Origin of the sequence: Streptomyces venezuelae (assembly GCF_008642355.1) — a bacterium.
GTDB lineage: Bacteria > Actinomycetota > Actinomycetes > Streptomycetales > Streptomycetaceae > Streptomyces > Streptomyces venezuelae_B.
Genome location: NZ_CP029193.1, coordinates 6,356,825 through 6,413,388, shown reverse-complemented (window position 1 = coordinate 6,413,388; position 56,564 = coordinate 6,356,825). Strand labels below are relative to the sequence as shown.

The following is a 56,564-nucleotide window of genomic DNA, read 5'->3' as shown; positions in this document are numbered from 1 at the left end:
GGCATCGGCGCGACCGAGCTGCTGCACATCTTCATCTCCGCCGCCGACGACGCGATCCGGCCCGGCACGACCGGGCTGCCCGTCCCCGGGTGGCACGCGCGCGTGGTCGACGATTCCGGGGCGCCGCTGCCGGACGGCGAACCCGGGCTCCTCGCGGTGCGCGGCCCGGTCGGCTGCCGCTACCTCTCCGACGAGCGGCAGCTCCAGTACGTACGGCACGGCTGGAACATCACCGGCGACACGTACGTCAGGGACGCCGACGGCTACTTCCGGTACGTCGCCCGCGCGGACGACATGATCATCTCCGCCGGGTACAACATCGCGGGCCCCGAGGTCGAGGACGCCCTCCTCCGCCACCCCGACGTGGCGGAGACGGCGGTGGTGGGCCGCCCCGACGAGCTGCGCGGGCAGGTGGCCGTGGCGTACGTGGTGCTGCGCGCGGGCGCCGAGGCGGACGCGGACCGGCTGCGGGAGTTCGTGAAGGGGGAACTCGTGCCCTACAAATGCCCGCGCGAGATCGTCTTCCTGGACGCGCTGCCCCGCACCGCGACGGGCAAGCTCCAGCGCTTCCGGCTGCGCGGCCGGGTGCCGGGCGACTCCGGGCCCGTAGAGTGATCACGTGTCCGAGCAGCACACTCCACGGTCCCTGATCGTCACGTTCTACGGCGCCTACGGCCGGGCCGCGCCCGGCCCCGTGCCGGTCGCCGAGCTGGTGCGCCTCCTCGCGCCGGTCGGCGTCGACGCGCCGTCCGTGCGGTCGTCGGTGTCCCGCCTGAAGCGGCGCGGACTGCTCGTGCCGGGACGTACGGAGGGGGGCGCCGCGGGGTACGCGCTCTCGCCCGACGCCCGCCAGCTCCTGGAGGACGGCGACCGCCGCATCTACGGCGCGGGGGCGGATCACGGGGAGGGCTGGGTCCTGGCCGTCTTCTCCGTCCCCGAGGCGGAACGCGCCAAGCGGCACGTCCTGCGGTCCCGCCTCGCGGGCCTCGGCTTCGGCACGGCGGCGCCGGGCGTCTGGATCGCCCCCGCACACCTCTACTCCGAGACCAGGCACACGCTGACCCGCCTCCAACTCGCTCCGTACGTCGACCTGTTCCGAGGTGAACACCTCGGGTTCACCCCGACACCGGAGGCGGTGGCCCGCTGGTGGGACCTGGCCTCCCTGGCCAAGCAGCACGAGGCGTTCCTGGACCGCCATGAGCCGGTGCTCCGCACGTGGGAGTCCCGCGGCGCCCCCGACTCCGCCGCCGCCGAGGAGGCGTACCGCGACTACCTCCTCGCCCTGGACTCCTGGCGCCAACTCCCCTACGCGGACCCGGGCCTGCCTCCCGCGCTGCTGCCCGCGGACTGGCCGGGCGCCCGCTCGGCGGCGGTGTTCGCGGCCCTGGACGAACGCCTGAGGGAGCCGGGCGCGCGGTTCGTGCACCCCGCCTAGACTGCGCCGATGAACGAAGAACTGCTGCGCTGGACCGCGTACCGCACCGTTCCATGGAGGAACGGCGGCGGTACGACCAGGGAGGTCGCGGAGGGCGCGGCCTGGCGGGTGAGCGTGGCGGACGTGGCCGGGGACGGCCCCTTCTCCCACTTCCCCGAGACGGACCGCGTGATCACCCCGGTCGAGGGCGAGGGCATGCTGCTGACGGTCTCCGGCACGCGGCAGCGGGTCGCACCCCTGACCCCGTTCGCCTTCCCCGGCGACGCACCGACGGATTGCCACCTGCCGAATGGCCCGGTGCGCAACCTGAACGTGATGACGCGCCGGGGCCGGGCGGCGGCACGGGTACGAATCGTCACCGTCACCGCCACGGCTGAGGCGGTGAGCGGGCCGGACGAGATCCTCCTCGTCATGCCCCTCACGGAGGGCCTCGCTCTGGTCGCCCCGGATACCGCACTCGCCCGCCTGGACTGCGCACGTCGTACCGGGCCGGGCGCGGTAGGACTACGGGGCGAGGGCACGCTGGCCGAGATCAGGATCACCACAACCCGCTGAGCACACCACCCGCACCCGACGTCACACGGGCAGTTGCAGTCTCTGCTTCGGCGCGTCCGTGCGCCCCGTCTGCGGGCGGCGGCTCCCCGCCCGGTACTGGAGGGGCCACGGTGCCGCCTCACCGGCATACCCCTGCTCCGCCGCCGCGTGCAACGTCCAGTGAGGGTCGTACAGGTGAGGGCGGGCCAGCGCGCACAGATCCGTGCGCCCCGCCAGGAGCAGGGAATTCACGTCGTCCCACGACGACACCGCGCCCACCGTGATCACCGGCACGCCCGTCACGTTGCGAATGCGGTCCGCGTACGGCGTCTGGTACGAGCGTCCGAACTCCGGGCGCTCGTCCGCCACGACCTGCCCGGTGGAGACATCGATCGCATCCGCGCCGCGCCCCGCGAACGCCCGCGCGATCTCCACCGCGTCCTCCGCCGTCGTACCCCCCTCCGCCCAGTCCGTCGCCGAGATGCGGACCGTCATGGGCTTACCGGCGGGCCACACCTCCCGCACCGCGTCGAAGACCTCCAGGGGGTAGCGCAGGCGACCCGGCAGGTCGCCCCCGTACGCGTCCGTGCGGCGGTTCGTGAGCGGGGAGAGGAAGCCCGACAGCAAGTACCCGTGCGCGGCGTGGAGTTCGAGGAGGTCGAAGCCCGCCCGGTCGGCACGCCGCGCCGCCGACACGAACCGCTCACGGATCTTCGTCAGACCCGCCCGGGAGAGTTCACGGGGAACCTGGCTGCCCCGCTTGTACGGAAGCGGCGACGCCGCGTCGAGCGGCCAGTTGCCGTCGGGCAGCGGATCGTCGATGCCCTCCCACATCCGCTTCGTGGAGCCCTTGCGGCCGGAGTGCCCGAGCTGCAGGCCGATCGCCGCGCCGGGCGCCTGTTCGTGCACGAAGTCCGTGACGCGGCGCCACGCCTCGGCCTGCTCGTCGGTGTACAGCCCCGCGCAGCCCGGCGTGATGCGCCCGCGCTCGCTGACGCACACCATCTCGGTCATGACGAGCCCCGCGCCGCCGAGCGCCCGCGCGCCCAGGTGGACCAGGTGGAAGTCGCCGGGGACGCCGTCCACGGCGGAGTACATGTCCATCGGGGAGACGACCACCCGGTTGCGGAGCGTCAGGTCGCGGAGCCGGAAGGGCGTGAACATCGGCGGCGTACCGTCCGGGCAGCCGAAGTCGCGCTCGACCGCGCGGGTGAAGTCCGCGTCGCGCAGGCGCAGGTTGTCGTGGGTGACGCGGCGGCTGCGGGTGAGGAGGTTGAACGCGAACTGGCGCGGGGGCTGGTCGAGGTGGTCCGGCAGCCGCTCGAACCACTCCAGGCTGGCGCGGGCCGCACGCTGCGTGGAGGCGACGACGGGGCGGCGCTCCTCCTCGTACGCCCGGAGCGCCGCCGGGATGTCGGGCTGCTCCTCCAGGCAGGCGGCGAGCGCGAGCGCGTCCTCGACGGCGAGCTTGGTGCCGGAGCCGATGGAGAAGTGCGCGGTGTGCGCGGCGTCGCCGAGCAGGACCGTATTGCCGTGGAACCAGCGGGAGTTGACCACGGTACGGAAGTTGATCCAGGAGGATTTGTTGCCGCGCAGAGGGCGGCCGCCCAGCGCGTCCGCGAAGATCTTGGCGCAGCGTTCCGTGGACTCGTGCTCGTCGAGCTCGGCGAAGCCGGCGGCCTCCCACACCTCCTCGCGCATCTCGACGATGACGGTGGAGGCACCCGTCCCCGCCGAGGAGTACGGGTATCCGTGGAGCTGCATCACGCCGTGTTCGGTCTCGGCGATCTCGAAGCGGAAGGCGTCGAAGGCGAAGTCGGCGGCGAGCCAGATGTAGCGGCAGCGGTGGGTGGTCAGGGTCGGCCCGAAGACGTCGGCGTGCGCCTCGCGGGTGAGGCTGTGGACGCCGTCGGCGGCGACGACCAGGTCGTACTCGGCGGCGAGCGCGGACGCGGGCGGTGCCTCCGTGCGGAAGCGCAGCTCGATGCCGAGGTCCCGGCAGCGGTCGTGCAGGATCTCCAGGAGCCTGCGCCTGCCGAGCGCCGCGAACCCGTGGCCGCCGGAGGTGTGCCGCCGGTCGCGGTGCACGATGTCGATGTCGTCCCAGCGGACGAACTCGGCCTGGAGCGCGGTGTAGACGGCGGGGTCGGCGTGTTCGATGCCGCCGAGGGTCTCGTCGGAGAGGACGACGCCGAAACCGAAGGTGTCGTCGGGCGCGTTGCGCTCCCAGACGGTGACCTCGCGGGTGGGGTCGAGGCGCTTGAGCAGCGCGGCGGCGTAGAGCCCGCCGGGACCGCCGCCGATGACCGCGATGCGGTGCGGGGTCGCCATGGTCACCGCCCCTGCCACTTCGGCGGGCGCTTCTCCGTGAACGCCGCGTGGAACTCGGCGTAGTCCTCGCCGTTCATCAGGAGCGCCTGCGTGGACGCGTCCAGTTCGATGGAGGCGGCCAGCGGCATGTCGAGCTCCGAGGTGAGGAGCGCCTTCGTCTGCGCGTACGCGAGGGCCGGTCCGTCGGCGAGGCGCCGTGCCAGGGTCTGCGCGGCCTGCGCGGCGCCGCCCTCCTCCGTCAGCTCGCTGACGAGCCCGATCCGTTCGGCCTCGGGGGCGCGCACCGGCTCGCCCAGCATGAGCAGCCGCGTGGCGTGGCCGAGTCCGACGACGCGCGGAAGCAGGTAGGCCGCGCCCATGTCGCCGCCGGAGAGGCCGACCCGGGTGAAGAGGAAGGAGAAGCGTGCGGAGGGGTCGGCGACGCGGAAGTCCGAGGCGAGGGCGAGCACCGCTCCGGCGCCCGCCGCCACCCCGTGCACGGCGGCGATCACCGGGAACGGGCACTCCCTGATGGCGCGGACGACCTGGCCCGTCATGCGGTTGAAGTCGAGAAGCTGGGCCGTGTCCATACCGAGCGTGGCGCCGATGATCTCGTCGACGTCGCCGCCCGAGCAGAAGCCGCGGCCCTCGCCGCCGAGCACGAGGGCGCGCACGGACTTGTCGCGGGAGAGCTCGGCGAGGAGGTCGCGCAGGTCGGCGTAGGCGCCGAAGGTGAGTGCGTTGAGCTTGTCGGGGCGGGCGAGGGTGACCGTGGCGACGCCCTCGTCGACGGTGAGGCGCAGGTGCCGCCAGTCGGGGGTGCGGGTCGCGGAGCCGGTGAAGGGACTCATCAGGTGCGGCCTCCTCGGCCTGGGGCTGGAGTGCACGGGCAGGGGCTACCCATCGAAGTTATCACCGTTCCGTGACTGTCGTCACGACTGCGCGATACGCCGTCCGGGCGGAGGTCCCGCCAGGGAGCGGGAGACCCCGGAACACCTCGGGACCCCGCAGGGTCGGACGTCCCGACAACGCCCGACCGTCGCCCCTGTCGACACAGCGCTTAGGATTCGTACGGTTGAAAGCAGGACCGCCACCTGCTGCCCTGAACGGACCCGCCTTGCACGAGCCTTCCTCCCCCGCCTCCTGGCGCATCACCCTGCCGCACACCACGGCAGCCGTGCCGGTCGCGCGTGCCCTGGTCCGCACGGCGCTCACGGACATCGAGTCGTCCCCGGACACCGACACCGCCGAGCTCCTCACCGCGGAGCTGGTCGCCAACGCCGTGGAGCACACCGGCGGTCAGGACCCCATAGAGCTGGTGATCGAGCTGCTGCCGACGGGCTGCCAGGTCGAGGTGCACGACTCGAACCCGCTGCCGCCCGGCGACCTCACCGCCCCGGGTCCGCACGTCGAGCCGGACCCCTGGCAGGAGCACGGGCGCGGCCTGCTCCTGATCCGCACCCTCAGCTCGTCCTGCGGTCACCGCCCCACCGCGTCGGGCAAGGCGGTCTGGTTCACGCTCCCGACGAGGCCCCCGCACGCGTGCTGACGCCCGGCACCTCGCCCCGGCCCAGCCGCGAGTGCCGCCGCCCGTACAGCGCGTAGACGACCGCGCCCACCGCCACGAACACGGCGAACTGCAGCCATGTCGTCCAGCCCGTGCCCCAGATCAGGTAGAGGCAGAAGCCGACGCCGAGGAGCGGGCTCACCGGATGGAACGGCACCCGGAAGGTGCGCCGCAGATCCGGGGCGGAGCGGCGCAGCGCGATCACCGCGACGTTCACCACGACCATGATGGCGAGCGTGCCGATGGTGGTCAGGTTGACGACGACGTCGAGTGAGGAGAAAGCGGCGGGCACGGCGACGACCGCCGCGACGATCCACGTGTTGGCGACGGGGGTCCCGGTCCGCGGGGAGACGCGTTCGAAGACGCGCGGCATGAGCCCGTCGCGGGACATCGACATCAGGATGCGGGTCTGGCCGTACATCACGGCCAGCACCACGGAGGCGATGGCGACGACCGCGCCGAAGGCGATGATGCCGCCGCCGAGGGCCGAGTCGGTGACCTGGTCGACGATGAGCGAGAGCGCGGCGGGCTTGTCGGCGACGGCGTCCGGGCCGAGCGCGCCGATGGCCGCGAGCGCCACGGCGACGTAGAGCAGGGTCACGACGCCGATGCAGATCAGGATGGCGAGCGGAATGTTGCGCCGCGGGTTCCTCACCTCCTCACCGGCCGTCGTGACCGCGTCGAAGCCGATGAAGGAGAAGAAGGCGAGGGAGGCGCCCGCGGTGATGCCGGAGGCGCCCGCGCCCGCGAAGGGCGTCAGGTTGCCGTCCTCGAAGGCGGTGAACGCGATCGCGAGGAAGAGCAGCAGGATGCCGATCTTCAGTACCGCCATGGCGGCCGTGGCACCGGCGCTCTCGCGGATGCCGCGGACCAGGAGCACGGCGGCGAGCAGGATGACGACGACGGCGGGCAGGTTCACCGCGCCGCCCTCGCCGGGCCCCGCGGACAGTGCGGCGGGCAGCTCCCACCCGGTGAGGCTGTGCAGCAGCTCGTTCAGGTACTGGCTCCAGCCGACCGCGACCGCGGAGACCGACACGCCGTACTCCAGGAGCAGGCACCAGCCCACGAGGAACGCGGTGCGTTCGCCCAGCGAGGCGTACGCGAAGGAGTACGAGCTGCCCGACACCGGGATCGCACCCCCCAGCTCGGCGAACGAGAACGCGGTGAAGATGCAGGTCACGGCCGCGAGGACGTAGGAGATCGCGACGGCGGGACCCGCTTCGGCGACGGAGTCCGAGAGGCCGACGAAGATGCCGGTGCCGACGATCGCGCCGACGCCGAAGCACACGAGCTGGAAGAGCCCCATGGTGCGCCGCAGGCCGTGGCCCTCGAGGTCCGCGCCGGATTCGGCGACGAGCTGGTCGGGGGACTTGATGCGAAGCCCGTTGGCGCGTGTGGGGCTCATGGGGTGGTTCTCGATTCTGGTGGTGCGTGGTGCGATGGTGCGGGTTGGTCGGGCCTCGTGCGGTCTCAGGTGAGCGTCGCCACCAGCACTGCCTTGATCGTGTGCATACGGTTCTCCGCCTCGTCGAACACCACGGAGTGCTCCGACTCGAAGACCTCGTCCGTGACCTCCAGGGATTCGAGGCCGTACGTCTCGTGGACCTCGCGGCCGACCTTCGTGCCGAGGTCGTGGAAGGCGGGCAGGCAGTGCAGGAATTTTACGTCCGGGTTGCCCGTGGCGCGCAGGACGTCCATCGTCACCGCGTAGGGCACGAGGGCCGCTATGCGCTCGGCCCACACCTCCTGCGGCTCCCCCATCGACACCCAGACGTCCGTGCCGACGAAGTCCGCGCCCCGGACGCCCTCCGCGACGTCCTCGGTGAGCGTCAGACGGGCCCCGCTGGCCTCGGCGAGTTCCTGGGCCCGCGCGCGGATCTCCGGGGCCGGCCAGTACGCCTCGGGGGCGACGATGCGCACGTCCATGCCGAGCAGCGCGCCGGTGATCAGGTAGGAGTTGCCCATGTTGAAGCGGGCGTCGCCGAGGTAGGCGAAGGCGATGCCGGTGAGGGGCTTGGCGCTGTGCTCGGTCATCGTGAGCACGTCGGCGAGCATCTGGGTGGGGTGCCAGGAGTCGGTCAGGCCGTTGTAGACGGGCACGCCCGCGTGGGCGGCGAGCGTCTCGACCGTGTCCTGCGCGTCCCCGCGGAACTCGATGGCGTCGAACATCCGGCCGAGCACCCGGGCGGTGTCCTTGGAGGATTCCTTCTTGCCGATGTGCGAGCCCGCCGGATCGATGTACACCGTCGAGGCGCCCTGGTCGGCGGCGGCCACCTCGAAGGCGCAGCGGGTCCGCGTCGAGTTCTTCTCGAAGATCAGCGCGATGTTCCTGCCCCGCAGCCGCCGCGTCTCGGCCCCGGCCTTCTTGGCCGCCTTCAGCTCCGCGGCCAGCTCGATCAGGCCGCGGAACTCGTCGGCGGTGAAGTCCAGCTCCTTGAGGAAGTGGCGGCCGGTGAGGTCTGTGGCCATGAGGCGCTCCAGGAATGCGGATGGGCGTACGAAAGACGGTGACCTTTGAAACTATATACGACGCTCCACATTTATATACAGAGGCCGGGGTGGGGCCGACCGCGCCGCGTACGCGACCTACAGGCCCGGCACGGGGTCCCGCTGCACCGGACAACTCATGCACCGCGGCCCGCCCCGGCCGCGTCCCAGCTCGCTCCCCAGGATCTCGATGACCTCGATGCCCTGCTTGCGCAGGTGCGTGTTGGTCGTCGAGTTCCTCTCGTACGCGACGACGACGCCCGGCTCCACCGCGAGGACGTTGCACCCGTCGTCCCACTGCTCCCGCTCGGCCGCGTGCACGTCCTGCGTGGCCGTGAGGACGCGGATGCCGTCGAGACCGAGCGCGGCGGCGATGGCGCGGTGCATGTGCTCCGGCGGATGGTCGGTGACCTTCAGCTCCCGCTCCCCCACGCCCGGCTCGATCGTGTACGAGCGGAGCATGCCGAGCCCCGCGTACTGCGTGAACGTGTCGCCGTCGACCATCGTCATCACCGTGTCGAGGTGCATGAACGCGCGCCGCTTCGGCATGTCCAGAGCCACGATGGTCTGCGCGGAGCCCGCCGCGAACAGCTTGTGCGCGAGCATCTCGACGGCCTGCGGCGTGGTGCGCTCGCTCATGCCGATGAGCACCGCCCCCTTGCCGATCACCAGGACGTCGCCGCCCTCGATGGTCGAGGGGTAGTCCGCCTGACCGCGCGACCAGACGTGGAAGTCCTCGCCGCGGAACAGCGGGTGGTGCCGGTAGATCGCCTCGAAGTGCACGGTCTCGCGCTGCCGCGCGGGCCAGCGCATCGCGTTGATGGAGACGCCGTCGTAGATCCAGGCGGAGGTGTCCCGGGTGAAGAGGTGGTTGGGCAGCGGGCCGAGGAGGAAGTCGTCCAGGTCCATGCAGTGGAAGCGCACGGACGTCGGCTCGGCGTGGCGCTCCAGGAACTCCCGCTTGGTCATCCCGCCGACCAGCGCCTCCGCGAGCTCGGTCGAGGGCAGGGTCTCGAACGCGGCCCTCAAGTGGTCGGTGGCGAGCGGCCCGTACTCCTTCTCGTCGAAGACGCGGTCCAGGACGAGGAGGCGGGCCGCGGGCACGTCCAGGGTCTCGGTCAGCAGGTCGCCGAAGAGATGGACCGCGACGCCGCGGTCGCGCAGCACGTCCGCGAACCCGTCGTGCTCCTGACGGGCCCTGCGCACCCACAGGACGTCGTCGAAGAGCAGGGCGTCCTTGTTGCTCGGAGTCAGCCGCTTGAGCTCCAGATCGGGGCGGTGCAGTATGACGCGGCGCAGCCGCCCGGCCTCGGAGTCGACATGGAATCCCATGGGGTCCATCTTTCCCCGGCCGGACGGCCCACGCGCATCGTTGCCCAAAGCTGTCGGTCGACCGGCTAGAGCCGGGGATCCACCGGCTCCGACTCCAGGGCCAGGACCGCGAACACCGCCTCGTGCACCCGCCACAGCGGCTCGCCGTCCGCCAGGCGGTCCAGCGCCTCCAGACCCAGCGCGTACTCACGGACGGCCAGCGACCGCTTGTGGCCGAGGGAGCGGTCGCGCAGCTTCGCCAGGTTCTCCGGACGCGTGTACTCCGGGCCGTAGACGATCCGCAGGTACTCGCGGCCGCGGCACTTGATGCCGGGCTGGACGAGCCGGCCCTGCGCGTTCCTGACCAGCGCCCCGACCGGCTTGACGACCATGCCCTCGCCACCGCGGCTCGTCATCTCCAGCCACCAGTCGACGCCCGCCCGCACGGACTCCGGGTCACCCGTGTCGACGTACAGGCGGCGGGTGGTCTGGAGCAGGTCGGAGCCCTGGCTGCTGTCGTGCTCCACCATGCGGTCGATCAGGGCCAGCTGCTCGTCGTGCGGGAGCCCGGCGAGGCTGCGGCCCTGGACGGCCAGGATCTGGAACGGCGCGAGGCGCACGCCCTCCAGGCCCTCGGTCGGCCAGCAGTAGCGGCGGTAGGCCTCGGTGAACGCGGTGGCGTCCGCGGCGCGTTCGCGCTGGCGTGCCAGGAGTTCGCCCGTGTCGACGCCGCGTGCCGTCGCCGCTTCGAGCGCGGCGATCGCACCGGGGAGCACGGCACCGGCGGCGGCGCCCACGGCGGCGTACTGCGTGCGGAGCAGCCCCGACGCCTTCAGCGACCACGGCATCAGCTCCGCGTCGAGCAGCAGCCAGTCCGTCGCCAGCTCCTCCCACAGTCCTGCCTCGGTGACGGCGTCGCGCACCCGGCCGAGGATCTCCTCGGTGACCGCGGGGTCGTCGAAGAAGGGGCGGCCGGTGCGGGTGCAGAGGGAGCCGGTGGGCGCTGCTCCGGTGGAACCGTCCCCCACCCCGAACCGCTCGCGGGCCACGTCCGCGTCGCGGCAGACCAGGACCACCGCGCGCGACCCCATGTGCTTCTCCTCGCACACGACGCGGCCGACGCCGTCGTCCGCGTACGCGGCGAAGGCCTCCTCCGGGTGTTCCAGGTAGCCCTCGCGCCGGGACGTGGCCGTCGGGGCCATCGTCGGCGGCAGGTACGGGAGCAGGCGCGGGTCGGCGGCGAAGCGGCTCATGACCTCCAGGGCCGCGGCGGCGTTCTCCTCGCGCACGGCGACGCGGCCCACGTGCCGTGTCTCGACCACGCGGCGGCCGTGTACGTCGTTCAGGTCGAGCGGACGCCCGTCGTGGCCGCCCGGCGCCTCGGTGCGCAGCGGCTTGGCGGGCTCGTACCAGACACGCTCCGCCGGTACGTCGACGAGTTCGCGCTCCGGCCAGCGCAGCGCGGTCAGTCTGCCGCCGAAGACGGCGCCGGTGTCCAGGCAGATGGTGTTGTTGAGCCAGGTCGCGGTCGGTACGGGGGTGTGGCCGTAGACGACCGCGGCCTTGCCCCGGTACTCCTCCGCCCACGGGTAGCGCACGGGCAGACCGAACTCGTCGGTCTCGCCGGTCGTGTCGCCGTACAGGGCGTGCGAGCGGACCCGGCCCGAGGTGCGGCCGTGGTACTTCTCGGGCAGGCCCGCGTGGCAGACGACGAGCCGGCCGCCGTCCAGGACGTAGTGCGAGACGAGGCCGTCGATGAACTCCCGCACCTGCGCGCGGAACTCCTCGCTCTCTGCGGACAGCTGCTCGACGGTCTCGGCGAGTCCGTGGGTGTGCTGGACGCCGCGGCCCTTGAGGTGGCGGCCGAGCTTGTTCTCGTGGTTGCCGGGCACGCAGAGGGCGGTGCCCGCGGCGACCATCGACATGACGCGCCGCAGCACGCCCGGGGTGTCCGGGCCGCGGTCGACGAGGTCGCCGACGAACACGGCGGTGCGGCCCTCGGGGTGCACGCCGTCCACGTAGCCGAGCTTGCCGAGCAGGGTCTCCAGCTCGGCGGCGCAGCCGTGGATGTCGCCGACGATGTCGAAGGGGCCCGTGAGGTGGGTGAGGTCGTTGTACCGCTTCTCGGTGACGACGGTCGCGGCGTCGATCTCCTCGGCCCCGCGCAGGACGTGCACCTTGCGGAAGCCCTCGCGCTCCAGGTGGCGCAGGGACCGCCGCAGTTCGCGCTGGTGGCGCTGGATGACGCGGCGCGGCAGGTCCGCGCGGTCGGCGCGGGCGGCGTTGCGCGCGGCGCAGACGTCCTCGGGGACGTCGAGCACGATGGCGATGGGCAGCACGTCGTACTGCCTGGCCAGCTCGACGAGCTGCTTGCGGCTGTCGCTCTGCACGCTGGTCGCGTCGATGACGGTGCGGCGGCCGGCTGCGAGGCGCTTGCCCGCGATGTAGTGCAGCACGTCGAAGGCGTCGCGGCTCGCGCCCTGGTCGTTCTCGTCGTCGGCGACGAGGCCGCGACAGAAGTCGCTCGATATGACCTCGGTCGCCTTGAAGTGCCGACGCGCGAACGTCGACTTGCCGGAGCCGGTGGCGCCGATCAGGACGACGAGGGAGAGGTCGGTGACGGGGAGGACGCGGGCGGCGTCGGGCGTGCGGGTGTCACTGGTGTTGCCGGTGTCGTTCGTCATGCGACCTGATCCTTCTTCGCTGCCTCGGCTGCCCTGCCTGCGCCTGCCGCCTTGGTCTCCTGGGTGAACACGGCCATCTGTGTGGGCGGACCCACCTCGGGGTCGTCGTCGCCGACGGGCACGAACCGGATGTCGTAGCCGTGCCGTTCGCCGACGCGGCGGGCCCATTCCGCGAACTGCGCCCGCGTCCACTCGAAGCGGTGGTCGCCGTGGCGCGCGTGGCCCGCGGGGAGCGATTCCCAGCGGACGTTGTACTCGACGTTGGGCGTGGTCACGAGGACGGTACGGGGACGCGCGGAGCCGAACACGGCGTACTCCAGGGCGGGCAGCCGTGCCTCGTCGAGGTGCTCGACGACCTCGCTGAGCACGGCGGCGTCGTACCCCTTGAGCCGCTTGTCGGTGTACGCGAGGGAGCCCTGCATGAGCTGGACGCGTCCTGCCTGGCGCTCGCCCATGCGGTCGAGCCCGAGCCGCCGGGAGGCGACGGTCAGCGCGCGCATGGACACGTCGACCCCGACGATCTCGGTGTAGCGGACGTCCTTGAGCAGAGCCTGCACCAACTGGCCCTGGCCGCACCCGAGGTCGAGCACGCGTCCGGCACCGGCGTCGGCGAGCTCGGCGAGGATCGCCTCCCGGCGCCGCACGGCGAGCGGCACCGGCTTCTCCTCGGTGTCGGTGTCCTCGTCGACGGCGTTGTCGATGTCGTCGACGTCCGTGTCGTCCGCGTCGGCGAGCCGCACGAGTTCGAGCCGCTCCCTGGCGTCCCGGGTCAGGGACCGGCGCCGCGACAGGTAGCGACTGGTGATGACGTCCTGCTCGGGGTGGCCCGCGAGCCACCCTTCCCCGGCTCGCAGCAGCTTGTCGACCTCGTCGGGCGAGACCCAGTAGTGCTTGGCGTCGTCGAGGACGGGCAGCAGCACGTACAGGTGCCGCAGGGCCTCGCCCAGCGTCAGCGTCGCGTCGGGCGCTTCGAGTACGAGGTGTACGTACCGCGAGTCGCCCCACTCGGGGAACCGCACGTCCAACGGCACGGGCGTCGCCGTCACGGCCCACCCGAGCGGCTCGAACAGCGCCCGCACGAGCTCGGCACCGCCGCGGGCGGGCAGCGCGGGCACCTCCACACGGAGCGGCAACGGCTCCGCGACCCGCTGGGGCCGCGCGGCGCAGACGCCCCGCATGGCACTGGAGAACACGGCGCCGAGCGCCACGGCGAGCAGCGACGAGGCGGCGTAGGGCCGGTCGTTCACGTACTGGGCGAGGGCCGCGTCCGGGGCTCCGCCCCGCCCCTTGGCCTTCCCCTTCCCGCGCCGCACGAGCGCGACGGGGTCGACCTCGAGGAGCAGCGCGGCGGTGCAGCGCTCGTCGGTGGCCTCGGGGAAGAGGACGTGCGCGGTCCCGTAGGACACGCTGCGCGTATGCCGGTTGTCGGGGTGCTTGTGCAGCAGGAAGCCGAGGTCGGTGGCGGGGCGTTCGGCGGTACCGGTGGTACTGATCGTCAGAAACACTTCAGGTCGGCCTCGAAACACAGCCTGGGCTGCGGTTGGGTGATCAACGGTCGGACGCGGCGCACAGCTTCCGCGGGACGCTCTCCGCCCCCGGCGCGCCCCTTCAACGTACAGCGAACACACCGGGCACACGCAGGGATTTTCGCCGCCGCACGGCCCCGGACCAGGCACGGAGCGGCGTCGTGCGGTCCGCCGCGAGGGTCTCGCGGGAAGCGGGGTAAGAGAGGTGTGCTCAGGTGTCGTGAGGATGGAGGACGGTGTGGACTGGGCCTGGTTCGGGAAGCAGATGGCCTCGATGGCCCGGGATCTGCTGGCGCAGAGTTCGGTCGACGACACGCTGGAGCGGATCACCGCGTCGGCGACCGCGCTCGTAGAGGGCTGTGACGCGGCGGGCATCCTGATCCTGCACGGCCCGCAGGTGGAGACGCTCGCCCCCACCCATCAGCTCGTCGTCGACAGTGACGAGCTGCAGGCGCGCAAGGGCGAGGGACCGTGTTTTGACGCGGCGCGCAGTGTGGGCGGCGAGCGGGTCTTCCGGATCTCCGACTTCACCCGCGAGCAGCCGCGCTGGCCCTCGTACGCCGCCGAGGCGCGGGCGATGGGCATCGGCAGCATGATGGGGTTCCTGCTCTTCACGGAGGACGAGGAGCTCGGCGCGCTCAACCTCTACTCCGCACGGCCCGGAGCCTTCACCGAGGACGACGAGACGGCCGGCGTGCTCCTCGCCTCGCACGCGGCGGTCGCCTTCTCCAGCGCCCGTACGCACGCCCAGATGGAGCGGGCCCTTTCCACCCGGCACACCATCGGCGAGGCGATGGGCATCCTGATGGGCAGGCACCGCCTCACGGAGGAGGAGGCCTTCGACGTGCTGCGGCGCTACTCGCAGGAGAGGAACGTCAAGCTGCGCGACGTCGCGGACCGGATCTGCACGCAGGGGCAGTTCGCCGCGGAGTCGTGATGTCCCTGTACAGGGCCCCGTACCCGGGCGCGGCTTCCCCGGCTCATGGCCGAACCAGGGAAACCTGGGCCGGAACAGTCCCCCGGGGGAACGCTGCCGCACCGGCCCTGCACACCAAGTCCCCAGTCGCGCAGTGTTCACTCACGTACGTGTGAACAACCGCGTTGATTCAACGGCAATCATTTGTTGATTGCTTTCGGCCACCCTGTGCCCGTCGCTATTCGGGGGAAGACAGGGAATTTCAGTGTCGGATACACGTATCTCGGTGGCCGTGCACGCCACCGACCCCCTCAGCAGGGCCGGGGTCATCAGCCATCTGCGGCACGAGCCCACCGTGGAGCTGGTGGACCGGGCCGGAGACGGCTCCGCCCCCGCGCCACCCGGTACGTCGACGGCCACCGCGCAGGAACGCGTCGCCGTCATGCTCGTCGACCGGCTCGACGACCCGGCGGGCAGCGAGCTGCGCCGCCTCGCCCGGTCCACGGAACAGCGCGTCGTCCTCATCGCCAGCGAGCTGCGTGAGCCCGAACTGCTCGCGGTCGTCGAGTACGGCGTGCGGGCCATCCTCTGGCGCCACCAGGCCACCCCGCAGAAACTGCTGCGGGCCGTGCACAGCGCGGCGCGCGGCGAGGGCGAGCTGCCGCCCGACCTCATCAACCGGCTCATGACCCAGCTGGGCCGCCTCCGGCTCTCCGCGCTCGACGGCACCCCGTCCGCCGCCGGCGCCCTCGTGCCGACGCTGGGCATGGCGCCCCGCGAGGTCGACGTGGTACGGCTGATCGCGGAGGGGCTCGACACCAAGCAGATATCGGAGAAGCTCGCCTACTCCGAACGCACCGTCAAGAACGTTCTGCACGCGCTGATGACGCGCCTGCAGCTGCAGAACCGCGCGCATGCCGTCGCGTACGCGCTGCGGGAAGGGTACATCTGATGCGGCGACAGCCGATGCGGCGACCGGCCACGACCCTTGACCACATACGGGGGGCGCGGCCGTGATCCACGAAGTCGACGAGGCGCTGCGCGCGCTGTTGCGGGAGGCGCTTCCGGAGGGGACCGGCGAGGTCGTCTTCGAGGCGCCGACCCGCGACTGGGCGGCGCGGCGCAACGCACCCACCCTCAACTCCTACCTGTACGACATCCGCGAGGACGTCGCCCGCCGCGAACGCGGCGCCTACGCCGAGCGGGGGCCGGACGGCGTCGTGCTGCGCAGGCGGCAGCCGCCCCGCTGGTTCCGGCTCTCCTACCTGCTCACCGCCTGGACCAACCGCCCCGAGGACGAGCACCGGCTGCTCTCCGCGGCCCTCGGCACGCTCCTCGCCCACGAACTGCTGCCCCCGGACCGGCTGCCGGACGCGCTCGCCGCGCTCGGCGCCACGCTGCCGCTGTCCGTCGCCGTACCGCCGCCCGAGGCACGGTCCATCGCCGACATCTGGTCGGCGCTCGGCGGTGAGCTCAAGCCGTCCCTCGATGTCGTGATCACCGTGCCGTTCCCGGTCTCGCCCACGTACGACGTGGCACCGCCGGTCACCGAGGGCGCGGTCGTGGCGGTCCGCGGCCTCGACGGGGAGCCGGGCGACTCCCGGCCCCGGATGACACGGAAACGGCGCGACGGCGACGGGGCGGGGGCGGACACGTGAGCGCGCTCGACACCGGCGCGCAGAACGCCATGGTCGCGCGGCTCGAGGCGTTGCGCGGACGCGTGGCCGAGCTGGTCGAGCGGCGCTCCGCCGACGACCCCACGGCCGCGGATCCGCTCCGCGGGATGTACGTGACGCCCGAGACGGCCTTTCGGCTCGCCACCACTCCCCTGCCCGCCGCGACGGCAGTTCCCGGTGGCACCGACGGCGCCGGCGCGGAGGACGGGGATCCGGGCGAGAGTCCTGACCCGCTCGACTCGCTGGCCCGGGAGTTCGGGCTCAGCGCGCTCGACCGGCACATCCTGCTCGCCGCTCTCGCCCCCGACGTCGACCGCCGCTTCGAGCCGCTGTACGGCTACCTCAACGACGACGTCGGGCGCCGCCGCGCCACCGTCACGCTGGCACTCGACCTCTCCGGCACCGGACCGCACGATCCGCTCGCCCGGCGCCGCTTCCACCCCCGGTCACCGCTGCGTGCCGGGGGCCTGATCGTCGTGGAGGACGAGGAGCGGCCACTGCCGGGGCGGGCGCTGCGGGTGCCGGAGCGGGTGGTGGCGCAGCTGCTCGGGGACGACGCGCTCGACCCGGAACTCGTCGACCACGACGTGGAGTTGCTGGACGTCGAGTCGGCTGGAGACGCCGGGGGCGCCAGGGATGCCGGGTCCTCACACCCCCTCGCCGTCCGCCTCGCCGCCCTCGCCGCCGGGCGGGCGCTGCGCGTGCATCTGCGCGAGCGCAGGGAGGGCACCGCCGCCGAGCCGGTGGCCGACGCGCTGCGGGCGGCCGGGCTGCCCGTGCTGCGGTACCGGCCGACGGGCACGGCGGGTGAGGGTGAGGCCGCGGCGGTCGCGCTGGTCCGTGAGGCGCGGCTGCGGCGTGCCGCGCTCCTCGTGGGGCCGCTGCCCGACGCACCCGGGCCCCTGATGCGGTCCTTGGTCTCCGCCGACGTGCCGGTCGTGTTCTTCGGGAGCGAGCCGTACGACCCGGGGTGGGCGCCCGACGCCGGGCTGCTCGTCCTCGACGCGCCGCAGGACTCCGTCGACACGGCCGGTACGTGGCAGACCGAACTCGCGCGGCACTCCCCCGCGTACGAGCCGGACTTCGACCTCGGCGAGGCCGTGGCCCCGTACCGGCTCAGCGGGACGCAGATCCGGCGCGCGGCCCGGGACGCCGCCGAGCTGGCCGCGTTCGACGGGACCGCGCCCACCGTGGCGCATCTGCAGCGCAGTGCCCGGCTCCAGTCCGCGCCGCTGCTCGACAAGCACGCCCGGCGGATCAGGCCCGAGGTCGGCTTCGCGGACCTCGTGCTCCCCGACGAGCCTCTCGCGATGCTCGGCGAGCTGACGCTGCGCGCCCGGCACCGCGACAAGGTGCTCGGCGAGTGGCGGCTGCGCACGGGCGGCGGGCGCGGACGCGGTGTCATCGCGCTGTTCGCCGGGGACTCCGGCACCGGCAAGACGCTGTCGGCGGAGGTCGTGGCCGGTGAGCTCGGCCTGGACCTGTACGTGGTGGACCTGTCGGCGGTCGTCGACAAGTACATCGGCGAGACGGAGAAGAACCTGGAGCGGATCTTCGTGGAGGCCGACCGCACGGACGCGGTGCTGCTCTTCGACGAGGCCGACGCGGTCTTCGGCAAGCGCTCGGAGGTCAAGAGCTCGCACGACCGGTACGCCAACCTGGAGAGCGCGTACCTGCTGCAGCGCCTGGAGGCGTTCGACGGGATCGCGGTGCTGACCACGAACCTGCGGGCCAACATCGACGACGCGTTCACGCGCCGCCTCGACCTGGTGGTCGACTTCCCGTTCCCGGACGTCGAGCAGCGGCTCGCCCTGTGGCGCACGTGCCTGACGGGGACGCCCTGCGCCGACGACCTGGACGAGGAACTCGCCGCCTGCGCGAAGGAGTTCGAGCTGTCGGGCGGCGCGATCCGGTCGGCCGCCGTGACCGCCGCGTATCAGGCGGCGGGCCACGGCGGCCCGGTGTCCGGCGCGGACGTCAGGGCCGGCGCCCGCCGCGAGTACCGCAAGATGGGCCGCCTGGAACCGGGTACGTCCCTGCCCTGGCAACGCTGACCGATGACGGTCTCCGGCCGGCCGGGGTCACTCCGGCCAGTCGGAGATCGTCCAGCCCATGCTCTTGCGGTCGTCGCACTTCCACGTGACCGCGCTCGTGTCGTTCTGCATGTCGACCAGGCACTCGCCGTTGCCGACGGCGACGATGTGGGTCAGGCCGTCGGGCTGGCTCTCCAGCTTCCACTTCTGGTTGTCCGGGAGTCGGCCGCTCTTGATGTTCTCCGGGGGCGCGTGGAAGATCTGCACGATGTTCGTGCCGACCTTCAGGTCCATGACGGCGCCGGGGGCGTTCGCGGCCTCCAGGGAGTACGTGTCGGTCTCCGGGTAGTGGTGCAGGATCCACTTCTGGTTCTTGCCGAACTCGTCCGTCAGCTCCGGGTTCTGTCCGACGTATGTGCCGTCCGCCTTCGCGCCCCGCTTGGTCTCCAGGTACCAGCCGCTGCCCTCCGCGCTGCGGATCGTGCGCAGCTTGGGGCCCTTCGGCTTGGGCTCCTTCGGCCCGCCGCCACCGCCACCACCACCGGACTCCGGCGGCTTGGCCTCGTTCGCGGGCTCCTTCGGCTCCTCTTTCTCCTCGGAGGCGCTCGGCGACGGACTCGGCGCCTTCTTCATGCCGTCGCTCTGCGGCAGCTCCCGCTGCTCACCGGCCTTCTCCTTGGCCTGCGTCGACATGGCCGGCTTGTGGTTGAACCACATCACGGCGAACGCGAGGGCCAGCGCGAAGAGCACCGAGAGGACGGCCATCGCCCAGCGCGGGATGAACGACGGCTGGACGTACGTGCCGCGCAGCTCCACCGGCTCCGGCACCCCGGCCCGCAGCACGGACACCGTGAACGGGTGCTTGACGGTGCCGCCGACCCAGCTCACCGAGCCGGGCTTGATGCTGAGGTCGGCGAACGCGGCCCGGCCCGGCGCGACCTGCACCGATCCCGGCTCCGACTCGACCTCCAGCTCGTCGCCGTTCTCACGGCCCGAGAAGGACGCCGTGAGCTGCTGGTTGCCGAGGTTGTCGACGGCCACGGACGCCTTGGCGCGCAGTCGGCCGCGTACGACCAACGGGAGAAGTTCCGTGCGGAGTTCGGCGAACGGTCCGACCGTGACCTGGCCCTCGGCGACGTCCACGGTGTGCGGGGTCTCGCGGGGCTGCACGCGGACGCCGAACGGGGTCGGGCCCGCCTGCGCGTCCGAGGTGCGGGGCGGGGCGAACTCCACCTGGGCGGTGCCCTCGGCCCCCGGGTACAGCCGCAGGACGTCGGGCTGCACGCGGGCCCAGCCCGCCGCCGCGCCGACCACCTGGAGGCGGTACTCCTCGACCGTGTCGCCGGTGTTGCGCACCCGCAGCCGCACGCTCGCGGTCGAGCCGGGCTCGACGGTCGTCGCCGTCGGTTCGAGAGAGGTCCACATGCCGCTCACCGCCCCGTCACGCCGGGGTGGTGGACGCTGCCGCCGACGAGGGCCCGCAGGGTCGCGCTGTCGGCCGTGCCGGTCTCGGGGAGGCCGACGGAGGCCTGGTAGTCCTTGATGTGTGCCGCCGTGTTCTTGTTGTACCGGGCCGTGGTGGGTGCGCTACGGCCGTTCTTGAAGTAGGCGACGCCGTGCTCGGCGTACGCCCGGTCGCGGTCCAGGTCCTCGTCGCTGATGCCGGCCTGCGAGGCCCACCAGAACGCGGCCTGGAGCTGTACGACCTCCCAGGTGTCGGCGCCGGACCGCACGGCGTCGGGCCGGATGCCCTGCGCCCACAGCGAGGTGAGGGTGGCACGGCCCAGCGTGCCCACGTCGTCCGTCTCGAAGATCTGAGCGGTGTTGTTCCCGGAGTTCTGGCCGGTGCGAACCACGGCCTTCTGGTAACAGATGAGTTTCGCCTCTGTGTTGGAGTCGATGACGCCGGGCGTCCAGTGGCCTGTCAGCGTGCAGGGATTCTTCGAACCGAGGGCGGCGAGGCGGTGCTGGGCGTACTCGACGACGACGTCCGGCGCGTAGCCGCGGCGCCAGGGCGGGCCGGTGCGTGCCTTGCGGCTGCCGCCGTCCGACACGACGTCCTCGCCGCCGCCGTTGCCGCCCCCTTCGGCCTCTCCGGCGCCGCCGCCCGATGAGCCGCCGTCGCCGGAACCGCCGCCGCTGGTCCCGCCGCCGGTGCCGCCGGAGCCTGAGTCGGCGCCGCCATGACCACCACCACCGCCGCCCTTCTCCCCCTTCGGAGGCGCGGGAGCGTCGTCGAGGCTGTCCTTCTCGCCGCCCTGCGGGACGGCGGCGGGTGCGGCGACCGCCTGGTTCTCGCGTGCCGAGCCGTCGAAGTCGGGGGCGTAGGTCAGCCACGCCACGACGGACGCGACGGCGAGCGCCGCGAGCACGCCGCCGGCGGCGAGCAGTCTGCGGGGCAGGACGGGCCGCTGGTCGAAGCTGCCGGGCAGTTCGTGGCCCTGCTCGTCGCCGGAGCGGCGCACGGAGACGGTGAGCGGATGCGTCTGCCCGGACCCGGTCCACAACACCTGCTGCGGGCGGATGGTCAGATTCGCGAACGCGGCGCGGCCCGGCGCTATTTGGATGGCGGTGGGATCGACCTCGTAGGCGAGGCGACCGGCGTCGTCGCGGAGGGTGAGGGCCGCGGTCAGCGGGGTGTTGCCGAGGTTGTCCACGGCGACCGAGGCCCGGCCGCGGAAGCGTCCGACGATGGTGGGCGGCAGGAGTTCGGCGCGGATCTCCGAGAACGGCGCGACGGTGACCTGCCCCTCGACGACGTCGCGGGCCTCGGGGTTCTCCCGGGGCTCGACGCGGATGCCGAACGGCGTCGGCCCCGCGGCGGCGTCGGGCGAGCGGGGCGGCGCGAACGAGATCTCGGCGGTGCCCTCGCTGCCGGGGTAGAGCCGCAGCACGTCGGGCTCGACGCGGGCCCACCCGGCCGCCGGGCCGACGACCCCGAGACGGTACTCCTCGACGGTGTCTCCCGTGTTGCGTACGCGAAGCCGCACGGTCGCCCGGCCACCGGGGTCAACGGTCACCGCGGCCGGGTCAAGGGAGTTCCACCACGTCATACGGGCACGGTAGAGCGCCCCTGCGGGTCCCTCCTTGTACGAAAGGGCGACGTCAGGGGCAGGCCCCGCTGCCCTCGCGGACGGGGGCGCACGGGACCCGTGCTCTCAGCCGTGCGCGGAGAGCACCGGGCTGTGGAACGGTGCGCGCGGGCGCCACTTGGCGAGGAGGGCGGCGATCTCGGCGGCCTCCAGCGCGCCGCGGCGTTCCATCACGCGGTGGGCGATCCGCAGGGCGGCCCTGGACCGTTCGAGGTCGCCGAGGGCCAGCAGCGCCCGGCCCCGCGCGGCCATCGCCAGCGCGTGGCAGAACGCGTCGCCGAGTTCCCCCTCGGCCGCGAGCGCCGCGTCCGCGCAGCGGATGGCCTCGCCGGGACGGCCCTGCTCCAGCTCGCAGTAGGCGAGACGGGCCCAGCACAGCGCCTCCCAGCGCGGGTTGCGGGCCTTGCCGTGCAGGCGCTGCGCCTCACGCAACTGTTCCGCCGCAGCGACCGCCCTGCCGTCCGCGAGCAGCGCGCAACCCGCCTGGTAGAGGACGTGCGCGAGCGTGTACGTGCTGCCGGAGCTACGTGCCTGCCGCACCGCCTCGTCGATCGCGGTGTCCGCCGCGGGGCGCCGCCCCAGGGCGACGTACGCGCGGGCCATGTGCGACAGGATGCGGATCCGGTCGTCGTGTCCGCCGAGCGCCCCGAACCTCGCGTACGCCAGGCGCAGTTGCTCCAGGGCCGTCGCGAACCGGCCCGTGCCCATGAGGACGATGGCCAGCTCGTGGCTGCCCTCGGCGCCGACGAGGAGGTCACCGCAGCCCGCGGCGAGGTGCAGGCTCTCGCGGAGCGCCTGTTCGGCGCGGCCGTACGTCTCCGTGCCGTAGTGCGGCGCGCCGAGCAGCCGCAGCGCGCGGGCGGCCGACCGGTCGTCGCCGTGTCGGCGGGCGGTGCGCAGGGCCAGTTCGGCGAGGGGCTCCAGGTCGCGGTGGCGTGCGGTGCCGGCGATGAGGTGGGACCAGGCGGTGAGCAGGTCGACGACGGGGCGGAGACCGGGCGGGGTGGAGGGACCCGGGGTGCCCTGATCGGTGGCCTCGTCCACCTCGTCCGGTACGTGCCGCAGCGCGTTCTCCGCCGCGTCGCACAACCGGGAGTGCGCGACGACCAGCCAGTCGTGCGCGGCGGCCTCGTCGGGCAGCGCCTTGCCCGCCGAGTCGGGCCGGTGCAGCAGCTCGGGCAGCACGCTGTGCGGCTTCGTGCGGCGGATCGCCGTGATGACGGTGGCCAGGACGTAGTCGAGGAAGCGCAGCCGGGCCGCGGCGCGTTCGGCCGCGCTCTCGCGCAGCTCGCACTGGCGGCGCGCGAAGAGGCGTACGAGGTCGTGGAAGCGGTAGCGGTCCTCGCCGTGCAGTTCCATGAGCCCGGCGTCGACCAGCCGCTCGACGGCCTGCTCGGCCTCCTCCTCGCCGACACCCAGCAGGGCGCCCGCCGCGCCGCGGCAGAAGGACGGCATGTAGCAGAGCGAGACCATGCGGAAGGCGCGGGCGAGCTCCGGTTCCAGGGCTTCGTACCCGAGCCGGAAGGTGGCCTCGACGCCCAGATCAGCCACCCGCAGCTCGTCCAGCCTGCGGCGCTCGTCGCGCAGCCGCGCCACGAGGTCGGCCATGGGGCGACCCGGCCGTGAGGCGAGGCGGGCGGCGGCGATGCGGACGGCGAGGGGCAGCCCGCCGCAGACGGCGACGAGTTCGCGTGCGGCGTCCCGCTCGGCGGCCACACGCTCGGCGCCGAGCATGGCGTCGAGCAGGCCGAGTGCCTGCCGCTCGTCCATCGTCTCGACGTCGACGAGGCGCGCGCCGGGCAGGGTGATCGTCCGCGAGCGGCTGGTCACGAGGACCGCGCAGCCGGGCGCGCCGGGCAGCAGCGGCCGCACCTGCGCGGTGTCGCGGGCGTTGTCGAGGAAGACGAGGACGCGGCGTCCGGCGAGGAGCGAGCGATAGAGGGCGGTCTGCTGGTCCAGCCCATCGGGCACGGCGCTCTCGGGTACGCCGAGCGCGCGCAGGAACCCGGTGAGCGCGCTGCCGCTGTCCACGCCGGGCGCGGCGTCGGCGCCGCGCAGGTCGACGTAGAGCTGTCCGTCGGGGAACTCGTCCCGTAAGGCGTGGGCGACGTGCACGGCCAGGGCGGTCTTGCCCACGCCGCCGAGCCCGGTGAGCGTGGCCACGGCCATCGCACTCCCGGCCACGGCCGCCCGCAACGTCTCGGTCAACACCCTCGCCTCGGCTTCCCGCCCCGCGAAGTCGGGCACGTCGGGGAGCAGCTGGGCGGGGGTGAGGGGAGCGGCGGCGGTACGGACGGGGCTGGGGGCGGACCCGTGCTGGGGGCGGGGGTGCCGAGGGGGAGGGGGCGGGCGGTGAGGTCGGCGGGAGGGGCGGCCGGTGAGGGCGCGGGTATGAGGGCGGGGGGTTCGGCGGGGGCGGGGGGTTCTGTGCCGGGGGCGGTACGGGGTATCGCGCCGGGTGCCGTGCCGCCGGTCGTGCGGGGCTCCGCGCCGGATTCCGCACCACCGGCCGTGCCGGACACCGCACCGGACACCGTGCTGCTGGGCGAGCCGGAGGCCACCCCGGGCTCCGTGCCGGAGATCGCATCGGGCGCCGTGCCACTCGGCGAGCCGGACATCGCATCGGATGCCGTGCCGGACACGACGCCGGATGCCGTCCCCGTTCCGGGCGCCCCGCCGGACCCCGCCTCGGGTGCCCAGTCCTGCACCCCGGCCGGGCGCCCGGACATCCCCTGGCGCCGGGCGGCGATGTAGGACCGCGTCGTGTGTGCGGAAGGGCCGGGGCCGGGCCACGGGAGGGCTGTCGGGGGCAACGGGGTGCCACCGAGGAGAGCACTGTGGAGCGTCGTGAGTTCCTTGCCCGGGTCCACGCCGAGCTCCGTAGCGAGCATGCGGCGCGTCGTCTCGTACGCCGCGAGCGCGTCCGCACGCCGCCCGCCCCGGTGCAGGGCCAGCATCAGGAGAGCTTGTGCGCGCTCGCGCAGCGGGTGTTCGGCGGCGAAGACGCTGAGGGGAGCGATCGTCTCACCGTGGCAGCCGAGTTCGAGCGCGCAGGCGAAGAACTCCTCCTGCGCGGTGACGGTGAGTTCGGTGAGCCGGTCCCGCTGACGCCGCGCGTACGGTCCGGGCAGCCCGGCCAGCGGCGCGCCGTCGGAGAGGGCGAGGGCGGCCGTCAACTCGGCGTGCGCGACGGAGAGTTCACCGGCGCCACGCAGCGAGCGCGCCGCCGCGACCCGGTCCTCGAGCTCGTTCGCGTCGAGCGCGCCGCGTGGGACGCGCAGTGCGTAGCCGTCGCCCGCCGAGACCAGGATGCGCGCGGGCTCGCGGGCACGCCGGTCCGGTTCGAGGAGGGTACGCAGCCGGGAGACGTACGTGCGCAGCGTGCCGATCGCCCGCGGCGGCGGCGACTCGTCCCACAGCGCGTCCACCAGCTCCGCCGCCGACACCGGCCGCCCACCGCGCAGCAGCAGCGCGGCCAGCGTCGCACGCTGCTGCGGGGACCCGAGCGTCAGGGCCTGCCCGTCGCGCCAGGCCCGCACCGGCCCGAGGACCTGGAACCACAACGGCCCGCCCAGGTCACCCCGGTCGGCCTCGTCGCCGTTCCCGCCGTCCCGGCCCGTGCGGCCGCCCGCGTCGCCCCGCATTGTCAGCCCGCACTCCTTGCCCTGTGACGCACCGCGAAGTGCCCGTTCGTACGCGCCACGGATGGCCGTACGCACCAAACGTTACGTCAGCCCCAGCGGTCCCCCGACTCGTGCGGGTCACTTGCGCCCCCATGTTGACCAGGTGTTGACGTGCCGGGCACCCCGGGCGTGGCATATGCGCCACCGACCATTCACATTCGGCCGCGCCCGCACGACGGCGTCCCTTCATCCCACCCGCTGCCCCGCCCCCGGCTTGCCCTCCGCCTCCACACCGGTGACCGGACGGGCAACGCACCCCGGGCCTCCCCGGTACGCCCGGCCACCGCGACGAACGCACAGGTCGGAGGCGTCCGCCCGGCGGCTGAACGGGCAGCGGCATCTGCCCTCACTGACGTCCTTCCGTCTCTACGCACCGGCCCGCGCGTGAGACATCGTCGACAAGGTACGAACCAGCGGGGACCGGCATACGGCCGGCACACAGGGGGAACGAGCGGCAGCCGCACCGGCGCATCGCCGGTCCGCCCGCCACACCCTCGCCACCCCTCGAGCCTTGGAGCACAGCAGCATGCCCAACTACCTGTCCCCCGGCGTCTACATCGAGGAAGTCGCCAGCGGTTCGCGCCCCATCGAAGGCGTCGGCACCTCCGTCGCGGCCTTCGTCGGCCTTGCGCCGCGGGGACCGCTCAACGAGCCGACGCTGGTGACCAACTGGTCGCAGTACGTGGCCGCGTTCGGCGAGTTCACGGACGGGTACTACCTGGCGCACTCCGTGTACGGGTTCTTCAACAACGGCGGCAGCGCCGCGTACATCGTGCGCGTCGGCGGCACCGACGCGGCCGAGTCGCAGCAGCAGGCCCCCGCGCAGCCGACGCGGACGCAGGCCCCCAAGGAGCTCACCGCGGGCGAGCCCGTGGCGCTCGGCGCGTTCACCGTGTCGGCCATCACCGCGGGCACCACGGACGGCGGCGCGCTGACCGTCGAGGTGCAGGACGGCGAGGGCGAGGGTGCCGCCGACCGCTTCAAGCTGATCGTCAAGGACGGCGACAAGGTCGTCGAGAACTTCGACGTCAGCGCGAAGAAGACCGCCCGCAACTACGTGGTCACGCAGGTCAGGCAGCGCTCCAAGACGATCGCCCTGGAGGAGGCCTCCACGGCGGGCGGCCAGCTGGCCAAGCCCGACGCGCAGACCGTGACCCTGGCGCCCCCGGCGCCCGCCGCCCCCGCCGTGCCCGACGCGAACGGCCAGGTGTCGCGCATCGAGACCGCCCAGTTCATCGGCGACTCCTCGGACCGCACCGGCTTCGGCGGCCTGGAGGCCCTCGACGAGATCAACATGGTCGCGGTGCCCGACCTGATGGCCGCCTACCAGCAGGGCATCATCGACGAGGAGCAGGTCAAGGCGGTCCAGCTCGGCCTCATCTCGCACTGCGAGCTGATGGGCGACCGGATGGCCATCATCGACCCGCCGCCGTCGCTGAACGCCCGCCAGGTCCGGCAGTGGCGCCAGGAGCTGGCCGGCTACGACTCGCGCTACGCCGCTCTCTACTACCCCTGGATCAAGTCCTTCGACCCGGCGTCGGGGCAGTCGGTGGTCGTGCCGCCGTCCGGCCACATGGCGGGCATCTGGGCGCGCAACGACGCCGAGCGCGGCGTGCACAAGGCGCCGGCCAACGAGATCGTGCGCGGCGCGGTCGACCTGGACCTGCAGATCACCCGCGGCGAGCAGGACCTGCTCAACCCGATCGGCGTGAACTGCATCCGCGCCTTCCCGGGCCGCGGCATCCGCGTGTGGGGCGCGCGCACGATGGCGTCCGACCCGGCGTGGCGCTACCTGAACGTGCGCCGCTACTTCAACTACCTCGAAGAGTCGATCCTCATCGGCACGCAGTGGGTGGTGTTCGAGCCGAACGACCACGCCCTGTGGGCGCGCATCCGCCGCAACGTCTCGGCGTTCCTGGTCAACGAGTGGCGCTCGGGCGCCCTGTTCGGCGCGCGCCCCGAGGACGCCTTCTACGTCAAGTGCGACGAGGAGACCAACCCGCCGGAGTCGGTCGACCTCGGCCGGGTCGTCTGCGAGATCGGCATCGCGCCGGTCAAGCCCGCCGAGTTCGTGGTGTTCCGGCTCGCGCAGTTCTCCGGCGGGGGCGGCGAGCTGGAGGAGTAGTCCGCGTCCCACCGCACGTCCCCCGAGAACCATCACAACAGGAGTGAAACCCCTTGTCTCTGCAGCCCGGTGACGCCCTCACCACACACAATTTCGGCCTCCAGATCGACGGCGTCATGGTCGAGTACCTCCAGGAGGTCAGCGGCCTGTCCATGGAGCAGGACGTCATCGAGTACCAGCAGGTGTCTGCGGACGGAAAGCCCGTCGTGAAGAAGATGCCCGGCGTGAAGAAGGCCGGCGAGTGCACGGTCACGCGCGGCATGACGCAGAGCCCCGTCTTCAGCGAGTGGATCAACAAGTCCATCGCGGGCGACATGGGTTCGGCGCGCAAGAACGCGACGATCATGATGATGGACTACCAGAACAACCCGGTGAAGCGTTACAACCTGCGCAACGCCTGGTGCAGCAAGGTGGAGACCAGCGGGGTCAAGGCGGGCGACGCCGCCGCGCTGACCGAGCAGGTCACCATCGTCTTCGAAGAGCTGGTCATCGAATAATGCGGCGCGAGGGCCCGGCGGGGACGGCTGCGGGCGCGGGCACGGTGCCCGGCGCGGTGACGGGCGTCCGCGAACCGCTGCGTACGGAGTTCGAGTTCGAGCTGCCGCGCGGCTTCGTGGACGAGTCCGGCACCGTGCACCGCAACGGCGCGATGCGGCTCGCGACGGCACGTGACGAACTGGTGCCGCTGCGGGACGTCCGCGTGCGCGAGAACCCCGCCTACCTGTCCGTGGTGCTGCTGGGCCGGGTCATCACCCGGCTCGGCACGCTCGGCTCCGTCCACGACGGCACGGTGGAGAACATGTTCGCCTCCGACCTGGCCTTCCTCCAGGACTTCTACCGGCAGATCAACGCGGAGGGCCACACCCGTGCGGCGGTGGCCTGCCCGCACTGCTCGGAGTCCTTCGAGGTGGAGCTGGCCGGGAGCCGCCTGGGGGAATCGTGACGTACGCGGCCGACCGCATCGAGGAGGAAGTCGCGTACCTCGCCTACCACTTCCACTGGGGCATGGACGACATCCTCGACCTCGAACACGCGGACCGGCGCGCGTACGTGGCGCGGACCGCCACCTTGGTGGAGCAGGCGGAGGCGAAGGCGACCGGTCGGTGAGTCGAGGTAAGTGATGGGCTTGTTCAAGTGGCGGCGGGGGTCGCGGGGCGAGACGGGGGCGCCGGGTGCGGAGGCATCCGGTGCGGCCGGTCCGGCGGCTCCAGAAGTTGCCTCCGCGGAGTCCGGCTCTGGTGCCGCATCCGGTGCCGACGTCGTCGGTGGCGGCGGTGGCGGTGGCGGGTGGGCCGCCGTGCCGCCGGTCCAGCGTGTGCTCGCGGCGCCGCGGACGGTCGCCGAGCAGGGGTTCGGCGCGATGCTCGCCACGCACCAGAACCCGTCCTTCGGAGGGGAATTGGGGCATGCGGTACGTGCCTCCGCGCCCGGAGGCCTGCTGCACGGCGTCCTGACGCCGGTGGCGGGCCGACCGGGCGACCTCGACCTGCCCTCGCTCCAGCTGCCGGTACGAGGGGCCGGCGAGGCGGCGGCCGGCACGGAGGGGCAGACCACGCCTCCCGAGGCGGGTGGCATCGGGTCCACGTCCACGTCCCCGTCCGCCGCGGCGCCGGTGCAGCGGTCCACGGCCGCGCGGTCGGTGCCCGCGTCGGCGAGCAGCCCTGCTGTGGCGCGGCCGTCGCGTACGACCCGGCGTTCCCCGCTCGTGTCGGCGGCGCCGGGCGTGACGCCGCAGCGCCAGCTGTTCCCTGTCGGGGCGGCGCGTACGACGCCGAACCCCGCCGCGCGGGGCGTCGTCGCGCCCGACGCTCCGCCCACCGATGTCCCCGGGCCGGTACCCCCTACCGGCCCGGGGGCTCCTGCCGCGTCCGCGGCCCCGGACACCGTCGCTGTACGGGCGAATTCCCCCGTTGAGCCCGTACAGCGACGGCCTCGCATCCGCAGGGTCCAGCGCGCGCAGGCGGGCACGGGTACTCCGCCCGGTGCCGCCGCGGCTCCTGCGCCGCAGAGCGCCGTGCCGCAGCCGCCCGCCCCGCGGTCGACGCCCAGTCCTGCCCCTGCGCCTGCCCCTGCCCCCTCGGCGAGCGCGCCCGCACCGCAGAGCACGCCGCGCCAGGCACCGGTCCAGCGGACGGCGACGGACACTCCCGCGCCCGCCCCTGCGGCGAGCTCCCCGGCGCCCAAGGGCCGTACGCATGAGCCCGCGACAGACGCGCCTGCGTCCGCGGCGAGTGGCAAGGCGCCGAAGAGCGGCTCGCGTCAGGGCACGTCGGACGCGCCCGCACCGCAGAGCACCGCACCGCAGAGCACCGCGCCTCGCGAGAAGCCCGTCCAGCGGACGGCGACCACCGTCCCCACAGCAGGCGCTCTCGCGGAGCCGTCCGCACCGCGGAACACCCCGCGCCCGGCACCCGTCCAGCGGACGGCGGCCAACGCCTCCGCGCCCACGGCGAGTACCCCGGCCGCGAACAGCCGCCCGCACCAGACCCCAACGGACACGTCCGCGTCGCGGAGCGCCCCGCACGAGACCCCCGCCCGTCGGCCGGCGCCCGCCGCCCCCACGGCAGGCTCCCCCGCGCCGACACCCACCCCACAGAGCACCCCGCCCCAGGCCCCGGTCCAGCGGACGACGACCACCGCTCCCTCGGCAGCCGCTCCCACGCAAGCGGCTGCCCCGCAGAGCACCCAGCACCAAGCCCCCGCCCAACCGACGGCGACCAACACACCCGCGGAAACGCCCACACCCCGGAACACGCGCCAGGCCCCGGCCCAGCGAACGACGACCAGTTCCCCCGCGCAGACACCCGCACCCCAGAGCTCCCCTCGCCAGACCCCCGTCCAGCGGACGGCGCCCAACACGCCTTCGGCCGGCACCCCCGCGCAGACGCCCGTACCCCAGAGCACGTCCCAGGCGGCCCCGGTCCAGCGGAGGACGACCACCGCTCCCTCCGCAGCCGCTCCCACGCAAGCGCCTGCCCCACAGAGCACCCAGCACCAAGCCCCCGCCCAACCGACGGCGACCAACACACCCGCGGCGAGCACCCCCGCGGAAACGCCCACACCCCGGAACACGCGCCAGGCCCCGGCCCAGCGGACGACGACCACCGCTCCCACGACCGGCACCCCGACGCAGACGCCCGCACCGCAGAACACGCCAGTCCGGCCCCCCGCTCAGCGAACGGCGACCAGTACGCCCATGGCGGGCACCCCCACGCAGACGCCCGCCCGGCAGAACGCCTCGCACCAGGCCCCCGTCCCACGGACGGCCGACGACGCCCCCGCGTCCGCCCCCACGACGAGCAGCCCGGCAGCGCAGAACCTCCCGCGCCAGGCTGCCGTCCAGCGCGCGGCGAACAGCGGCCCCGCACCCACGTCGACGCCCGCCCCGGCACCTGTGAGCCCCCCTCACAAATCCACGGCCGACGCGCCCGCGCCGCAGAGCGCGCCGCACGCGCCCGCCGCCCAGCGGACGGCGACCAACGGCCCCGCGCCCGACCCCACACCCACGTCCACTCCCAGGGCGAGCAACCGCAGTCCGGTCAACGGACCGGTCGCGCCCTCCCAGAAGTCGACGAGCGCGGCACCCACGCCCATGGCACCGGGCAACGGCCACCCCCGCCCCGCCCCGGCCGACGACAGGCCGACGAACGCGGGCCCCACGGCGACCGGCCGGACGCGCCCGCGCCGCACGGCGATCGGCGCACCCCTGCCCCCCGTCCAGCGGTCGGCGAACGCCGTACCCGCTCCCGCCCCCACGACCGACCCCCAGAACCAACCGCACCACACCAGCACCGGCGCCCCCGTACCTCCCGCGCCTCCCGTGCAACGGCCTGCCGGCGACGTACCCTCACCGCCCGTGGCCTCCGCGGCGAGCAACCAGTCCCGCCCCCGCCGCACCGCCATCGGCGCCCCCGTGCCACCCGTGCAGCGGTCGGCCGCCACGGCACCCGCACCGGCTCCCACAGCTGCCCCCACACCCGTGGCCCCGGTCCAGCAGTCGTCGGCAGGCGGCTCACCGACGACGCCTGCCCCTACGCCGACCGGCGAACCCGCACCCGCGCCCTCACCCTCGCCCGCCCCGAAGCAGCATCAGCCGCGACGCCACCCGCTCCCCGTCGTCCCGATCAACCGCCGTGTGGCACCCGGCAGTCACCGGCCCGCCGTCGAGCAGTACCCCCTCTCCCCCGCCCGGGGCCTGACGCCGCACACCACAAGCACGTCACCCGCCCCGGTGACGGGACCGCGCCCTCAGGCAGCACCCGCGCCCGCCCCCGTGCCCCTGCAAAAGTCGGCAACCCCCGCACCCCGCGCCGCAACGCACCCGCACGCGTCCAGCAGCGGCGTCGCCCCCGTCGTCGTACCCCTCGCCAAGCCCGGCGCCCCCGCGCCCCGTCACACGCCCGGCCCCGCCAGGCCCCAGGTGCGTACCGCGCCCACCCCCGCGCCCCCCGTCCAACGACGCACCGCACCCACCCAGCCCGAACCACAGCCCCAGTCACAGCCCCAAGCGCCGCGGCAGCACGTGTCCATCCCTCTGCAACCCGCCCCGGCCGCCCCCCGCCCCGCCCCCGCGGAGACCAAGCCGCCGGCCCCCGCCCCGTCCGAGCACGCCGCATCCGGTCCCGCCGCCGAATCCGCCACGCCCGCCGACCTCGACGACCTCGCGCGGCGGCTCCTCGCTCCGCTGTCGCGGCTGCTCCGCGCGGAGTTGCGCAGCGACCGCGAACGGGTCGGCCGACTCCGCGACCACGGCCGCTAGCCGTCGGCCGACCGCCATCAGAACGATCCCACGCCACCTCCACAGCAAAGAGAAACCATGCCCTCGCCCAAGGACCCCGGCTCCACCGTCTTCTTCAAGCTCACCATCGACGGCCAGGACCTCGGCCTGTTCAACGGGTGCGACGGGCTCTCCTCCGAGGTGGAGGTGGAGCAGCGCCAGGAGGGCGGCAACAACGGGTTCGTCTGGCAGTTGCCGACCCGCGTGACCTTCTCCACGATCCGGCTGACCCGGCCGCTGACCGCCGACACGTCGCGCGTGGCGGCGTGGATCTCGTCCATCGCGACGGGGATCTCGCGGCCGACCGCGCAGATCGCGGCGCTGCGCGCGGACGGTTCGATCGTCGCGCAGTGGGGGCTCGTCGAGGTGCTGCCCGTGCGCTGGCAGGGGCCGAGCCTGAGTCCGGACAGTCCCGCCGTGGCGACGGAGACGCTGGAGATCGCGCACCACGGGTTCACCGACGCGGGAGGTGCCTGAGATGGCCGCGCCGACCGGCGGAAAGGCCGGCGCCAGCCTCGTGCGCGCCGCGCTCGCCATCCACCAGCCGCCCACCGACCTCGGCGGGTCGATGGGCGGGCGGATCGGAGAGGCGGAGTTCCAGTTCAATCCGACGCAGCTGCAGTTGGCGCGGTCGGCGGAGTGGCGTACGCAGCGTGCGGTGGCCTATACGCGCGGCGCGCCGCCCAAGTTCACCGGTGCCGCCCCCGCCACCCTCCAGCTGGAGGTGTTTCTCGACTCCTCCGGGACGCCCAACTCGGGCAAGGTGCAGAAGCAGGTCGAGCTGCTCCTGTCGTGCTGCGAGGTGACGCCGCAGAGCGTCAGCTCCAAGCGGCCCTCCCCGCCGTGGGTGCGGTTCTCGTGGGGGTCGTTCAACACCGTGCAGTTCGTGGCGTACGTGACCAATGTCAGCGCCACGTACACCCTGTTCAACCCGACCGGTGAACCCATCCGTGCCACGTGCTCGCTCGCGCTGACCGAGGTGTCGATGCCCACCAAGGGGCAGAACCCGACGTCCGGCGCGCTCTCCGCGCGCCGCGTGCACCGCACGGTCGCGGGTGACTCCCTGGCGTCGCTGGCGTGGCGGGAGTACGGGGACGCCACCCGCTGGCGGCTGATCGCCGAGGCCAACGACATCGACGACCCGATGCGGCTGCGGCCCGGCACCGAGCTGCTGCTGCCCGCCGCCGACGAGGCCCGGCCCGGCCCCGTCACCACCCCCGCGCACGTGGAGTCCTGATGAGTGAGAAGACGTACACGAGCGTCCTGCACGCCGAGATCGGCGGATCCGTCCTGCCCGACAAGCTCGCCGTGCTGCTCGTGGAGGGCTGGGTGGACGCCAGTGTGAACGTGCCGTCCGCCTTCCAGCTGACCTTCGTCGACGAGGGCGGGGACATCCTGGAGAAGTTCCCGCAGATCAAGGTGGGCGCCAAGGCCGTGCTGTGCCCGTTCACGGACGGTGTGCGCGGCAAGCCGATGCTGACCGGTGAGGTCACCGCCCTGGAGGTCGACTCGGACGGCGGCGGCAAGCAGCTCGTCGTGCGCGGCTACGACCCGGGGCACCGGCTGCTCCGCAACCGCCGCGTGCAGGGCTTCCCGAACATGACGGCGTCCGACATCGTGCGCCGCGTCGCCGCCGCCAACAAGGTGCAGCTGGGGAAGATCGAGTCGACACCGACGGTGTACGAACTGGCGACCCAGCCGAACATCACCGACTGGGACTTCCTGTCCCGGCTCGCGCAGGAGAACGACACGCACCTGTCCTTCGACGAGGACGGCAAGCTGTGCTTCGCGAAGCTCGCGCCCGCGTCCGGCGCGCCGTCCGACTCGACACCGGCCGCGCAGAGCCCGTACGTCGTCGAATTCGGGCACAACGCGCTGCACAGCCGTGTCGCGGTGACCGCGGCGGGCCAGGTCGCGACGGCCGGGGTGCGCGGCTGGGACATGCGGGCCAAGCGCGCCCTGTCCGCGCAGTCCCCCGCGGTCCGCAGCAAGGACATCGTCACCGACATCACGCCCGCGCAGCTGTCGCAGCCCTTCGGCAAGGCGGAGCTGACGGAGACGGGGTGGCCGTACACGACACAGGCGCAGGTCACACACGCCGCCCGGTCGCTCGCGGACGACGTGGCGGGGTCGTTCGCCGAGGTGGAGGTCGCCGTCACCGGCAACCCCGACCTGCGGCCGGGGCGGCCCGTGGCGCTGAAGGGGGCGGGGTTCCCCTTCGAGGGGAAGTACACGGCGACCGGGGTGCGGCACCTCTTCGAGTCCGGGCGGCCGTTCACGACGTGGCTGACCGTCTCGGGGCGCCAGTTCCGTTCCCTGTACGGTCTCGCCTCGGGCGGCGCGGATGCCGCGCCGCCGATGCCGGGTGTCGCGATGGCGCTGGTCAGCAACGCGAAGGACCCGTTGCGGATGAACCGGGTCAAGCTGCGTTTCCCGTGGCTCTCGGACACGTACGAGAGCGACTGGTGCCGTATCGCGCAGCTGGGCGGCGTCCGGGGCGGCGGGTTGATGCTGCCCGAGGTCGGTGACGAGGTGCTTGTCGCCTTCGACCGGGGATCGCTCGAACACCCCTATGTGCTGGCCGGGTTGTACAACGGGCGGGACAAGCCGACGCCCAACACGGATGGGCTGCAGCCGATCGACCCGACCAGCGGCCGGGTCAACTGGCGGTCCGTCTCCTCGCGCAGCGGCCACACCATGGAGCTCGTGGACGCCAAGTCCCGTATGAAGAGCGGCATCCGGCTGCAGACCGGCAACGGCCGCCTCACCGTCCACATGGACGAGGCGCGGACCAGCGTGACCATCCGCAGCGACGGCACGGTGTCCATCTCGGGGACCCGCAACGTCAGCATCAGGGCGGGCGGCAACCTGTCGCTGACCGCGGGCGGTTCGCTGACGATGAGCGCGGGCGGCGCGGTCGACATCAAGGCGGGCGCCAAGTTCGGCGTCAACGCGGGCGGCATGGCGGACATCAACGCGACCGGCGTCGTCAGCCTCAAGTCGGCGGGTGCCGTCGCCGTCAACGCGGTCGGCGCGGTCTCCGTGACCGCCGCGGGCGCGGTCGCCGTCAACGCGGGTGCCGCCGCGGCCATCACGTCACCGGCGACCGTCACCCTGACCGCACCCGCCGTGCTGCGCAATGGCATTCCTTTCTAGCGTCGAGTCCAGGGTCGAGGGGGCCACTGACCATGAGTGAGCAGTTCGTCGGTGCGGGCTGGACGTTTCCGCTGCGCATCAACGCCGGGGGCGGCATCGCGCTGGCCCGGCGCGAGCGCGAGATCGAGGAGTCGATCCGGCTCGTGCTCGCCACCGCGCCGGGCGAGCGCCCGATGCGGCCCGAGTTCGGCTGCGCCGTGCACGACATGGTGTTCGCGCCGGTCAACGAGGCGACGGCGGGGCGGATCCGGTACGAGGTGCGGTCCTCGCTCGACCGCTGGGAGCCGCGGATCGACGTCCTGGACGTCGAGGTCAGCCCGGCGCCCGACGACCCGTCCGTCCTGTTCATCGACGTGAGCTACACCGTGCGCGGCACCAACAATCCGCGCTCTCTCGTCTTTCCCTTCTACGTGATCCCGTCCACGGAATCAGAGAGCGGAGTCTGAAGTCCGATGGCCCTGCCCGCACCCCACCTCGACGACCGGCGCTTCCAGCAGTTCGTCGACGACGCCAAGCGCTACATCCAGCAGCGCTGCCCGGAGTGGACCGATCACAACGTCTCCGACCCGGGAGTCACCCTCGTCGAGGCCGTCGCGCACATGGCCGACCAGATCGTGTACCGGCTCAACCGCGTGCCGGAGAAGAACCACCTGGCCTTCCTCGACCTGCTCGGCGTCACCCTCTTCCCGCCCTCCGCGGCCCGCGCGGACGTCACGTTCTGGCTGTCCGCGCCGCAGCCCGAGCCGGTCGTCCTGCCCGCGGGCACGGAAGTGGCGACCAGCCGCACCGAGACCGAGGAAGCGGTGGCCTTCGCCACCGAGGCGGATCTGACGGTGGTGCCCTGCGAGCTGTCGGCCGTGCTGCGCCAGGAGGACGGCAGCACGCCCCAGGACTGCGGGCAGGACATCTTCGGCGGCCGTGACGTGGCGGTCTTCGCGGAGTCGCCGCGCCCCGGCGACACGCTGCTCTTCGGGCTCAGCGCGGCGGTGCCGCGGTGTGCGGCGGTGCTGCAGCTCGACAGCCGGGTGGACGGCGTGGGCGTCGACCCGCGGCAGCCGCCGCTGGTGTGGGAGGCGTGGACCGCGGACGGCTGGACGGAGTGCGAGGTCGACGAGGACTCCACCGGTGGCCTCAACCGGCCCGGCGACGTCGTCCTGCACATCCCGGCCGGGCACATCGTCTCGCGCATCGGGCGGCAGGACGCGGGCTGGGTGCGCTGCCGGGTCACGGAGGCGGCGAAGGGCCAGCCGTTCTACAGCGCGTCGCCGACCGTGCGGTCCGCCGTCGCGTTCACCATCGGCGGCACGACCGGTGTCGCGCACGCGGACGTCGTACGCGACGAACTCCTCGGCGACTCCACGGGTGTGCCCGGACAGCGCGTCCGCCTCGCCCAGGCCCCGGTGGTCGCCGACCGGCCGCCGCTGGTCCTGGAGGTCTCCGACGGCGAGGGGTCGGGCTGGGCCGAGTGGCAGGTGGTCGACGACTTCGCCTCGTCCGGACCGTACGACCCGCACGTCACGCTGGACGCGGCGACCGGCGAGATCGCGTTCGGCCCCGCGGTCCGCGAACCGGACGGCTCCCTGCGGCAGTTCGGCGCCGTCCCCCAGAAGGGCGCGGCGATCCGCGCGACCCGCTACCGCACGGGCGGCGGCCGCACGGGCAACGTGGCGCGCGGCGCCATCCAGGTCCTGCGCAGCTCCATCCCGTACGTCGCCCGCGTGGAGAACCGCGAGGCGGCGCGCGGCGGTGTCGACGGCGAGACGGTCGAGGAGGCGAAGGTCCGCGCGCCGATCGCGCTGCGCGCGCAGGAGCGGGCCGTGACGGCGCGCGACTACGAGGAGCTGGCGCGGCGGGCCGCGCCCGAGACGGCGCGCATCCACTGCCTGGCCGCGGACTCCGCCGAGGCCGGGGAGAACGCGGTCCGCGTCCTCGTCGTGCCGCAGGCGGTGCCGGACCGGGGCGGGCGGCTCCGCTTCGAGCAGCTGGTGCCGGGCGAGGAACTCCTCTCCCGCGTCACCTCGTTCCTCGACGACCGCCGCCCCCTCGGCACGCGCCTCTCGGTCGGCCCGCCCTACTACCAGGGCGTCACCGTGGTCGCCACGCTCCACTCCTTCCGCGCGGCGCACGCCGAGCGCGTCCGCGCGGAGGCGCTCGACGCCCTCTACGCCTACCTCGACCCGCTGACCGGCGGCGCGCACCGCGAGGGCTGGCCGTTCGGCCGACCGCTGCGCGCGGGCGAGATCTTCGCCGCGCTCCAGCGGGTACCGGGCGTGGAACTCGTCGACGAGGTCCTGCTCCACCCCGCGGACCCCCTGACGGGCCGCAGGGGCGACGCCACGGACCGCATCGAACTGGCCCCCTCGGCGCTCCTGTTCCCCTTCGACCACCGCGTCCGCGTCATCGAGGCACGATGACGAACGACGAGCACGAGGCGAGCACCGCCCCGGAGGCCGAGGGCGCGCCGGGAGCGGCGCCCGTCCCCACACCCGGTTTCGGCCCGGCGACCGCCGTCCCGCACACCACCGAGACGAACCCGTACGCCGGCCCGGACCACACGCCCGCCCCGAACCCGTACGCCACGCTCCCGAACCCCACCTCCACCCCGAACCCGTACACCACAACTCCGGCCCCCACCTCCGAGCCAAACCCGTACGCCACCCCGGGCGACACCCCTGAGCCAACCCGGAGCACCACCCGGGACCACACCCCTGAGCCAACCCCGGACCCGGGCCCCGACGCATACCCCTACGCCACCCCCCATCACACCCCCCAGGCGACGCCGGACCCCGCCCCCAGCCATACCCCCGGGGCCGCCCCGGACCCGAAGCCGGATGCCACCCCCGACGCGAAAACCACCGACAAACCAGCATCCGCCCCCAAGACACCCCGCACGTCCGCCAAGAAGCGCACCCCCGCGAAAGCGGGCGGCGGCCGTGCCGAGCAGTCCGCGGAGAGCGGGAACGGGCGTACCGGGCACGGGGCCGAGACCGCTCCGGGCGCCTCCGTCACCTCGGGTGGCATCCGCGCTTCCTGGGTGAAGTCCGGCGTCACGGGCGCCCCCGTCTCCCAGGCGGGGCACACCCCGGTGGCGTCCGGCGGGGCCGGAGGCGGCGACGACCGGTCCGGGCCCGGGGACGGGGGCGGGGGCGGAGGGGACAGCCGCGGTGACGGCCACGCGTCCAGGCGTGGGTCACTGCCCGCGCTGGGCTCCGCGCACCCCATCGGGGACCAGTTGCCCGCCGTCTTCGCCGACGACGACTTCATCCTGCGTTTCGTCTCCGGCCTGGACGTCGTCCTCGCGCCCGTCTTCGCCGTCCTGGACAGCCTGGAGGCGTACTTCACACCGGCCCTGACACCCGCGGACTTCCTCGACTGGCTGACGGACTGGGTCGGCACGGAGCTCGACGGCACCGAGCCGCTGGCCACCCGCCGCCAAGCCGTCGCCTCCGCCGTCGACCTGCACCGCGTCCGCGGCACCCGGCGTGGCCTGTCCGCCGCCGTCGAGCTCGCCTTCGGCGTACGCCCGGAGATCAGCGAGAGCGGCGGCGCGGCCTGGTCCGCACGTCCGCTGGGCGCCTTCCCCGGCACCCCGCGCCCCGCCCTGCACGTCACCCTGCGCGTCCACGATCCCGCATCCGTGGACACGCACCGCCTGCGGGCCGTCGTCGCGGCGGCCCGCCCCGCCCACCTCCCCTTCACGGCCGAGGTGACAGCCACGCCTTTCCCTGAAGGGACCTAGAGATGCCCGACCAGCCCGAGACGGACGACATGCCGAACTCCCCCGATAACACGAAGCCGTGCCCCGAGTGCGGCACCCCGGCCCGCCAGCACGGCCAGTCCTTCTGCGACTCGTGCGGGGCCTTCCTCCGCTGGGACACCCCGGCCGGCACGCCGGGCCCCGCCCGCCCCGGCAACGCTCCGGCCGACCCCCGCGTCGACCCCCGCGTCGACCCCCGTGTCGCTCCCCCCGCCGGAGCGGGTGCGGGCGCCGGTGCCGGGTCGACCGACACCACCGTCCCGCTCCCCTCCACCGGCCCCGAGAACCGCCCCGCGGAACCGTCCGCCGGGCCGCCCCGGCCCTCCGACACCGCCATACGGTCCCTGCTCGTGCCCGTGCCCGAGGGCTCCGAGCCGGTCGCGCCGGAGACGCCGGGCAGCGTGCTGCCGGGCAGGCCCGAGGCGGCACGGCCGCGCGTACGGCAGCCCGCCGTGCCCGCCGAGCCGGAGTCGGGCGCGCCGTGCCCGAGCTGCGGGACGCCCAACGCTCCCCGCCGCCACTTCTGCCGCAGCTGCGCGAGCCCGCTCAAGGACCATGCCGCCCCGGCCGCCGAGGGCCCGTACGCGGGACAGCGCCCCCGGCTCCACCGCGACCGCACCCGCTGGATCGCGCGGGCCGTGGGCGTCGCCGTGGTCGTCGGCCTGGTGGCGGGCGGCATCTTCGGCGGGCCGCCGGCCGCGCGGGCCGTGCAGGACCACTTCGCCAAGCGGGTCCCCGTGCACCCCAACGACTACAGCGCCTCGCACGCCGCCCCCAAGCAGGCCGCCAAGCTCGCCTTCGACGGCTACAGCAACACCTGGTGGGGCACCGGCTACTCCGGCGACTCGGCGGGCCAGTGGATCCAGGCCGACTTCGACCAGCCCACCGACCTGCTCAACCTCCTGATCACGCCGGGCACTTCGCCGCGCAGCGCGCAGGCCGCCGAGCAGGCCCGGCCGATGGAGTTCGACATCGTGGTCAACGACTCGGCGGGCAAGGAGCACGTGATGCACCGCCGCATCAACGACGGCGGTGTGCAGAAGCTCGACGTGCGCGTACGGGACGCGGTGAACGCACGGCTGATCCTGCGTTCCGCGTACGGCACCGGCAAGAAGCGCCAAGTGGCCATCGCCGAGCTGGAGTTCTTCGGCCGCTCCACGGGAGGACAGTAGGAGGTCCGGGGCCGTCCTGGACGGCCCCGGACCTCACGTCACCCTTGGGGTCAGACCCGGTCGGCGGCGATCAGCACGTACTGGAACGAGCCGTCCCTGTACGAGTTGATGAACGCTTCTTCGATGCCGGTGACCAGCGACGACGTCGCCCGCAGCTCCCAGTAGGGCAGCGTGGCGTCCGTCAGGTCGACGATGGCCTGCGGCACGAGGCGGTTGTCGGCCATGGCCTTCAGGTACTCCCTGCGGGAGTGGATGTTGCACTCGAAGTGGGCGTTGATCTGGGAGACCCACTTCGAGGGCTGCCCGTACCGCGGGTTCCAGCAGCCGGTGATGGTCACGTAGCGGCCGCCGGGCGCGAGGATGCGGGAGTGCTCGGCGAAGAGGTCGTCCAGATCGACGTACATGCTGGACTCGTTGTTCCACGAGGCCTTGGCCTGGCCCGTCTCGAACGGTGTGGCGAGCATGTTGCACACGCGGGCGTGGACGTACTCCTCCATGCCGAGTTCACGGGCACGCCGGTTGGCGAAGTCGGCCTGCTTGGCGGAGAGGGTGACCCCCTCGGCCCGGCAGCCGAACCGCTGGTGCGCCATGACCAGCGAGCCGCCGCGCCCGCACCCCGCGTCCACGACCGTGTCGTCGCGCCCGACCGGTCCGAGCTGGTCGAGGAGCACGTCGGTCTGCGCCGACTCCAGCCGGTGGAGCTCGGCGATCAGCCTCTTCTCGTACTCGCTGTCGGCCGCGTCACCCAACGCGTCCTGGTCGACGTCCCCGACGCCGTAGTGGTGGTGGTAGAGCCCGTCGACGTCGCCGAGGCGCAGGTTCACCGGCCTGGCCTCCCCGTCCCAGTAGCGGGCGATGTCCCCTTGGTAGGGGGATGCCGGAGCGGGGATGGACAGGGACGTACCGTTGGCGAGATCAGTGCTGGTCACGGTGGTGTCGGCTCCTCTTACCAGAAGTCGGGCAGGCTGTATCGGTAGGTGTTGGTCTGATGCCAGTAGTGGTTGCCGTCGACCCACACGGCCACTCCCCGCAGGAAGCGCAGCACGCTCGGGACGGGGCAGGCCGCCGCGAGGGCCGCCGCTTCCGCCTCGAAGGCGTGCATCAGGTCGTTGTGGACCTCGACCCCCTTCAGGTAGGCGTCCCGGTCGGAGATGCCCTCCCGTTCGGCGATCACTACGGGCAGGTTCAGGTGACGGCCGGGGCTGTCGAGTTCCTTGGTGTACGAGTACAGGTCGTTCACCACGGTGGTGGCGTTGCCCGCGAGGGCGATGACCCGCTGCATGGCCGCCAGGGCGTGGAGGTCGGCCGGCAGCTCGTAGCCACCGACGGTGTCGGTGATGGTGGGGCAGGGGCGGAAGTTGTTGAACTGGCGCATCGCCAGGTACTCCCACACCTCGGGCACGTGGTCCGTCTCGGCCCACGCGGCCTCGGCGAGGTAGCCCAGGTGCAGGCGGGCCATGTCGTGCCGATAACGGTCGGCCTGGGACGGCGAGGCGTGCTGGAGGAAGTACGTCATGGCGGAGCGGTACGCGCGGCGCGGCGCGTCCGCCGTGAGCGACTCCCGCCACGCCGGTTCGTACTCCTCCGTCGTGTGCAGGTCATCGAGGGCGGTGTGGGCCAGCAGCAGGCGGCTGCCGAGGCCGACGGGCGAGCCGCCGTGGTCCTCGCAGTAGCAGTCGTCGACGGCGTTCTCGGCGACCATCAGCCGGGTGGCGATCATCAGGTGGTCGACGGAGGGGGCGTCCGGGTGGCAGGCGACCATGTAGCGCCCGACGGAGAAGCCGTCGAACTGGTCCTCCCACTCCGGCGGGAACGCCTGGACCTCGTCCACGGCCCACGCCTTGATCCGTCGGCTCACCTCGGCCACGCGCGCCGGATCGGGCTCCGGCACGGCGTGATGGTAAAGCCCCGGAATCGGCGTCCCCTCAGCAGGTTCGACGGGTTCGAGGGGTTCGAGGGGTTCGACGGGTCCGGCCGATTCGACCGGCTCGACCGTTGCGACCGGCTCGACCTGTTCGCCCGGTGCGGACGACGCGACCGGCTCCGCCCCGCTCGCGGCCTCCACCGGCACCCGCGCCCCGCCCAGGTGCAGCCCCGCCGTGCCCAGGCCGCTCGGGCCGCGCAGAATCCTTTCGAGGGCGGGGTTCGGATGCAGGGTGGGCAGCCCGGGATCGGGCATCCGTAGCTCCTTAATGTGATGACGGGCGACTCACCGGAAGAACGGTCCTAGTCGCGCCTGCGGCCGATCTGCACGTTCTCCAGGACGCCGAGCGCGTCGGGCAGCAGGACGGCCGCCGAGTAGTACGCCGTGACCAGGTACGAGATGATCGCCTGCTCGCTCATGCCCATGAAGCGCACCGAGAGGCCCGGCTCGTACTCCTCCGGCAGCCCGGTCTGGTGCAGCCCGATCACGCCCTGGTTGTCCTCGCCCGTACGCATCGCGAGGATCGAGCTGGTGTTGTCCTCGGTGATGGGGATCTTGTTGCACGGCAGAATCGGTACGCCGCGCCAGGCGGGGACCTGCTGGCCGCCGAGGTCGACGTTGTCCGGGTAGACCCCGTACGCGTTGAAGCCCCAGCCGATGGCCGCGATGGTCCTGGGGTGGGCCAGGAAGAACTTGGTGCCGCGCCTGCGGCAGAGCAGATCATCGAGGTCGTCCGGCGTGGGCGCGCCGGAGTGGGGCTGGATCCGCTGCTTGAAGGCCGCGTTGTGGAGCAGACCGAACTCACGGTTGTTGATCAGCTCGTGCTCCTGGCGCTCGCGCAGCGCCTCGACGGTGAGCCTGAGCTGTTCCTCGGTCTGGTTCATCGGGCCGTTGTAGAGGTCGGCGACCCTCGTGTGGACCCGCAGAACGGTCTGCGCGACGGAGAGTTCGTACTCCCTCGGGTGCGCTTCGTAGTCCACGAAGGAACCCGGCAGCTTCACCTCACCGACGTGCCCCGCCGACATCGCGATCTCGGCCTCGCCGTGCCGCGTCTGCCGCGGCACGGACCGCGAGGCGAACTCCGCGAGGTGTGCTCGCAGGCTCGGCGCGGACGACGTGAGGGCGGCGAAGTCGGAGCGGGACAGGGTCAGCAGTGTGCCGGACGTCTCGGCGGTGGCGGTGAAGCCCCACCGCGCGCCGTCGTCGAGGAGCGCGTCGTCACCGAACCGGCCTCCGTCGGCAAGTACGGCGACGGCCACCTCGTCGCCGTACTTGCCGACGGAGGTCTGCTTGATCCGGCCGTGCGCGATCAGGTGGATGTGCTCGGCGGGGGCGCCGCGTTCGACCAGCACCTCACCCGCGCGGAAGTCGCGCTGCACGAACCGGTCGGCGATCGCCGACAGCACGTCGACATCGTCGAAGCCGCGCAGCAGGGCCAGTTCGCCCAGCTCCCGCGGCACCACCCGGACGTCGGCACCGTCCTGGAGGAACTCGATGCAGCCGTCGCCGACGGTGTAGGTCAGCCGCCGGTTCACCCGGTAGGTGCCGCCCTTGGTCTCCACCCATGGCAGCATCCGCAGCAGCCACCGTGAGGTGATCTCCTGCATCTGGGGGGCGGACTTGGTCGTGGTGGCGAGGTTGCGGGCGGCCTCGGTGCTCAGGCTGGTCCGCGGAGCAGGCTCCAGCCGCTCGTCCGGGCTGGTCTCAACGGTCATCGGGGCGAGCTCTCCTTTACGACGTGCGGAGACATACGGCGGCATGCGAGGGCATGCGGATACACGGGGAGAAACAGGGGCGAACCCGGGAAAGCGACCGGATCCGCTGGGAACGCTAACTGCCGTTTCGCCCAACTCGCCTGGGTATGTTGCTCAGTTACCTCGATACGGCGATCTTGTCGCCCAATAGGTTTATTCGGCCTCCCGACCGTGCACAGAGCCCGCACGCTCCGTCGACCGCGCCCCGTTGCCTGTCCTCCACCTGTCCTCACCACACAAAGTGGCCGCCGGGCACCGGAGGGGTGAGCCCGGCGGCCACGTCAAAGGGGGCCGACCGTCGTCTACGACAGCTGCGACTGCACCTGCGAGGAGATGATCTCCAAGTGGTCCAGGTCGGCGAGGTCCAGGCACTGGAGGTAGATGCGGCTCGCGCCGATCGCCTCGTACCGCCCGATCTTGTCGACCACCTCGGCCGGGGAACCCGCGAGCCCGTTCGCCTTGAGTTCGTCCACGTCGCGGCCGATCGCCGCGGCACGCCGTGCGACCTCCGCGTCGTCCTTGCCGACGCACACCACCAACGCGCTGGAGTACACCAGGTCGCTGCCCTTGCGCCCGGCCTGCTCGGCGGCGGCACGGACCCGCCCGAACTGCCGCTCGCTGTCCTCGACGGAGGCGAAGGGGATGTTGAACTCGTCGGCGAACTGCGCGGCGAGGCGCGGCGTGCGGGTCGCGCCGTGGCCGCCGATCAGGACGGGCACCTTGGCCTGCGCGGGCTTGGGCAGGGCCGGGGAGTCGGTGAGTTGGTAGTGCTTTCCGTCGTGGCTGAAGGTCTGGCCGACCTCCGTGCCCCACAGTCCGGTGACGATCTGCAGCTGCTCCTCCAGGCGGGCGAACTTCTCCTTGGGGAACGGAATGCCGTACGCCTTGTGCTCGTCCTCGAACCAGCCCGCGCCGAGCCCGAGTTCGACCCGGCCGCCCGACATCTGGTCGACCTGCGCCACCTGGATCGCGAGCACACCCGGCAGCCGGAACGTGCCTGCCGTCATCAGCGTGCCCAGCCTGATGCGCTTGGTCTCCCTGGCGAGCCCGGCGAGCGTGATCCATGCGTCCGTGGGGCCCGGCAGGCCGTCGGAGGACCCCATGCGGAGGTAGTGGTCCGAGCGGAAGAACGCGTCGAACCCGAGGTCCTCGGTGGCCTTGGCGACAGTGAGCAGGGTGTCGTAGGTGGCCCCTTGCTGGGGCTCGGTGAAGATTCGAAGATCCATGGCTCCATCCTGCACGCTCGAACGCCTGTCAACCCCGCCGGTCCCGCCGTTCCCCCACCGCCCCGGTCGGGTGAAAAACCGTCAACACGGCGGCGGCACGGGCCCGCGTGCAGTGACCCCGTCCGACGGGTGATCGTTGGCTCGGGCGGTGCCGGACCGCCCGGCACCCGCGCCGGCGGCCGCTGCCGGGGCGTCGCCCGCGTCAACTGCCCGTCCCCTTCGGGAGGGCGAGGGCCGAGGAGGCCGTCATGTCCCAGGAAGCCGTGCCCGACCAGGAGGCCGCGCCCGCACAGGCAGAAGCGCACGACGCGTCCGTACCCGCGCAGCAGCCACCAAAGGGCCTGCTGCAGCAGATGGAGGAGCTGATGGCCGCGCTCAACGCGGACCTGACCCAGCTCGACGCCGACCTGCAACAGTCGACGGCACCCTCCGGATCCGTCACCTCCTCCGACCCCGGTGCCTGCGACCCCGACACCTCCGGCCCCACCGCCTCCGGCACCCCCGCCCCGGTGTCCCACCCCCGGGGTGACGACAGCCACAGCGGCTTCTGACACCACCACCCGGCGCCCCCTCCGAGCTCCGCGACCGACCTCCGCGGCCCCGCCTCCCGGCGCGGGGCCGGCCGGGGGTCCTGTCATGCCGGGCCCGCCGCCGAGTCGGGTTCCGGCAGGCCCTCCGCCCGCACCGCGAGCCTGCGCAGCATCTCCAGCACACGGTCCCTGGACTCGTCCGCCGCGTCGATCGCCTCCATGCACTGCCAGTACACCCCCTCTTCCTCGGCCCCCATGGCGACACCGACGAGTGCGATGCCGACCTCCCCGAGGAGCCTGCCGAGCCCGAGCAGCACCTCGTGCGCGTCGCCTGTCCCCGTCAGCCGCGCCGCCCGTATGTCCTCCACCCCGAGGCGCGGGGCGTCGAGCACTCCGCAGGCTCTGCCGCCGACTTCGCTCAGGCCCAGCGCCTCGCTCCGTAACTCGGGAGGCCCCGCGACCGCGAGGTGGTTGCCGATCGCCTGAGCGAGCGCCTGCGACTGCCAGACCTCCACGACGATGTCAGCGGGATCCTGGCTGCGCGCCAGAGCGCGGCGGTTCGCCTCGATGAGCCGCGTCGCGTTCATCCCGGCCCCTCCATCCCGCATCCCGCGCGCACTCACCGCACGCTTGCCCGAACTCCCCTGTCCACTACCCAGAGTGAGGCCCATCCGGGCGAAAAGCCAGGGCAGGACCGAAATCTGTGGACACACAGTCGAGATTGGACAAGCCATCCACTCCGGAGAGTGACGAAAATGCCGGATCGCAAGATCGAAGGCCGCCTGGGGGAGGCACCGCACGGGCGCCGATCAGCGCGATTCAGGGACCTCCCGCACCGGAAAACGCGACTCGTTCCGCTCGATCTTCGCCGCGAGAGCCGCCAGCGCGTCGATTCCGAGGACCTCGCAGAACTGCAGCAGATACGCGAGGACGTCGGCCACCTCGTCCCGCACGCGGGGCGCCGTGTCCGGGTCCCGCATCACCCGCGCCGACTCCTCCGGCGTCAACCACTGGAAGATCTCGACCAGTTCGGAGGCCTCCACACTGAGCGCCGCGGCCAGGTTCTTCGGGGTGTGGTACTGCTCCCAGTCGCGCGCCGTCGCGAAATCGGCCAGCCTGCGCTGCAGTACCGCCACGTCAAGTCGTTCCGTCACGGCTCCAGGTCTACCACCGAGGCCCCCGCGTCCGCCGCCCAGGACGCGTCCCCCACCGCCCCCACCAGCCTGATGTGCCCGCGTCCGCAGGTGCGCGCCGCCAGCTCCCCGAGGGTCCGCACCTGCCGTGCGTCGAGGCGCCGGTCGAGTCCGTCGGCGAGGATCGTCAGGCTCTGGTACGCCTGCGGTACCTCGGCCACCGGATCGACGGCCAGCACACCGGTACCGGTCAACAGCACCAGCGCCAGCGCCAGGTACCTCAACTCGCCGTCGCCGAGCCGCCCGAGGGGCGTGCGCACCCCGCCGCCCCGGTCGATGTAGGCGTGCACCGCGCCGTCCTCCACCTCCTCGGCGACGATGTCCGCGACCGGTCCCGCGCACCCGGACCGCACCGCCGAGACCAGCATGGCGTGGCGGACCGCGCACTCGGCGCGAGTGCGCCACAGGACTTCGGCGAGGTTGTCGCAGCCGCCCAGGAGGCGGCCGGAGCCGATGAGTCCGGCCGGGACGGGGGCGCGCATGCGGCTGGGCCGCGGATCGCACACGTACGCCGAGCGCAGCGCGACGACGACCTGTTCCGCCGCCGCGAGCACGAGGCGCTGCCCGTCGGTCTTGCCCGCGACGCGCAGCGGCACGAGGGCCGTGCCGAGCCGGTCGTCCGGCATGGGGGCGCGCGTCACGGGAGTCGCGCCCGCGGTGTGCCAGGCAGCCTGCACGACGCGCCGTCCGGGGTCGCGCAGCGCGGTCTCCAGGAGCACGAGGTCGCCGCGGGTCAGCCGCTCGCCCACGACGCGCAGTTCGGGCTCGGCCTGCACGGCGAGGTCGAGCCGGACGGGCCCGGCGGGTCCGTCGACCGTGCAGCCGATGCGGAAGCCGCGCCGCCGCTGCCCGTCGGCGCGGGCGCGCTCGGGAACGCACGCCACGGGATCGGCGAAGACGTCGGGCAGTTCCGCACCTGCGCAGAGCCGTGCCAGCGCCTCGTACGCACCGAGCGCGCTGCTCTTTCCGCTGCCGCTCGGACCGGTGAGCAGCGTCATCGGGCCGAGCGGGAGCACCGCGGCGCGGTGTCCTGCGAAGGCGGACAGGCGCAGTTGGGTGACCTGCGGCCGGTCCAGGGCCGCCGATGGCTCGGCGGCCGGCTTTCGGGAATGCACCGTCATGATCGGAAGGTAGGCGGCCGTGCGCACGGCGAACCGTTACGCCCAACCGACCTTCCTACGATCGGGGGATTCCCCTCGAAGAACCCCCGCGAGATCGACCGGTGTGGTTCATGTCGCTCAGGGCTGGGAGACCGCCTCCACCAGGCCCTGCACCTCGGTGCCGGGGGGCGCGAGGAGGAAGACGTTCTTGTCGACCCGGTGCATCCCGCAGTTCAGCCCCATGACGACGCCGCTGCTGAAGTCCAGGACCCGCTTGGCGACGTCCGTCTCGGCGCCGGTCAGGTCGAGCAGGACCGGGATCTGTGCCATGACGGTCTCGGCGACCTCGCGGGCGTCCGCGAACACGTTGACCCGCATCACGACGAAGCGGCGGCGCGTCTCGGTCTCCGCGTCGGGCATCGCGCGGTGCCCCGGCCAGGAAGGCCATTCGTCGCGGCTGCGCAGCGGTACGACCTGGGCGAGCCCTTCCCACTGTTCATCGGTGACGTCGTGGCGCTGACTGCTGCTCACTTATCCACCCCGTCCTGGCTCGCACTTGTTCTCTGCACCGGCCAATTCTTACGCCAAGTCACCCGTTCAGCCCAACAGCGACACGGATGGCTCACCCGGCGCGGGACTTCTTGCGGTCAGAACGGGGGCCGGACCGCGCCCGCGTGCCCGAGCAGGTTGACCAGCCCCTCCGCGATGCCCCCGCGCCAACAGGCGTAGTCGTGACCGCCGTTGCACTCCCGGAGGGACACGAGGTCGCCGCGGGCGGCGAGCGTCTCGTACATGCACCGGCTGTGATCGACCATCGTGCCCTCGTGGAGTCCGACGTCGAGATGGACGCGGAGAGGCGGGCGCGACGGCGTGTCGGTGGCGAAGCACTCGGCGAGCCAGGGTGTTTCGTCGGCGGGCGCCGGTCGCGGTGTGCCGTGCGGCAGTCCGGGGCGCCACCACAGCGACGGGGACTGCGCGAGGACGGCGCCGAACCGGTCGGGTCTGCGCAGTGCCGCGTACAGCGAGGTGAGCCCTCCGAGGCTCTGGCCCGCGACCGCGGTGCGGGCCGGGCGGAGTGTCAGGGTCAGGCGTTCGGCCGCCCGGGGCAGCACCTCGTCGGCGAGGAACGTGACGTAGGCGTCGTGCGCGGTGAGGTCGTGCCAGCGGGTGAGCCGGTCGACTGCGTCGGGCGCGAGGACGACGGGGGGCGGTACGGCGCGGTCGGCGGCGAGGGCGTCCAGGGTGTCCTCGAGCGCGAGCCGGCCGAACCACATGTCGCCGTCGCACAGGACCACGACGGGGCTGTCGGGCCGCGGGCCGCCCGGCGGCAGGTAGGTCCAGACGTCGCGTTCGGCGCCGAGCGCGCCCGCGGGCAGCCGGTGGCGTTCGACGCGGCCTCGCGGGATGCCGTCGCGCCGTTCGGTCCACGGTTGCGCGGGCGCGTCGGGCAGTGCGAGGACGGAGCTGTCCGGCTGCCCCCAGCGGTCGCCGATACGGCGCGGGTTGCGCGGGTCGTGGGCCGCGTGCGGGACGAGGGCGCGGAGTCGGCGCTGCCGGGTCTCGGGGTCGGCGGGGAGATCGCCGGGCGCGAGGTCGGCGGCGATGCGGTACGAGGCGCGGTGGTCGGACCGGAGGCGGAGGGTGCGGTACCAGACGTCCGTGCCGGGCAGCGGGGTCAGCAGGGCGTCGGCGAGCCGCTCGCGGTCGAAGAGCCGGTTGGCGAGCAGCAGGACCTCGCGGGTGGCCCGGTGTCCGCGCCACAGGAACGTGACGGCGCGGTGCCCGGGGTAGCCCTCCACGGGCTCCACCAGAGGGGTGCCGCCGCTCTCCGCGATGTTCTTCCAGAACGCGTCGAGGACAGCGGGGAGCTCGTCCTCACTCGCGGTGGTGACGCGGCGGACGAGGGCCTGGAGGGTGGGGCTGTGTGCGCCGGGGCCGGCGGGCGGCATGGTGTGCGCGCCCGCCGCCGCCCCTGTCACCTCGGGTTCTCTCACAAGATCCATAAGTTGGTTAGCTTAGCCTAACCTAACCAGCGAGTCGCAAGGGCGTCGCAGCGCGGTCGGCTACCGGCGATAGGGATGCGGCGCCGGGTCCCCAGTAGAGTGCGGCTGCGCAGTCCCTTCCCGAACCCCGAGGTCAGGTACCAGCAGTGACCCCCGCACCCCCCGCAGGCATACCGGCCGTCGCCGTCGTCGGGATCGGGGCCGACGGCTGGGAAGGACTCCCCGCCGCGTCGCGCGCCGCCCTCGCGGAGGCCGAGGTCCTCATCGGCGGCCCGCGCCAGCTGGAACTGCTGCCCGCCGCCGAGTGCCCCGGCGAGCGCGTGCCCTGGCCGTCCCCGCTCCGGCCCGCCGTGCCCGGCCTGCTGGCCGCCCACGCCGGGCGCCGCGTCGCCGTCCTCGCCAGCGGCGACCCCATGTTCTACGGCATCGGACGCGCCCTCACCGAGGAGCTCGGCGCCGACGCGCTGCACGTGCTCCCGCACCCCTCGTCCGTCTCGCTCGCCTGCGCGCGCCTCGGCTGGCCGGTCGAGGACACCGAGGTCGTCACGCTGGTCGGGCGCCCGGCCGCGCGGCTCGCCGCCGCGCTGCACGACGGGCACCGCGTCCTCGCGCTCAGTGCGAACGCGGACACGCCCGCAGAAATCGCCGCGCTGCTGCGCGAGCGCGGTTTCGGACCGAGCCGGCTGCGCGTCCTCGAACAGCTCGGTGCCGAGGGCGAGTCCTCGTACGAAGGGACCGCCGGCACCTGGTCGCACGCGCCCGGCGACCCTCTGAACGTCGTCGCCGTCGAGTGCCGCCGCTCTCCCGACGCGCTGCGGCTCGGTGTCGTGCCGGGCCTGCCGGACGCCGCGTACGAGAGCGACGGCCAGCTCACCAAGCGGTACGTACGCGCCGCCACGCTCGCCGCGCTCGCGCCCGCACCCGGCGAACTGCTCTGGGACATCGGCGGCGGCTCCGGCTCCATCGCCGTGGAGTGGCTGCGGGCGCACCCGTCGTGCCGTGCCGTCACCATCGAGAAGCACCCCGTGCGCGCCGAACGGATCACCCGCAACGCCGATCGGCTCGGCGTGCCGGGCCTGCGCGTCGTCACCGGCGCCGCACCCGTCGCCCTCGCCGGACTCCCCACGCCCGACGCCGTGTTCATCGGCGGCGGCCTCACCGCGCCCGGCCTCCTCGACGCTGGGTGGGAGGCGCTGCCGCCCGGCGGCCGACTCGTCGCCAACACCGTCACGCTGGAGTCGGAGGCGCTGCTCACCGACTGGTACCGGCGCCACGGCGGCGAGCTGGTGCGCCTCGCCGTCGCGCAGGCCGTCCCCGTGGGCGGCTTCACCGGCTGGCGCCAGGCGATGCCGGTCACCCAGTGGTCCGTCACCAAGCCGCCCACCACCGCCCCCACCACGGCCGACGCGCCCGCCCAGGCACAGAACAGCAGGAGTTGACGACAGATGACCGTGTACTTCATCGGCGCGGGACCCGGCGCCGCCGACCTGATCACGGTCCGCGGCGCGCGGCGGATCGCCTCCTGCCAGGTCTGCCTGTACGCGGGCAGCCTCGTGCCGCGTGAACTGCTCGCCGAATGCCCGGACGGCGCGCAGCTCGTGGACACCGCGCAGCTCAACCTCGACGAGATCACCGCCCATCTGGTGCGCGCGCACGAGCAGGGCCTCGACGTGGCACGGCTGCACTCGGGCGACCCGTCCGTGTTCAGCGCGGTCGCCGAGCAGATGCGGCGGCTCGACGCGGCCGGGGTGCCGTACGAAGTGGTGCCTGGCGTCCCCGCGTTCGCCGCGGCGGCGGCCGCGCTGAAGCGGGAGCTGACCGTCCCGACCGTCGGCCAGACCGTCATCCTCACGCGCGTCGCGCAGCGCGCGACCGCCATGCCCGAGGGTGAGGACCTGGCCACCCTCGGCCGCAGCGGCGCGCTGCTCGTCCTCCACCTGGCCGCCGGATATGTCGACCGCGTGGTGGAGGAACTCCTGCCGCACTACGGCGCCGACTGCCCCGCCGCCGTGGTCGCCCTCGCCAGCCGCCCCGACGAGGTGATCCTGCGCGGCACGCTGGAATCGATCGCCGGGCAGGTGAAGGAGGCGGGCATCGTGCGGACCGCCGTCATCATGGTGGGCCGGACGCTGGGGGCCTCGCAGTTCCGCGACAGCCACCTGTACTCGGCGGACCGGGACCGTCACATCTGCTGACGGCGCGGTCCATCCGCAGCGGCTTGGACGCCCTCACTTGAGGGCGCTGCGCCCCACCACGGTCCCCGCCCGGTCGATGCAGATGACGTCGACCACGACCGGGGCGCCCCGCAGCACCCCGAGCGCCTCGTCGCGCGCCGTCTCCGCGACGAGGTCGCCGAGCGGCACCCCGGCCGCCGCGCACAACTGGAGTGCGGCGAGCCCCGTGTTGGCGTCCGCGACCTGCGCGGCCAGCTCCTCGGACGCGCCGCCCCTGCGGGCGAGGCGGGCGAGGAAGGCCTTGTCGACCTGCGAGCGGGCCGAGTGCAGGTCGAGGTGGCCCGCCGCGAGCTTGGAGAGTTTGGCGAAGCCGCCGCAGACGGTGAGGCGGTCGACGGGATGCCTGCGTACGTACTTGAGGACCGCGCCCGCGAAGTCCCCCATGTCGAGCAGCGCGTCCTCCGGCAGCCCGTACTCGGCGACGACCGTCTTCTCCGACGTCGACCCCGTGCACCCGGCGACGTGCGTGCGCCCCGCCGCCCGCGCCACGTCCACGCCCCGCCGGATCGAGTCGATCCACGCCGAGCAGGAGTAGGGCACGACGATCCCGGTCGTCCCGAGGATGGACAGGCCGCCGAGGATGCCGAGGCGCGGGTTCCACGTGGAGCGGGCGATCTCCTCGCCGTGGTCGACGGAGAGCGTGATCTCCACGTCGGGCGTGGTCCCGGCGCGGGCCGCGACCTCCGTCACGTGGTCCCGCATCATCTGCCGCGGTACGGGGTTGACCGCGGGTTCCCCGACGTCCAGGGGCAGCCCGGGGCGGGTGACGGTGCCGACGCCGGGGCCCGCCTTGAAGACGACGCCCGCACCGGCGTGCAGCCGCCGCACGGTGGACCGCACGAGGGCGCCATGGGTGACGTCCGGGTCGTCGCCCGCGTCCTTCACGACGCCGGCCATGGCGTGCGAGGCGCCGAGCTCCTCGGCGGCGAGGGCGAACGCGGGCGTCTGGCCCTTGGGCAGCGTGATGGTCACCGGGTCGGGGAAGTCGCCGGTGAGCAGCGCCGTGTACGCGGCCGTCGTGGCGGCCGTCGCACAGGCGCCGGTCGTCCAGCCGGGCCGCAGACCGGTGTGCTTGAGTTGGGCGCTGCGCCCACCCTTGGCCGACTCGCCGGCCTTAGCTGCCTCACTCATGAAGGAAACCGAACTCCGTGCACGTACTGATTCTGGGGGGAACGACCGAGGGCCGCCGTCTGGCGGAGCTCCTCGCGGACGCGCCGGGGGTGCGGGTGACCAGCTCGCTGGCGGGGCGGGTCGCCGCGCCCCGGCTGCCGCCGGGCGAGGTACGTGTCGGCGGCTTCGGCGGGGCGGCGGGCCTTGCGGCCTGGCTGCGGCAGCACCACGTGGACGCGCTCATCGACGCCACCCATCCTTTCGCCGGGACGATCTCGTTCAACGCGGCGAAGGCTGCCGCCGGTGCCCATGTTCCCCTGCTCGCCCTGCGACGGCCCGGCTGGGTCGCGTCGGAGGGCGACGACTGGCATCCGGTCGGCTCGCTGGAAGAGGCGGCGCGGGTGCTTCCCGGGCTGGGGCGTCGCGTGTTCCTCACCACCGGTCGGATGGGACTCGCCGCCTTCGCGGGCCCCGAGCTGGGCACTCACTGGTTCCTCGTACGTTCCGTCGACGCGCCCGAGCCGCCGTTCCCCGCGCGCATGGAGGTGCTCCTCGACCGGGGCCCGTTCACGCTCGACGGCGAGCGGGAGATCCTGCGCGCCCACCGCGTCGACGTCGTGGTGACGAAGGACAGTGGGGGTTCCGCCACCGCGCCGAAGCTCGCCGCCGCGCGCGAGGCGGGGCTCCCTGTCGTCGTCGTACGCCGCCCTGCCGGGCCGGACGGGGTCACCGGCGTCGCGACGCCGGAGGAGGCGGTCGCCTGGGTGCGTGCGCTGGGCGGTTAGGTGCGGGGTGGTCGTGGCTGGTCGCGCCCGCGCGGCGGAGCCACATATGTCACAGCCCCGCGCCCCGGCTTTCAGGGGCGCGGGGAACTGCGCGAGCAACCACCACGCGCCCGCGGACGACACACACGAGGGCTACCCCTCGGGGTACCGCCGCGGCGTCCAGACGATCTGGTCCTGGCCCCCGCGCCGCCTGACCCACTGCGTCTGGGAGGAACCGACAATGAGAAGCGTGCGCATGTCGACCTCCGCGGGGTCGAGATCACCGAGACGTACGATCCGCACGCTTTCCTCGGGGCCTCCGACGTCCCGGCCGAGGACGACCGGCGTATCCGGCGTCCGATGCGCGAGGAGGAGTTCCCGCGCCTTGCCCACCTGCCAGGTACGGCTGCGCGAGCCGGGGTTGTAGATGGCGAGGACCAGGTCCGCCGCGGCCGCCGCGGCGAGCCGCTCCGCGATGACCTCCCACGGCTTGAGACGGTCCGAGAGAGAAAGGGTCACGTAGTCGTGACCAAGGGGCGCCCCGGCGCGGGCCGCCGCGGCGTTCGCGGCGGTCACCCCGGGGAGCACGCGGACCGGGACGTCGGCGAACTGGTCCTGCGAGGCGACCTCCAGGACGGCCGTGGCCATCGCGAAGACGCCGGGGTCGCCGCCCGACACGACGGCGACGCGCCGCCCGCGCTTCGCGAGCTCCAGGGCGAACTCGGCGCGTTCGGACTCGACGCGGTTGTCGGAGCCATGGCGCCGCTGGCCGGGGCGGTGCGGTACGCGGTCGACGTACGTGGTGTAGCCGACCAGGTCGTCGGCGGCGGCGAGCGCGCCGCGCGTCTCGGGGGTCAGCCAGAGCGGTCCCGCGGGCCCCGTGCCGACGACGACGACCTCGCCGCGCCCGGGGCCCTCCGAAGACGCGGGCTTCGGGCCTCCGGTCAGCGGCGCGACCCGGCTCGGCAGCACCGCCACGGAGAAGTACGGCACCGACTCCGGGTCCACGTCGGCGAGGCTGCCGGTGCGCTCGCCCTTCATGGTGGCCCGCTCGACGTACCGCGCCTCGTCGAGTCGGCCGGCGCGCTCCAGGGCGCCGCGGACCTTCCCGAACGTACGGCCGAGCTTCATGACGACCGCGGAGTCCGTCGCCGCGAGGCGCGCCGCGAGTTCCTCCTCGGGGAGCGTGCCGGGCAGGATCGTCAGCACCTCCTCGGCCTCGACGAGGGGCTCGCCGAGCCGGGCGGCCGCGGCGCTCACCGAGGTGACGCCGGGGATCACCTCGGTCGGGTAGCGGTGCGCGAGGCGCTTGTGCATGTGCTGGTAGGAGCCGTAGAAGAGCGGGTCGCCCTCGGCGAGCACGGCGACGGTGCGGCCCGCGTCGAGGTGGGCGGCGAGGCGGGCGGCGGCTTCTTCGTAGAAGTCGTCGAGGGCGCCGCGGTAGCCGCCGGGGTGGTCGGTGCTCTCCGTGGTGACGGGGTAGACCAGCGCTTCCTCGATGTGGTCGGCGCGGAGGTGCGCGGCCGCGATCGAGCGGGCGATGGAACGGCCGTGCCGTGCGGAGTGGTACGCGATCACGTCGGCGGCGGCGATGACCTCCACGGCGCGCACGGTCATCAGCGACGGATCGCCGGGACCGAGCCCGACTCCGTACAGCCGTCCCGTGGCGCTCTGCTCGATGGGCGAGCTCTGCTCGGGGGACGAACTCTGCTCGGGGGACATGGGCACGCCGCTCATTCCGCTTCGCTCGCAATCGCGTTGATCGCCGCCGCGGCCATCGCGCTGCCGCCGCGACGTCCCCGTACGACCAGGTACTCCAGGCCGGACGAGTGCTCGGCGAGCGCGTCCTTGGACTCGGCCGCGCCGACGAAGCCGACGGGGATGCCGAGGACGGCGGCCGGGCGCGGCGCGCCCTCCTCGATCATCTCCAGGAGGCGGAAGAGGGCGGTGGGCGCGTTGCCGATGGCGACGACGGAGCCTTCGAGGCGGTCGCGCCAGAGTTCGAGGGCGGCGGCGCTGCGGGTGGTGCCGAGCCGCGCCGCGAGGTCCGGCACGGACGGGTCGGCGAGCGTGCAGATCACGTCGTTGTCGGCGGGCAGCCGCTTGCGCGTGACGCCGCTGGCGACCATGTTCGCGTCGCAGAGGATCGGCGCGCCGTCACGCAGCGCCTTGCGGGCGTCGGCGATCACGCGCGGGCTGTACGAGAGGTCGCGCACGAGGTCGACCATCCCGCAGGCGTGGATCATCCGGACCGCGACCTGGCTGACGTCGGCGGGCAGGCCTTGGAGGTCCGCCTCCGCGCGGATGGTGGCAAAGGACTCGCGGTAGATCGCCGCGCCGTCCTTCTCGTAGTCGAACACTGTGCTCTCGCTCATCTCGTGGCCGTTGGGTTTGTGGTGGTACGTGCCTTGGTGACCGTCTCGGTCAGGGTGCCGCCCGTGACAGGGGCGGTGGAGCCCGCGGTGTGCAGCGTCACTTCGTAGGA

Annotated in this window: 51 protein-coding genes (2 of these 51 running past the window's edge); 24 read left to right on the top strand and 27 right to left on the bottom strand. The window is 73.2% G+C overall.

Annotated elements, in window-relative coordinates:
- The 3 genes in view from DEJ47_RS29495 to DEJ47_RS29485 are tightly spaced (at most 9 nt apart) and all read left to right on the top strand, a layout consistent with a single transcriptional unit that may run on beyond the window.
- Positions 1-615, top strand: the end of a protein-coding gene (locus DEJ47_RS29495) for an AMP-binding protein (RefSeq protein ID WP_150173305.1). 1,041 nt of this gene lie to the left of the window's left edge; 615 of the gene's 1,656 nt are visible here — the last part of the coding sequence; its start codon lies beyond the left edge, outside the window; it ends in the stop codon at positions 613-615.
- A gap of 4 nt (positions 616-619) precedes the next feature.
- A complete protein-coding gene (locus DEJ47_RS29490; protein ID WP_150173303.1) occupies positions 620-1,435 on the top strand; it encodes a PaaX family transcriptional regulator C-terminal domain-containing protein in 816 nt (271 codons plus the stop codon).
- Between the two features lie 9 nt (positions 1,436-1,444).
- Positions 1,445-1,990, top strand: coding sequence for a HutD family protein (locus tag DEJ47_RS29485; RefSeq protein ID WP_150173301.1), 546 nt, complete (start codon positions 1,445-1,447; stop codon positions 1,988-1,990).
- Between the two features lie 21 nt (positions 1,991-2,011).
- Here DEJ47_RS29485 and DEJ47_RS29480 read toward each other — a convergent pair whose 3' ends face one another.
- Positions 2,012-4,300, bottom strand: coding sequence for a bifunctional salicylyl-CoA 5-hydroxylase/oxidoreductase (locus DEJ47_RS29480; RefSeq protein WP_150173299.1), 2,289 nt, complete (start codon positions 4,298-4,300; stop codon positions 2,012-2,014).
- A gap of 2 nt (positions 4,301-4,302) precedes the next feature.
- Positions 4,303-5,130, bottom strand: a complete 828-nt coding sequence (locus DEJ47_RS29475; RefSeq protein ID WP_150173297.1) for an enoyl-CoA hydratase family protein — start codon at positions 5,128-5,130, stop codon at positions 4,303-4,305.
- Positions 5,131-5,381: 251 nt separating this feature from the next.
- Between DEJ47_RS29475 and DEJ47_RS29470 the strand changes: the two genes are divergently transcribed.
- Complete coding sequence (locus DEJ47_RS29470) at positions 5,382-5,828, top strand: ATP-binding protein (protein WP_150175933.1); 447 nt, start codon at positions 5,382-5,384, stop codon at positions 5,826-5,828.
- Here DEJ47_RS29470 and DEJ47_RS29465 read toward each other — a convergent pair.
- The 5 genes from DEJ47_RS29465 to DEJ47_RS29445 form a co-directional block, all read right to left on the bottom strand.
- A complete protein-coding gene (locus tag DEJ47_RS29465) occupies positions 5,794-7,251 on the bottom strand; it encodes an amino acid permease (protein WP_150173295.1) in 1,458 nt (485 codons plus the stop codon). The two genes, DEJ47_RS29470 and DEJ47_RS29465, sit on opposite strands and share 35 nt — an antisense overlap.
- Before the next feature lie 65 nt (positions 7,252-7,316).
- Positions 7,317-8,315: an ornithine carbamoyltransferase gene (gene argF / locus DEJ47_RS29460; RefSeq protein ID WP_150173293.1), complete on the bottom strand. Its 999-nt coding sequence runs from the start codon at positions 8,313-8,315 to the stop codon at positions 7,317-7,319.
- A 117-nt stretch (positions 8,316-8,432) separates the two neighbouring features.
- Positions 8,433-9,665 (bottom strand): arginine deiminase, encoded by a 1,233-nt coding sequence (locus tag DEJ47_RS29455; RefSeq protein ID WP_150173291.1) that lies wholly within the window; start codon positions 9,663-9,665, stop codon positions 8,433-8,435.
- Positions 9,666-9,730: 65 nt separating this feature from the next.
- Positions 9,731-12,328, bottom strand: coding sequence for a polynucleotide kinase-phosphatase (locus tag DEJ47_RS29450; protein ID WP_150173289.1), 2,598 nt, complete (start codon positions 12,326-12,328; stop codon positions 9,731-9,733).
- Positions 12,325-13,833: a 3' terminal RNA ribose 2'-O-methyltransferase Hen1 gene (locus DEJ47_RS29445; protein ID WP_150173287.1), complete on the bottom strand. Its 1,509-nt coding sequence runs from the start codon at positions 13,831-13,833 to the stop codon at positions 12,325-12,327. Before DEJ47_RS29445 ends, DEJ47_RS29450 begins: the two co-directional genes overlap by 4 nt.
- A gap of 247 nt (positions 13,834-14,080) precedes the next feature.
- Here DEJ47_RS29445 and DEJ47_RS29440 point away from each other — a divergent pair, with 247 nt between their 5' ends.
- From DEJ47_RS29440 to DEJ47_RS29425, 4 genes are all read left to right on the top strand, one after another.
- Positions 14,081-14,791: a GAF and ANTAR domain-containing protein gene (locus DEJ47_RS29440; RefSeq protein WP_150173285.1), complete on the top strand. Its 711-nt coding sequence runs from the start codon at positions 14,081-14,083 to the stop codon at positions 14,789-14,791.
- Positions 14,792-15,035: 244 nt separating this feature from the next.
- Positions 15,036-15,722, top strand: coding sequence for a response regulator transcription factor (locus tag DEJ47_RS29435; protein ID WP_150173283.1), 687 nt, complete (start codon positions 15,036-15,038; stop codon positions 15,720-15,722).
- Between the two features lie 61 nt (positions 15,723-15,783).
- Positions 15,784-16,428 carry a DUF4255 domain-containing protein gene (locus tag DEJ47_RS29430; protein ID WP_150173281.1) on the top strand — a complete coding sequence of 215 codons (645 nt, stop codon included), beginning with the start codon at positions 15,784-15,786 and terminating at the stop codon, positions 16,426-16,428.
- Positions 16,429-16,457: 29 nt separating this feature from the next.
- The gene (locus DEJ47_RS29425; protein ID WP_150175932.1) at positions 16,458-18,500 is read left to right on the top strand and encodes an ATP-binding protein; all 2,043 of its coding nucleotides are present in this window, start codon (positions 16,458-16,460) and stop codon (positions 18,498-18,500) included.
- Between the two features lie 27 nt (positions 18,501-18,527).
- Here DEJ47_RS29425 and DEJ47_RS29420 read toward each other — a convergent pair whose 3' ends face one another.
- From DEJ47_RS29420 to DEJ47_RS29405, 4 genes are all read right to left on the bottom strand, one after another.
- On the bottom strand, positions 18,528-19,904 hold the full coding sequence (locus tag DEJ47_RS29420) for a hydrogenase expression protein (RefSeq protein WP_150173279.1): 1,377 nt from the start codon (positions 19,902-19,904) through the stop codon (positions 18,528-18,530).
- A gap of 5 nt (positions 19,905-19,909) precedes the next feature.
- Positions 19,910-21,532 (bottom strand): peptidoglycan-binding domain-containing protein, encoded by a 1,623-nt coding sequence (locus DEJ47_RS29415; protein ID WP_150173277.1) that lies wholly within the window; start codon positions 21,530-21,532, stop codon positions 19,910-19,912.
- 105 nt (positions 21,533-21,637) lie between these two features.
- Positions 21,638-23,779 (bottom strand): ATP-binding protein, encoded by a 2,142-nt coding sequence (locus tag DEJ47_RS29410; RefSeq protein ID WP_150173275.1) that lies wholly within the window; start codon positions 23,777-23,779, stop codon positions 21,638-21,640.
- Positions 23,776-25,215, bottom strand: coding sequence for an AfsR/SARP family transcriptional regulator (locus DEJ47_RS29405; protein WP_150173273.1), 1,440 nt, complete (start codon positions 25,213-25,215; stop codon positions 23,776-23,778). Before DEJ47_RS29405 ends, DEJ47_RS29410 begins: the two co-directional genes overlap by 4 nt.
- Positions 25,216-25,780: 565 nt before the next feature.
- Between DEJ47_RS29405 and DEJ47_RS29400 the strand changes: the two genes are divergently transcribed.
- From DEJ47_RS29400 to DEJ47_RS36640, 4 genes are read left to right on the top strand one after another with little or no spacing between them, the layout of a single operon-like run.
- Entirely contained in the window at positions 25,781-27,379 is a 1,599-nt protein-coding gene (locus DEJ47_RS29400) for a phage tail sheath family protein (RefSeq protein ID WP_150173271.1), read from the top strand.
- Positions 27,380-27,432: 53 nt separating this feature from the next.
- The gene (locus DEJ47_RS29395) at positions 27,433-27,876 is read left to right on the top strand and encodes a phage tail protein (RefSeq protein WP_125515614.1); all 444 of its coding nucleotides are present in this window, start codon (positions 27,433-27,435) and stop codon (positions 27,874-27,876) included.
- Positions 27,876-28,322, top strand: a complete 447-nt coding sequence (locus tag DEJ47_RS29390; protein WP_150173269.1) for a hypothetical protein — start codon at positions 27,876-27,878, stop codon at positions 28,320-28,322. The genes DEJ47_RS29395 and DEJ47_RS29390 overlap by 1 nt, the downstream gene beginning before the upstream one ends.
- Complete coding sequence (locus DEJ47_RS36640) at positions 28,319-28,486, top strand: DUF6760 family protein (RefSeq protein ID WP_165283553.1); 168 nt, start codon at positions 28,319-28,321, stop codon at positions 28,484-28,486. The genes DEJ47_RS29390 and DEJ47_RS36640 overlap by 4 nt, the downstream gene beginning before the upstream one ends.
- A gap of 1,152 nt (positions 28,487-29,638) precedes the next feature.
- Here DEJ47_RS36640 and DEJ47_RS29385 read toward each other — a convergent pair.
- From DEJ47_RS29385 to DEJ47_RS29375, 3 genes are all read right to left on the bottom strand, one after another.
- On the bottom strand, positions 29,639-30,343 hold the full coding sequence (locus DEJ47_RS29385; RefSeq protein ID WP_150173267.1) for a hypothetical protein: 705 nt from the start codon (positions 30,341-30,343) through the stop codon (positions 29,639-29,641).
- Positions 30,344-30,550: 207 nt separating this feature from the next.
- The gene (locus DEJ47_RS29380; RefSeq protein ID WP_150173265.1) at positions 30,551-30,751 is read right to left on the bottom strand and encodes a hypothetical protein; all 201 of its coding nucleotides are present in this window, start codon (positions 30,749-30,751) and stop codon (positions 30,551-30,553) included.
- 33 nt (positions 30,752-30,784) lie between these two features.
- Positions 30,785-31,135, bottom strand: coding sequence for a hypothetical protein (locus DEJ47_RS29375; protein WP_150173263.1), 351 nt, complete (start codon positions 31,133-31,135; stop codon positions 30,785-30,787).
- Between the two features lie 766 nt (positions 31,136-31,901).
- Between DEJ47_RS29375 and DEJ47_RS29370 the strand changes: the two genes are divergently transcribed.
- The 8 genes from DEJ47_RS29370 (at position 31,902) to DEJ47_RS29335 (ending at position 40,241) form a co-directional block, all read left to right on the top strand.
- Positions 31,902-32,138, top strand: coding sequence for a hypothetical protein (locus DEJ47_RS29370; RefSeq protein ID WP_150173261.1), 237 nt, complete (start codon positions 31,902-31,904; stop codon positions 32,136-32,138).
- Between the two features lie 57 nt (positions 32,139-32,195).
- Positions 32,196-32,633, top strand: coding sequence for a phage tail protein (locus DEJ47_RS29365; RefSeq protein ID WP_150173259.1), 438 nt, complete (start codon positions 32,196-32,198; stop codon positions 32,631-32,633).
- 1 nt (position 32,634) lies between these two features.
- A complete protein-coding gene (locus tag DEJ47_RS29360; RefSeq protein WP_150173257.1) occupies positions 32,635-33,393 on the top strand; it encodes a LysM peptidoglycan-binding domain-containing protein in 759 nt (252 codons plus the stop codon).
- Entirely contained in the window at positions 33,393-35,312 is a 1,920-nt protein-coding gene (locus DEJ47_RS29355) for a VgrG-related protein (RefSeq protein ID WP_150173255.1), read from the top strand. Before DEJ47_RS29360 ends, DEJ47_RS29355 begins: the two co-directional genes overlap by 1 nt.
- Before the next feature lie 32 nt (positions 35,313-35,344).
- Positions 35,345-35,758: a GPW/gp25 family protein gene (locus DEJ47_RS29350; protein WP_150173253.1), complete on the top strand. Its 414-nt coding sequence runs from the start codon at positions 35,345-35,347 to the stop codon at positions 35,756-35,758.
- A 6-nt stretch (positions 35,759-35,764) separates the two neighbouring features.
- Positions 35,765-37,726 (top strand): putative baseplate assembly protein, encoded by a 1,962-nt coding sequence (locus tag DEJ47_RS29345; RefSeq protein ID WP_150173252.1) that lies wholly within the window; start codon positions 35,765-35,767, stop codon positions 37,724-37,726.
- Positions 37,727-38,514: 788 nt separating this feature from the next.
- Positions 38,515-39,051, top strand: coding sequence for a phage tail protein (locus DEJ47_RS29340; protein WP_150175931.1), 537 nt, complete (start codon positions 38,515-38,517; stop codon positions 39,049-39,051).
- A gap of 2 nt (positions 39,052-39,053) precedes the next feature.
- On the top strand, positions 39,054-40,241 hold the full coding sequence (locus tag DEJ47_RS29335) for a discoidin domain-containing protein (RefSeq protein ID WP_223828542.1): 1,188 nt from the start codon (positions 39,054-39,056) through the stop codon (positions 40,239-40,241).
- Positions 40,242-40,291: 50 nt separating this feature from the next.
- On the opposite strand, the gene DEJ47_RS29330 is transcribed toward DEJ47_RS29335, so the two are convergent.
- From DEJ47_RS29330 to DEJ47_RS29315, 4 genes are all read right to left on the bottom strand, one after another.
- Positions 40,292-41,170 (bottom strand): geranyl diphosphate 2-C-methyltransferase, encoded by an 879-nt coding sequence (locus DEJ47_RS29330; RefSeq protein ID WP_150173250.1) that lies wholly within the window; start codon positions 41,168-41,170, stop codon positions 40,292-40,294.
- A 17-nt stretch (positions 41,171-41,187) separates the two neighbouring features.
- On the bottom strand, positions 41,188-42,420 hold the full coding sequence (locus DEJ47_RS29325) for a family 2 encapsulin nanocompartment cargo protein terpene cyclase (protein WP_398336885.1): 1,233 nt from the start codon (positions 42,418-42,420) through the stop codon (positions 41,188-41,190).
- Between the two features lie 47 nt (positions 42,421-42,467).
- The gene (locus DEJ47_RS29320) at positions 42,468-43,880 is read right to left on the bottom strand and encodes a family 2B encapsulin nanocompartment shell protein (protein ID WP_150173248.1); all 1,413 of its coding nucleotides are present in this window, start codon (positions 43,878-43,880) and stop codon (positions 42,468-42,470) included.
- Between the two features lie 341 nt (positions 43,881-44,221).
- Positions 44,222-45,145, bottom strand: coding sequence for an LLM class F420-dependent oxidoreductase (locus DEJ47_RS29315; RefSeq protein WP_150173246.1), 924 nt, complete (start codon positions 45,143-45,145; stop codon positions 44,222-44,224).
- Positions 45,146-45,393: 248 nt separating this feature from the next.
- Here DEJ47_RS29315 and DEJ47_RS29310 point away from each other — a divergent pair, with 248 nt between their 5' ends.
- Positions 45,394-45,696: a hypothetical protein gene (locus DEJ47_RS29310; protein ID WP_150173244.1), complete on the top strand. Its 303-nt coding sequence runs from the start codon at positions 45,394-45,396 to the stop codon at positions 45,694-45,696.
- Between the two features lie 83 nt (positions 45,697-45,779).
- Here the strand turns inward: DEJ47_RS29310 and DEJ47_RS29305 are convergent, their stop codons facing one another.
- From DEJ47_RS29305 to fes, 5 genes are all read right to left on the bottom strand, one after another.
- Positions 45,780-46,262 carry a DUF6099 family protein gene (locus DEJ47_RS29305; RefSeq protein WP_150173243.1) on the bottom strand — a complete coding sequence of 161 codons (483 nt, stop codon included), beginning with the start codon at positions 46,260-46,262 and terminating at the stop codon, positions 45,780-45,782.
- A gap of 222 nt (positions 46,263-46,484) precedes the next feature.
- Entirely contained in the window at positions 46,485-46,829 is a 345-nt protein-coding gene (locus DEJ47_RS29300) for a nucleotide pyrophosphohydrolase (protein ID WP_150173241.1), read from the bottom strand.
- Positions 46,826-47,989, bottom strand: a complete 1,164-nt coding sequence (locus DEJ47_RS29295) for an AAA family ATPase (RefSeq protein WP_150173239.1) — start codon at positions 47,987-47,989, stop codon at positions 46,826-46,828. The genes DEJ47_RS29300 and DEJ47_RS29295 overlap by 4 nt, the downstream gene beginning before the upstream one ends.
- Positions 47,990-48,106: 117 nt before the next feature.
- Positions 48,107-48,499 (bottom strand): cell division protein SepF, encoded by a 393-nt coding sequence (locus DEJ47_RS29290; RefSeq protein WP_150173237.1) that lies wholly within the window; start codon positions 48,497-48,499, stop codon positions 48,107-48,109.
- 116 nt (positions 48,500-48,615) lie between these two features.
- Entirely contained in the window at positions 48,616-49,971 is a 1,356-nt protein-coding gene (fes, locus tag DEJ47_RS29285; RefSeq protein WP_223828541.1) for an enterochelin esterase, read from the bottom strand.
- Positions 49,972-50,117: 146 nt separating this feature from the next.
- Between fes and cbiE the strand changes: the two genes are divergently transcribed.
- The gene (gene cbiE, locus DEJ47_RS29280; RefSeq protein ID WP_150173235.1) at positions 50,118-51,410 is read left to right on the top strand and encodes a precorrin-6y C5,15-methyltransferase (decarboxylating) subunit CbiE; all 1,293 of its coding nucleotides are present in this window, start codon (positions 50,118-50,120) and stop codon (positions 51,408-51,410) included.
- 6 nt (positions 51,411-51,416) lie between these two features.
- Positions 51,417-52,166, top strand: a complete 750-nt coding sequence (gene cobM, locus DEJ47_RS29275) for a precorrin-4 C(11)-methyltransferase (RefSeq protein WP_150173233.1) — start codon at positions 51,417-51,419, stop codon at positions 52,164-52,166.
- Positions 52,167-52,199: 33 nt separating this feature from the next.
- On the opposite strand, the gene DEJ47_RS29270 is transcribed toward cobM, so the two are convergent.
- Positions 52,200-53,336: a cobalt-precorrin-5B (C(1))-methyltransferase gene (locus DEJ47_RS29270; protein WP_150173232.1), complete on the bottom strand. Its 1,137-nt coding sequence runs from the start codon at positions 53,334-53,336 to the stop codon at positions 52,200-52,202.
- 17 nt (positions 53,337-53,353) lie between these two features.
- On the opposite strand from DEJ47_RS29270, the gene DEJ47_RS29265 reads away from it, so the two are divergent.
- On the top strand, positions 53,354-54,100 hold the full coding sequence (locus tag DEJ47_RS29265; protein WP_150173230.1) for a cobalt-precorrin-6A reductase: 747 nt from the start codon (positions 53,354-53,356) through the stop codon (positions 54,098-54,100).
- Between the two features lie 132 nt (positions 54,101-54,232).
- On the opposite strand, the gene DEJ47_RS29260 is transcribed toward DEJ47_RS29265, so the two are convergent.
- The 3 genes in view from DEJ47_RS29260 to DEJ47_RS29250 are tightly spaced (at most 11 nt apart) and all read right to left on the bottom strand, a layout consistent with a single transcriptional unit that may run on beyond the window.
- Positions 54,233-55,801, bottom strand: coding sequence for a precorrin-2 C(20)-methyltransferase (locus DEJ47_RS29260; RefSeq protein WP_150173228.1), 1,569 nt, complete (start codon positions 55,799-55,801; stop codon positions 54,233-54,235).
- 11 nt (positions 55,802-55,812) lie between these two features.
- The gene (locus DEJ47_RS29255) at positions 55,813-56,454 is read right to left on the bottom strand and encodes a precorrin-8X methylmutase (RefSeq protein ID WP_150173226.1); all 642 of its coding nucleotides are present in this window, start codon (positions 56,452-56,454) and stop codon (positions 55,813-55,815) included.
- Positions 56,451-56,564: the 3' end of a cobalamin biosynthesis protein CobG gene (locus DEJ47_RS29250; protein ID WP_223828540.1), read on the bottom strand. 1,422 nt of this gene lie beyond the right edge of the window; 114 of the gene's 1,536 nt are visible here — the last part of the coding sequence; its start codon lies beyond the right edge, outside the window; the stop codon is at positions 56,451-56,453. Before DEJ47_RS29250 ends, DEJ47_RS29255 begins: the two co-directional genes overlap by 4 nt.

What these genes read in the sequence shown, in the direction of transcription:
- DEJ47_RS29485 (WP_150173301.1), top strand. Translation starts at nt 1,445, where the DNA reads ATGAACGAAGAACTGCTGCGCTGGACCGCGTACCGCACCGTTCCATGG.
- DEJ47_RS29480 (WP_150173299.1), bottom strand. Translation starts at nt 4,300, where the DNA reads ATGGCGACCCCGCACCGCATCGCGGTCATCGGCGGCGGTCCCGGCGGG.
- DEJ47_RS29475 (WP_150173297.1), bottom strand. Translation starts at nt 5,130, where the DNA reads ATGAGTCCCTTCACCGGCTCCGCGACCCGCACCCCCGACTGGCGGCAC.
- DEJ47_RS29465 (WP_150173295.1), bottom strand. Translation starts at nt 7,251, where the DNA reads ATGAGCCCCACACGCGCCAACGGGCTTCGCATCAAGTCCCCCGACCAG.
- argF (WP_150173293.1), bottom strand. Translation starts at nt 8,315, where the DNA reads ATGGCCACAGACCTCACCGGCCGCCACTTCCTCAAGGAGCTGGACTTC.
- DEJ47_RS29455 (WP_150173291.1), bottom strand. Translation starts at nt 9,665, where the DNA reads ATGGGATTCCATGTCGACTCCGAGGCCGGGCGGCTGCGCCGCGTCATA.
- DEJ47_RS29450 (WP_150173289.1), bottom strand. Translation starts at nt 12,328, where the DNA reads ATGACGAACGACACCGGCAACACCAGTGACACCCGCACGCCCGACGCC.
- DEJ47_RS29440 (WP_150173285.1), top strand. Translation starts at nt 14,081, where the DNA reads ATGGAGGACGGTGTGGACTGGGCCTGGTTCGGGAAGCAGATGGCCTCG.
- DEJ47_RS29425 (WP_150175932.1), top strand. Translation starts at nt 16,458, where the DNA reads ATGGTCGCGCGGCTCGAGGCGTTGCGCGGACGCGTGGCCGAGCTGGTC.
- DEJ47_RS29420 (WP_150173279.1), bottom strand. Translation starts at nt 19,904, where the DNA reads ATGTGGACCTCTCTCGAACCGACGGCGACGACCGTCGAGCCCGGCTCG.
- DEJ47_RS29415 (WP_150173277.1), bottom strand. Translation starts at nt 21,532, where the DNA reads ATGACGTGGTGGAACTCCCTTGACCCGGCCGCGGTGACCGTTGACCCC.
- DEJ47_RS29405 (WP_150173273.1), bottom strand. Translation starts at nt 25,215, where the DNA reads ATGCGGGGCGACGCGGGCGGCCGCACGGGCCGGGACGGCGGGAACGGC.
- DEJ47_RS29400 (WP_150173271.1), top strand. Translation starts at nt 25,781, where the DNA reads ATGCCCAACTACCTGTCCCCCGGCGTCTACATCGAGGAAGTCGCCAGC.
- DEJ47_RS29390 (WP_150173269.1), top strand. Translation starts at nt 27,876, where the DNA reads ATGCGGCGCGAGGGCCCGGCGGGGACGGCTGCGGGCGCGGGCACGGTG.
- DEJ47_RS29365 (WP_150173259.1), top strand. Translation starts at nt 32,196, where the DNA reads ATGCCCTCGCCCAAGGACCCCGGCTCCACCGTCTTCTTCAAGCTCACC.
- DEJ47_RS29360 (WP_150173257.1), top strand. Translation starts at nt 32,635, where the DNA reads ATGGCCGCGCCGACCGGCGGAAAGGCCGGCGCCAGCCTCGTGCGCGCC.
- DEJ47_RS29355 (WP_150173255.1), top strand. Translation starts at nt 33,393, where the DNA reads ATGAGTGAGAAGACGTACACGAGCGTCCTGCACGCCGAGATCGGCGGA.
- DEJ47_RS29350 (WP_150173253.1), top strand. Translation starts at nt 35,345, where the DNA reads ATGAGTGAGCAGTTCGTCGGTGCGGGCTGGACGTTTCCGCTGCGCATC.
- DEJ47_RS29345 (WP_150173252.1), top strand. Translation starts at nt 35,765, where the DNA reads ATGGCCCTGCCCGCACCCCACCTCGACGACCGGCGCTTCCAGCAGTTC.
- DEJ47_RS29335 (WP_223828542.1), top strand. Translation starts at nt 39,054, where the DNA reads ATGCCCGACCAGCCCGAGACGGACGACATGCCGAACTCCCCCGATAAC.
- DEJ47_RS29325 (WP_398336885.1), bottom strand. Translation starts at nt 42,420, where the DNA reads ATGCCCGATCCCGGGCTGCCCACCCTGCATCCGAACCCCGCCCTCGAA.
- DEJ47_RS29320 (WP_150173248.1), bottom strand. Translation starts at nt 43,880, where the DNA reads ATGACCGTTGAGACCAGCCCGGACGAGCGGCTGGAGCCTGCTCCGCGG.
- DEJ47_RS29315 (WP_150173246.1), bottom strand. Translation starts at nt 45,145, where the DNA reads ATGGATCTTCGAATCTTCACCGAGCCCCAGCAAGGGGCCACCTACGAC.
- DEJ47_RS29310 (WP_150173244.1), top strand. Translation starts at nt 45,394, where the DNA reads ATGTCCCAGGAAGCCGTGCCCGACCAGGAGGCCGCGCCCGCACAGGCA.
- DEJ47_RS29305 (WP_150173243.1), bottom strand. Translation starts at nt 46,262, where the DNA reads ATGAACGCGACGCGGCTCATCGAGGCGAACCGCCGCGCTCTGGCGCGC.
- DEJ47_RS29295 (WP_150173239.1), bottom strand. Translation starts at nt 47,989, where the DNA reads ATGACGGTGCATTCCCGAAAGCCGGCCGCCGAGCCATCGGCGGCCCTG.
- fes (WP_223828541.1), bottom strand. Translation starts at nt 49,971, where the DNA reads ATGGATCTTGTGAGAGAACCCGAGGTGACAGGGGCGGCGGCGGGCGCG.
- cobM (WP_150173233.1), top strand. Translation starts at nt 51,417, where the DNA reads ATGACCGTGTACTTCATCGGCGCGGGACCCGGCGCCGCCGACCTGATC.
- DEJ47_RS29270 (WP_150173232.1), bottom strand. Translation starts at nt 53,336, where the DNA reads ATGAGTGAGGCAGCTAAGGCCGGCGAGTCGGCCAAGGGTGGGCGCAGC.
- DEJ47_RS29260 (WP_150173228.1), bottom strand. Translation starts at nt 55,801, where the DNA reads ATGTCCCCCGAGCAGAGTTCGTCCCCCGAGCAGAGCTCGCCCATCGAG.
- DEJ47_RS29255 (WP_150173226.1), bottom strand. Translation starts at nt 56,454, where the DNA reads ATGAGCGAGAGCACAGTGTTCGACTACGAGAAGGACGGCGCGGCGATC.